Source organism: Intrasporangium mesophilum, assembly GCF_054783095.1.
The window spans coordinates 171,768-227,858 of sequence record NZ_BAAGRF010000015.1 but is presented as its reverse complement, the minus strand read 5'-3'; the positions used below and the strand labels follow the sequence as shown (position 1 = coordinate 227,858).

Below are 56,091 nucleotides of genomic sequence, written 5' to 3'. Positions count from 1 at the left end.
CTTGGCCCCCGTCTGGCTGAGGAAGGCCTTGTAGTCGATGACGCCCGTGCCGAACGGGACGAAGTCGTAGCCGTTGGCCGAGCTCGGCACCGACTTGCCGTCCTTGGCGTGGAACAGCGGGAACCGGATCGGCTGGGCCTGGACCACGCCGAGCGGGTTGAAGATCGCCTCGACGGTCGAGCCGTCGGCCGCCAGGTAGGACTTGTGCTTGAACTGCGCGACGTGCGCCCAGTAGATGTCCATCTCGAGGTAGACGTTGTCCGGGTTCGTGTTGGCGAGGAAGTACTCGAGGCGACGGATGCCGGACGAGCGGGTCGGCCGGCCCAGTGCGTCCAGCGGCCCGCTGTCGAGCAGGAAGCTGTACGCCACGTCATGGTTGTGGGTGTAGAGCTTGAGGCCGTGCTTGACGCGGGCGCGCTCGCCGAGGATGTCCCAGCGCGCGGCGGCCAGGTCCCAGTCCGCCTGGTAGGCCGAGCTGGTCGGGTCGTTGCCCGTGCCGATGTGCTGCATACCGAGGATGTTCGCGATCTCGCAGGCGGCGTCGAACGACGCGAGGGTCGCGTCGGTGATCGACGACGGGATGCTGCCGTGGTTGCCCTCGGCCTCGAGCCCGTTGTCGTCGAGCCAGGTGCGCAGCAGCTGGGCGCCGGCGACGTTGTTGACGTTGCCACCGGGGGCGTTCGCGTGCTGGCCGTAGCCGGCGAACTCCACCTGCTTGTACCCGATCCGGCCGAGCTCCTCGAAGACCGCCTTGAAGCCGGACGCGTAGGGCGAGGTGCCGGGGTCGCGCGAGACGGCGTCGCGGACCGTGTAGAGGATGATCCCGCGCTTGCCGGGCGGGACGAGGACTCCGTTGCCGGTGCCCGGGGCTGCCGCAGCGCTGGTCGCGCTCGCGCCGGCGATGGCCACTGCCGCGGCCATGCCCGTCGAGGCGGCCATGAACTGGCGCCGGTTGAGACCGAGGCCCTTGGCGAGCTTCAGCGGGTTGACGTCGTTGTCGTGCATGGTGTGCGTGCTCCTTCAGCGTGACAGAGACAGGACTTGCGGGGTGGAGCCGAATCTCCTTTCAGGACAAGGCGGGGCCGCAGCCTCCGCAGTTCAGGACAGGGCCGGCGACGAGACGCGGCCAAGCTCGACCGGGGTCCAGGACCCCGAGCGCTCCGCGCTCGACTCGACCGCCGACAGGATCCGCTGCACCTGGAGCCCGTCGGAGAAGGACGGCCGAGGGTCGGCGCCCTCGGCGATGGCGGTGAGGAAGTCCACCGCCTGGTGGGTGAAGCCGTGCTCGTAGCCGAGCACGTGTCCGGGCGGCCACCACGCGGCGACGTAGGGGTGGGACGCCTCGGTGACGAGGACCCGGGTGAACCCGGCGTCTTTCGCGTCGACCTGCGCGTCGAAGACGTGAAGCACGTTCATGTCCTCGAAGTCAAAGGCCAGCGATCCCCGAGTTCCATTGATCTCCAGGCGAATCGCGTTCTTGCGTCCGGTGGCGAACCGGGTCGCCTCAAACGTCGCCAGGGCACCGCCGGCCATCCGCGACACGAAGACGGCAGCGTCGTCCACAGTCACCGGACCCAGCTGGGCGGATCCGTTGGCTGAGGCGGTGCCACTGATGCCGCTGCCGCCGGCGACGCCCGGGTCGGCGATCGGCCGCTCGCGCACGAAGGTCTCGGTCAGGGCCGACACCCCGGTGAGCGCCTCGCCGGTCACGTACTGGGCCAGGTCGACGATGTGTGCGCCGATGTCCCCCAGCGCTCCGGAGCCGGCGCGCTCCTTCTGGAGGCGCCAGGTGAGCGGCGACGAGGGGTCGGTGAGCCAGTCCTGGAGGTACTGGCCGCGCACGTGGTGGATCCGGCCGAGACGTCCCTCCGCCACCAAGGTCCGGGCGAAGGCGATTGCCGGGACGCGCCGGTAGGTGAAGCCGACCATCGACCGAACCGCCTGGGCCCGTGCGGTTTCCGCCGCGCGGACCATGGTCTCGGCCTCCGCGACGGAGTTGGCGAGCGGCTTCTCGCAGAGGACGTGCTTGCCGGCCTCCAGGGCAGCCACCGCGATCTCGGCGTGGGTGTCGCCCGGGGTGCAGATGTCGATGATGTCGATGTCGTCCCGCTCGAGCAGCCGCCTCCAGTCGGTCTCGACGCCTTCCCAGCCGAAGCGGTATGCCGTCTCGCTCGCTGCCGCTTCGTTGCGTCCGGCGACGGCGACGAGCCGTGGGATGACCGGCGTGTCGAAGTAGCTGAGGGCATTGCGCCAGGCCTGTGAATGGGCACGCCCCATGAAGGCGTAGCCGATCATCCCGACCCCGAGGGCAGGCTTGCTGGCAGTGGTCATGACGTCCTCACATCCGACGTAGGTGGTGGTCGGCGGCGACCCCTGCTTCGTCACCGCCACGAGCTGCTTGCGCTTGCAGGCCGTGTGTGGCGCCCGCCCCGCCGGAGTGCCGGGGCGGGCGCCCACTGTCACGACTCGAAGCCGAGCGGCAGGTACTGGTCGACGTTCTCCTTGGTCACGACCGGTGCGTTGAGGACGATTCGACGCGGGACCTCGACCTGGACGAGGTCGCTGATGCCCTTGTCCTGGGCGATCAGACGGGCGAGCTTGATGCCGTCGGCCGCCTGGGTCGGCGGGTAGATGACCGTCGCCTCCATCTTGCCGTCCTTGATCCAGCGCATCGCGTTGGCCGAGCCGGCGCCGCCGATGAAGGCCATCTCGTGCCGGTTGGCCTGGTCGAGCGCGGCCATGACGCCGACGCCCTGGTCGTCGTCGTGGTTCCACAGGATGTCGATCTTCGGCGCGGCCTGGAGCAGGTTGGACGCCTGCTTCTCACCCGACTCGACGGTGAACTCGGCTGCGACGCGGTTGTCGACGGTCTGGCCGCAGGCCTTGAGCGCGTCGGCGAAGCCCTTGCTGCGGTCCTGCGTCAGGGGCAGCGCGTCGATGCCGGCGATCTCGGCGATGACCGGGTTGCTGAGGTTCTTGTCCTTGACGAGCTTGCACGCGTAGGTGCCCGCGGACACGCCCATGCCGTAGTTGTCGCCGAGGATCGTGGCGCGGGCCGCGAACGGGCTCGAGAACTCACGGTCGACGTTGACCACGGGGATACCGGCGTCCATCGCCTTGGTGGCGACCTCGGTGAGGGCGGCGCCGTCCGTCGGCAGGAGCACGATCGCATCGACCTTGTCGTTGATGAAGGTCTCGATCTGGCTGATCTGCAGCGAGGCGTCGTTGGTGCCCTCGGCGACCTTGAGCTCCACGTCCGGGTACTTCTTGGCCTCCGCCTGGGCGGCGCTGTTGATGGCGCCGAGCCAGCCGTGGTCGGCCGCGGGGCCCGAGAAGCCGATGACGACCTTCTTGCCGGGAGCGTCATTGTCGCTCGCGGCGTTGCTACCCGCCTGCTGGGTCGAGGCCGCCGGGGTGGTGGCCGGGTCGTTGCTGGTGCAGCCGGCTGCAACGAGCGCGGCGCTCATGGCGAACGCCGCGACGGCGACGCGCTTGGTGGTGCGAGGAAGTGATGCAGACACGCTGACTCCTATGTGAGCGGGTGTGAAGGTGGTGCGCTGTGAGTTGTGGTGCTGTGCCAGAGCCCTGGCGGTGTCGATCCGGCCTTGTGGACTAGGTCGACCGGGTGCGGGAGACCCGCTGCTGGAGCAGGACGGCGGCGACGATGATGGCTCCCTTTGCCACCGCCTGCGTGGAGGTGTCGAGGTTGTTGAGGGTGAAGACGTTGGTGAGCGTCGTGAAGATGAGCACGCCGAGCACCGTGCCGACGACCGTCGCGCGGCCGCCGGACAGGAGGGTTCCGCCGATGACGACGGCCGCGATCGCGTCGAGCTCGTAGAGCTGGCCGTGGGTCGAGGTGCCGGTCGTCGTGCGGGCCATGAGCATGACTGCGGCGATGCCACAGGCGATGCCCAGCAGCACGTAGAGGGACATCGTGTGCCGCTGCACGCGGATGCCGGCGAGACGCGCGGCCTCGGGGTTGCCGCCGATGGCCAAGGTGCGGCGCCCGAACGTCGTGCGGTTGAGCAGTACCCAGCCGATGGCCGCGACGATGGCGAACATGATCACGAGGACCGGGATGCCGAGGACGCTGCCGCCGAAGAAGTCGATGAAGCCGCGCTCCCGGACGATCTGGGTGCGGCGCTTGGCGATGATCTCCGCCAGCCCGCGTGCCGCGGCGAGCATGGCGAGAGTGGCGATGAAGGGAGCCATTCGCCCGTATGCGATGAGGAGGCCGTTGACGAGTCCACACCCCGCGCCGACTGCTAGAGCGACGAAGACCAAGACGATCCAGTGGCTGTTGGCGGCCATCGTCTGGGTGGCGACCGTGGTGGCCCAGACCGAGGACAGCGCGACGATCGCGCCGACCGACAGGTCGATGCCGCCGCCGCCGATGACGAAGGTCATGCCGACGCTGACGACGCCAATGACCGAGCCGAGACGCAGGATCGTCAGCGCGTTCTCGGGGCTGGCGAACCGGTCACCAGCGGTGATGATGCCGACGATGATGAGCAGCAGCAGGGCGAGCACCAGCCCGGCGTTCCGCCCGGCGGGGCCGCTGAGGAAGCCGGCCAGGCCCCCGGAGCGGCGCTGGGCCGCGCCGCCGACGGCAGGACCACTCTGCTGCGCGCTCGCCGCCGCCCCCGTCGTGTCGGTGGCCGGGTCGCCCGGCGCCTGGTCGGCCTTCGTGACGTCGGCGCTCATGCCGCGTCTCCCTTCAGGATGATGTCGAGGACGGCGTGCTCGTCGAGCTCGTCGGCCGGACCCTCGTGGCGGACGGTGCGGTCGGCGAGGACCAGCACCCGGTTGGACAACCCGAGCACCTCGGGGATCTCGCTGGAGACCACGACGACAGCCACGCCGTCGTCCGTGAGCCGCCGGATCAGGCCGTAGATCTCCGACCGTGCCCCGACATCGACGCCGCGGGTCGGCTCGTCGAGGAGGAGGACCTTGCAGCCGCGGAGCAGCCACCGGGCCAGGACGACCTTCTGCTGGTTGCCACCGGAGAGCGTGCGCGACTCGCGGTGAACCCCGCGCGGGCGCACGTCGAGCGACTCGAGCAGTTCCTCGGCCGACTCGACCTCACCATCGCGGTCGAGCAGCCCGGCGCGTGAGAACCGGGCCAGGCTCGCGAGGCTGATGTTTGCGGCAAGTGACGCGTCGAGGACCAGCGCCTGGCTCTTGCGCTCCTCCGGGCAGAGGCCGATCCCGGCAGCGACCGCGGCCGTCACGGAACCGGGCCGCACGACCGTCCCGTCGACGGTGACCGTGCCGCCGGTGGACCTGCGTGCACCGAAGATCGTCTCGACGATCTCGGAGCGACCGGACCCTACGAGGCCGGCGAGGCCGACGACCTCGCCGGGCCGGACGTGGAAGCTGATGTCGGCGAACTCACCGTCGCGGGTCAGCCCCTCGACCTTGAGCATCGGCTCGGCATCGTCGACCTGCGGCTTGTCCGGGAAGACGTACTCGATCGAGCGGCCGGTCATGAGCCGGATCAGCTCCTGCGTCGGCGTGGTCTTGGCATCGAGCCCCGTGGTGACGGTCTTGCCGTCCTTGAGCACGGTGACGCGGTCGCCGATCTCGCGGATCTCCTCGAGGCGGTGCGAGATGTAGACGACAGACACGCCCTGCGAGGTGATCTCGCGGATGACCTTGAACAGCTGCTCGACCTCGCCGGCGTCGAGCACGGCAGACGGCTCGTCCATGATGATGAGCCGAGCGTCGCGAGACAGCGCTCGGGCCATGCTCACGATCTGGCAGGAGGCCGACGAGAGTGTGCCGACCTCGATGGAGGGAGAGATCTCGGGGTGTCCGAGCCGCTTCAGCAGGCCTGCCGCCTCGCGGCGGGCGGTAGCCCGCTGGGAGAATCCGAGGCGGTTCGGCTCATGCCCGAGGAAGATGTTCTCGGCGACGGTGAGTCCCTCGACGAGGTCGAGCTCCTGGTACATGGTCGCGATGCCGAGGTCCATGGCGGCCTGCGGGTGGTGGAGCGTGACCGGCTCGCCGGACCACTCGATGGTGCCCTCGTCGGCCTCGTGCACACCGGCGAGAACCTTGATCAGTGTGCTCTTGCCGGCGCCGTTCTGGCCGAGCAGGCAGTGCACCTCGCCTGGCAGAACATCGAGGTCGACCCCACCGAGGGCCACGACCCCTGGAAAACGCTTGACCACGTTGGTCATTCGCAGCAGCGGTGCGTCGGCATCGTCTCGCCGTCGAGATTCCATGCGTCACACCGTGGCCCACTTTTGTCGGGACGTCAAGCAAAAGTTTCGACCGTGAGACACAAAGCCGAATGCGTGGCATACGGAAGCCGCATGTGCTTCACTGCAATCGTGCATTCCGCTGAGCCATCGTCGTCAGCCTCAGGCGCCAACGGCGCAGGCGAGCTGCTCCAGCTGCTGCGCGACGAGACTCCCCGCACCCGGGCCGAGCTGGCGAAGCTCACGGGCCTGGCTCGCTCGACCGTCGGCGCCCGCGTGGACGCCCTCCTCGCGACCGGCCTGCTCGCCCCGAGCGGTGAGGCGGCCAGCACCGGAGGACGCCCGCCGATCCGCTTCGCGTTCAACCCCGAGGCCCGGGTCGTCGTCGGCGCAGACCTCGGGGCGACCCACGGGCGCATCGCGCTGACCGACCTGAGCAGCCGCCCGATCTGCGAGATCGCCGAGAAGCTGGACATCACCGACGGGCCCGGCCCGGTCCTCGACTGGGTCATCGCCGCGACGAGACGCCTTCTCGAGCAAGCCAACCGGATGCCGAGCGAGCTCATCGGGATCGGCATCGGGCTGCCCGGCCCGGTCGAGCACTCGAGCGGTCGCCCGATGCGGCCACCGATCATGCCCGGGTGGGACGGCTACAACGTCCCGGCCCACGTGCGACGCGCGTTCGACGTGCCGGTGCTCGTCGACAACGACGTCAACATCATGGCCCTCGGCGAGCACGCCCTGGCCCACCACGACGTCGAGCACCTGCTCTTCGTCAAGGTGGCCACCGGGATCGGCGCCGGCATCATCAGCGGGGGGCGCCTGCACCGTGGGGCAGTGGGCGCCGCCGGCGACCTGGGACACGTCGCCGCCCCGCACGCCCCCGACGTCCTCTGCACCTGTGGCAACAGAGGCTGTCTCGAGGCGGTCGCAAGCGGACGCGCAATCTCCAAGTCGCTCAATGAGATCGGCATCCAGGCCGAGAGCAACGCCGACATCGTCGAGCTCGTCCGCAGCGGCAACATCCCGACCGCCCACGCCGTCCGCCAGGCGGGGCGCACGATCGGCGAGGTCCTCGCAACCTGCGTGAGCCTGCTGAACCCGTCAGTCATCGTCATCGGCGGCTCACTGGTCCAGGCGGGCGAGAGCCTCATCGCCGGCGTGCGCGAGGTGGTCTACGGCCGGTCGCTGCCCCTGGCCACCGGCGGGCTGCAGATCGTCTCGGCCACGACCGGGGTCCAGGCCGGTGTCATCGGCGCGGCCACCATGGTCGTGCAGCACGCCCTGACGGCCGACCGCGTCGACTCGGCGATCGCCGCCCAGTCCGCGTCCTGAGCGCCATCACTTGGCTCGCTCCATCACATTGGCTCGCTCCGCTCGCCAGTTCGGCGCGCCCTGACGTCACGCCTTCCCTCCTCGACTCGCTCGCTGGCGCTCGCATCGCTCGTCAGTCCAGACGTGACGCGCGCCAAACCCTCGGCTCGCTCGCTGCGCTCGTCGGTCCAGGCGCGACGCGCGCCGGACCATCACTTGGCTCGCTCCGCTCGCATGTAGGGCGCGCATTGCCACCACAATGGGGCCATGACCGAACACCGCCCCGTCGAGACCTGGCTCACCGACATGGACGGCGTCCTCGTGCACGAGGAGGTGGCGATTCCCGGCGCCTCCGACTTCGTCGAGGCGCTCAAGGCCTCGGGCAAGCGCTTCCTCGTGCTCACGAACAACTCGATCTTCACGCCGCGCGACCTGCGGGCCAGGTTGCTCGCCAGCGGCATCGACGTGCCCGAAGGTGCGATCTGGACCTCGGCACTGGCCACCGCGCAGTTCCTGGCCGACCAGCGACCCGCCGGGACGGCATACGTCGTCGGCGAAGCCGGGCTCACGACCGCGATGCATGGTGTCGGCTACGTCATGACCGACCGCGACCCCGACTACGTCGTGCTCGGTGAGACGCGCACCTACTCGTTCGAGGCGATCACCCGCGCGATCCGCCTCATCGACGCGGGAGCGCGCTTCATTGCGACGAACCCCGACCCGAGCGGGCCGAGCCCGGCGGGGCTGCTCCCCGCCACCGGCTCGGTGGCGGCGCTGATCAGCACGGCCACGGGCCGCCAGCCCTACTACATCGGCAAGCCCAACCCGCTCATGATGCGCAGCGCCCTCAACCGGCTCGACGCCCACTCCGAGACGACGATCATGGTCGGTGACCGCATGGACACCGACATCATCTCCGGCCTCGAGGCGGGGCTGCGCAGCGTGCTGGTGCTCACCGGCTCGACGACCCGCGAGCAGATCGAGAACTTCCCGTACCGCCCCAGCCGGGTCGTCGACTCCGTAGCCGACCTGGTGCGTTTCGTCGACCACGCACCCCCCGGGGCAACACACCCGGAAACCGTCCGCTCGGAATAGTTGCAACCAGGTCGTGCTGCCGATTTCCGGGTGTGTTGCGGAGTCAGCGGCGCTCGACGGGGAGCCCGAGGAACTCGCCGAGCCGCGCGACGGCCGCGTCCACACGAGCGTGCTGGTCGGCGGTCGTCGAGGGCGCGAGGCGGGTCTCGACGACGACCCGGTCGCGCTCCACCGTGCGCCGCCACATCCCGACGCGGACCTGGTCGACGAGCACGGCCGTGTACCACGGAAAACCTTCCGGCTCGGGCACCTCCGGCGCGACGGGAAAGTTCACGGCCGGATAGGTCAGCGTCACCTCGTCGTAGGTCGTGAGCAGATGCGCCTCGTCGCCCCGGGTCGTGCGAGCCGGGATCGTGGGGTCGAACCAGTGGGGTATGCCGTCCACCTCCACCCGCTCGAGGACGCCCTCGAGCTCGCCGACCGCGCGCTTGACGTCGGCGACCGTGAATGACGACCACCGGGCGAGGTCCTTGACCGAGGCGGGGCCGTGGCCGGCGAAGAACCGGCGCGCCAGCTCGACGAGGGCCTCCTCCCGCGACCGCTCGGGGGTGGGCGCGACCAGCTCGTCGACCAGGCCGTAGGAGTGCTGCACGCCCTTGACCGGGCCACCGCAGATGAGGGCCCGGAGCTCGGCGAGGAGCAACAGGTGCCCGACCCCCTCGCCCTTGCCGAGCAGCCCCGCCGCGGCTAGTCGATCGCCGATCTCCTTGCGGGTCAGGAACGTCCGCCCCGCGAGCGATGACGAGATGACGCCGAAGGCCCGCTCGACCGTTGCCTCGTCGAAGCCGAACTTGCGCAGGTACGGCGCCTCCTGCTGCTCGACCCGAGGGGAGGTGAGCGCGAGGATCCAGCGCAGGTCCTCCGGTGCGACGTAGTGCCAGGTGGGTCGCAGGATGTGGGTGCGCACGAACGCGCCGGCGTCGTGCTCGGCTCGCACGGCGGCATACGTCCCCGCCCGGCTGCGCTGGGACAGCGCGAAGAACGCGTGGTCCCGCTCCTGGGACTGGACGCAGGTGAGCAGGCGGACGGCGTCCGCGGCACTGGGCAGCGGCGCGGACGAGAGCCGCTGTGTCGCAAGGCGACGGCGAAGGACGCGATGACGATCCATGCGACCCAGCATGGCTGGTCGGACCCCGATGGACCCGGCGTTCGTCGGGCCCTACCGTGACGAGGGTGACCTCTCACTTCGTCGTGAGCGACGTGCACGGGCATGCCGACGACCTCGTCGAGGCTGTCCGCGACGCCGGGCTGGTCGACAGGTCGGGCGACTGGGCCGGCCACGACGAGCTGTGGGTGCTCGGCGACTACTTCGACCGTGGACCGGACGGGGTCGCCGTCGTCGAGGCGCTCATGCGCTGGCAGGACCAGGCGAGCGCCACCGGAGGCCGGGTCGAGGCGCTGCTCGGCAACCACGAGGTGCTCGCGCTCGGCATGCGGTGGTTCGGCCAGACGGAGGTCCCCGGCCCGCGGATGTCCGGACGCAGCTTTCTCGGCAGCTGGCTGCTCAATGGTGGCCAGCTGCACGACCAGGCCGCACTGACCGAGCGCCACGAGGGGTGGATCGTCAGGCGTCCGATGCTTGCTCGAGTCGGCAGCTGGCTGCTGATGCACTCCGACACCGTCGACTATCTCGACTGGGGCAGCACCGTCGACGAGGTCAACGCGGCCGCCGAGGTGCTCTTGCGGGAGCGCCGGCTCGAGGACATGTGGGAGTGCTGGCGGCGCCTCACCTCACGGGGCGACTTCCGGGGTCGCAAGAGTGCGGCGAATGTCGAGCGGATGCTGTCGACCCTCGGCGGGACGCGGATCGTCCACGGGCACAGCACGATCCCGTACATGCTCGGAGTGGACGCGGGATCGCTCGACCCGCTTCCGGTCGCCTATGCCGACGGGCGGGTCCTCGCGGTGGACGGGGGCCGATACGAAGGCGGCCCGCTGATCGTGGCCCCACTGGACGCCATCGAGGAGCAGCTCGACGCTCAGTCGTGAGCGAAAAGCCTTCGCCACCAAGGCATTCGCTGGATCGCCGCACGCTCAGCCTCCGCTGCACGGGCTGCCTCCTCGGCTGCGGTGCGCGCCTGCTCCTCGCGCTGGGCTCGGAGGCCGCGCCACTGCTCGACCATCTCGTCGACGTCGATCGTCTTGGCGAGGAGCGGAGGCAGGTTCCCCACAGCCGGACGCAGCCGGTCGGCCAGGACTCGCTTGTTGTAGTCCGTGATGATCTCGCGCACGTGCCTCTCGGTGCGGACCTCGGCGAGTGCGTCCGGGTAGCCCGCCGCCTCCTTGCGCAGCCCGAGGGCGCCCGGCAGCGCGCCGGTGAAGTCGAGGTTCTCGCGCTTGGCCATCCGCTTGACCCACCAGTCCGGGTCGCCGGAGTCACTGAGGTCGAGCGGCTTCCCGGCGCCGGGCAGGTCATCGAAGTCGCCGCGCTCCTGGGCCTCGCGGATCTGCCGCTCGACGGCGCTCTCCCAGTACGGCTGGCTGGACATGCCATCCACGCTAGCCGATGGGGTGTGCCGTTCCATCCCGGCCGAACGTCACGTCCGCGGTGCTCACAGGCGTGCGATGACCTCGTCGAGCATCGCCTCGGTGAGCTTGCCGGTGAAGGTGTTCTGCTGGCTGACGTGGTAGCTGCCGACGAGCCGTACCGTGCGGCCGCCACCGGTCGTGAGCACGGCCTCGGCGCCGTGGCCGAAGCGTGGCTTGCGGGCCGGGAGCGCCCACCCACGTCGCCGGGCGGCCCCGAGCGCGGCGTCCCACCCGATCGACCCGAGGGCGAGCAGGGACCGCAGCCGCGGTTCGGCCAGCTCGAGGTCGCGGTCGAGCCAGGGCGCGCACGTCGCCTTCTCCTGCGTGGTCGGCTTGTTCGCAGGAGGGGCGCACCGGACGGTGGCCACGATGCGCAGGCCGCGCAGCTCCAGGCCGTCCCCGGCGGCGACCGACGTCGGCTGGGTGGCGTACCCGGCTCGGAAGAGTGCGGCATACAGCCAGTCCCCCGAGCGGTCGCCGGTGAACATCCGGCCCGTGCGGTTGGTGCCGTTGGCAGCGGGCGCCAGCCCGATGATGAGGACCTCGGCCTCGGGGTCGCCGAACGAGGGTCCGGGGCGGCCCCAGTACGGCTGGTCGGAGAAGGCGGCGCGCCGCCCGTGCGTCGCGACCGCCTCGCGCCACGTCACGAGGCGCGGGCAGGCCCGGCACACGCTCACCCGCGCGTCGAGCTCGGGTATGCCGTCCGCGCCCTTCGCGAGAAGTCGCACCTCGTCCGCCGTGGTGGCCACCGGGGTCTCCGACGTCGCGGGGTCGCCCGGCCAGCCGCTGCCCGGGGGCACCGGCGACGCAAACAGCGCCCCGGTCACCGGGTGCGGAGCGGGCTCAGCCCAATCAGCTCGGCTCATATGTGTTCAACTTACTGAGTCAGCCGCGGCGAAAGCGACGCGCCCGGGTCGCTGTGCGTGCGTCGCGGTCATGGCCCCGATCAACGCACACGCGACCAAGGCAGAGCCGCAGCGAAGCGAGGCGCCAAAAGCACAACCGCGCCGCCGGCGTTGCCTGGACGCAGCGCAGCGAGCTGGGTCCCACGCTCTGCGTGGGAGGAACGAGCGAGCGGAGCGGAGGAAGGCAACGCCTCAAAGGCGCCGCGGCACGCGCCGGAGGCGCCAAAAGCACAACCGCGGCGCCGGCGTTGCCTGGACGCAGCGCAGCGAGCGAGGTACGAGCGAGCGGAGCGGAGGAAGGCAACGCCTGAGGGCGCCGCGGTGAACCAAGCGGACGGCCACGGCGTCTTCGGAGCCGGAACGAGATCAAAGGAGGTGGCGGCCGGAATGCCGCTCGACGACGAGGCGGTCGCGGAGATCTACCGCGAGCATGGGCCGATGCTGCGTCGGGTCGTCTGGCGTGCCACGAGCGACGCCAACCGGGTCGACGACATCGTCCAGGAGGTCATCCTGCGCGTGTGGCGCCAGGCACCGGAGGCCGACAACCTGCGCGCCTACCTCATCACGACCGCGCGGCACCTCATCGTCGACCAGCACCGAGCCGCGGGGCGACGCCCCCAGGAGGCCCGGATGGTGGACATCGCCGAGGAGGACGCCGCGCTCGACCGGGCCCTGGACCAGGTGCTCGTCGAGGAGGCGCTGGGCCGGCTCCAGGCCAACCACCGAGACATCGTCCGCTGTCTGTACTACCAGCGACTCACCGTCGCCGAGACCTCGAGCCGCCTCGGGGTGCCAGAGGGAACCGTGAAGTCAAGAGCTTTCTACGCCGTGCGCAACCTGCGCGTCATTCTCGACGAGATGGGGGTGACGAGATGACCATCGGACCCACCGGCACGACCGGGCCTGAGGACCTGCATGTCCTGCTCGGCGCCTATGTCCTCGGCGGGCTCTCGGACGAGGACCACCGCGCCTTCAGCGAGCATCTGCGGACGTGCCGGCAGTGCCAGGCGGAGCTGGGCCAGGTGTCCGGCATCCCGCGCCTGCTCCATCTCGCCGGCCCGGCCGGTGGCCCGCATCTGGCGACCACCCAGACCGGGGCACCGGAGCCCGCGCTCGCCGAGCCGGACGACGCCCGTGTCGCTCGCCTGCTCCGTGAGGTCGGGCGTCGTCGACGCCGGCGCCGCACGTGGTTCGCGTCCCTGTCCGCTGCCGCGGCGGTGCTGCTGTTCGTGGCCGGGGGTCTCATCGGCCCGAGCATCGTGGCGTCCAACCCGCCCACGACTCACGTCGCCGCGGCTGCGCTGCCGGGGAGCTCGGTCAAAGTCGATGTCGCGCTCGTGACTCGCGGCTGGGGCACCCAGCTCGACATCGACTGCGAGGACATGCCCAAGAACGGCGAGCTGCTGCTCTGGGTGACCGACCACAACGGCAAGCAGACGCCGGTCGCGTCGTGGCTCGCCACCCCGTCCGGGTACTCCAAGGTCACGGGTGCGACCGCTCTTCGCCCCAACGAGATCACCCGGGTGGAGATCCGGACCGGCACCGGGCGACTGCTCGCTGCGGCACAGACCTGACGGCGCGGACCTGAGGGCACCGGTCGCAGGACGGGGATCTGGCGGTGCAGCCGGCCGGCACGCCGTCCGGCCGACGGCGTGCTTAAGGGCCCGGTTCGCGGGTGCGCAGGTCTGCGATTCCGGGCCCTTGGTGGCGGTTAACGTACCTCGACGGGCCAGCCGCCCAAGCTATTCGGTTGGGGGATCCCCCTGGGGGAGTGGTGCGGGGAGGCCCCCCTTCCCCGCACCGTTCCCCTGCCAGACAGAGACCTCGGGTGCCCGCCTGATACACCGTCAGCCGATCAGGTATGCCGCCAGCTCGCGCGGGTGCGACAGCGCGGCCAGGTGCCCGCCGGGCACCACGTCGATGTCCAGGCCGAGACGCTCACAGGCCACCCGGCGCTGCAGCTCGACGGGGAAGAACCGGTCGTCCGCACCGGCGACGACGCGGGTGGGCACATCGGGCCACGCGTCGATAGTGCAGACCGAGTCGAAGATCACGTCGGCCTCGGGCCGCTGGTACGGCTCCCCCTCGGCGGCGACCTGGGGGTCGACGTCGTGCAGGAAGTAGGTGTCGAGATCGAACTCCTCGGGCCAGCCACCCGCTCGGGCCGCCGCGACTCGAGCCTGGGTCTGGCCGACCGCGTCCCACCAGCTGCCTGGGGTCTCGCCGGGCATCGGGACCATGGCGTTGAGCATCACGATCCCGGCGACCGGCCGACGGCTCGCGACGATGGGTGCGGTAAAACCACCGAGCGACTGGGCCACGAGCACGACATCCTCGCCACGCGCGAGCGCGGGGTCGATCGCGGACTCGACCAGGGCGGCATACTCCGGCAGCCCGGCCGACTCGTCGTCTCCCGGCAGGTCGACGGGAGCGGCGGAGTGCCCCGCGGTGTCGAGCAGCGGTGCGAGCCGGTGCCAGAACCACGCGGTGCCGCCGGCTCCTGGGATGAGCGCGAATGTGGTCACCGTCCACATGCTAGCCGCGTGCGATAGTGGCGACATGGCTGAGGACCCCTCGATCCAGTCCCACATCAAGTCGCTCATCGACGAGGAGCACCGGCTCCGGTCGGCCCTGCAGGACGGGGCGATCACCGTCGACGAGGAGCACGCGCGCCTCGGCCGCATCGAGGTCGAGCTCGACCAGTGCTGGGATCTGCTCCGTCAGCGGCGCGCCAAGCGGGAGTTCGGCGAGAACCCCGACGAGGCGCAGGTGCGCGACGCCCGGATCGTCGAGGGCTACCAGGGCTGAGCGTGAAGGCCGCCGCAGGTCAGGCGGTCAGGCCGTGGCCGAAGGGGAAGAGCGGGTCGTCGTAGCCCGGCACGTCCTCGCCGTGCTGCCGGACCTGCTCCATCGACCGCGGCAGGTCGAACGGTAGGCGTCCGACCGGTGGGATCGCGCCGGTCAGCGCGTCCACGAGGGCCGCGTCGCTCGTGCCGTAGCTCGCGACGACCGTCGTCGCGACCGGCAGCAGCGGAGTCAGGACCGCCGGGCGGTCGAGCACGACGTCGACGATGAGTGGGCACTGCTCTGCGACCCGCGCCAGCCGAGAGACCAGGCCCGGTGGGAAGTCCAGCGAGCCCTGGTGGAACCACGACTCGAGGAACAGGTCGGACCGCGGGTCGAACGGCGCGCGGAGCCGCACGACCGCGACGTCCGCGTCCCCCGGCTCCTCGACGACGGTGCCGAGCCGGGCCGCGGCCTCGGCCGAGATGTTCTCGACATAGACGCTCATCCCCTGCCGCAGCGGCAGCGTCGCATCGGCACACGTGACCGTCGAGCCGGCGCTGCGCACGCCGGCGGGCGCGCCGTTCTGCAGGACCGTGACCGACCTAGCCTGAGCGGCATACCCCTCCTGGCGGAAGTCCTGTCTCCCAACGGTCGCGGCAGCTGCGTCCTCCTCCACGTACGGGTTGTCGAACAGCCCCAGGTGGAACTTCACGGCGAGGATCCGCCGCGCCGAGGTGTCGATCCGCTCCTCGGTGACCCGCCCCTGGGCGACGAGGTCGAGCAGGACCTCGACGCACTCCTCGCCGCCGAACTGGTCGGCGCCTGCCTCGAGGATCAGCTCCATCCGGCCGTGCGGGTCGAGATGCTCGACGCCCCAGGCGCGCGCCGGCAGCACCTGGTCGCCGACCTGGTTGTCGTTGACGAGCTCCCAGTCGGTTACCACGACGCCGTCGTACCCGAGCCTGTCGCGCAGCAAGCCGGTGACGATCTGCTTGTTGTAGCCGAAACCCACTGGCTCGATGGGATCCCCGTCGACGACGAGGTCGATCGGCATTCCGTAGTACGGCATGACAGCCGCCGTGCCGGCCGCGATGATCGGCGGGAACGGCTTGAGGTGATCCGCGAACCGCCCACCCGGGTAGACCTGCTCGCGACCGTAGGGGAAGTGCGCGTCCTCGCCGTCCTTCTGTGGGCCGCCACCAGGGAAGTGCTTGCTCGTGCACGCGACACTGTCCGATCCGAGCGAATCCCCTTGGAACCCTTGGAGATACGCGACCCCAAGCTCGGCCACGAGGTCGGGGTCCTGGCCGAAGGTGCCTGCCTGGCGGGCCCAGCGCGGCTCGGTGGCGAGGTCGAGCGTCGGGTGCAGTGCGGCACGGATGCCGACCGCGACGTACTCCTGGCGGGCAATGTCGGCGAACCGCCGCACCACCTCCGGGTCGCGCAGCGCCGCGAGCCCGAGCGGCTCGGGCCACTGGGAGAACGCGCCGGCGGAGAAGGACACCCCGACGTTCTCGATGAACGCGTGCCGCGGGTCCGTCGAGATCGTCACGGGTATGCCGTGTGGCGAGGTCTCCGCGATCGCCTGGAGCGCGTTGTGCCACCGCGCCGCCATGCGGGCGTCCTCCAGCGCGTGGACGTTGAAGTGTGTGAGGTGCTTCTTCAGCACGACCTCGGACGTCGCCGACTTGCTGATCGCCCCGGGGTGCTCGAGAACGGACCCGTCGGCGCCGGCCTCGATGACGGTCTGGAACATCAGGCCCGCCTTCTCCTCCAGCGACAGCCGCGCGAGCAGGTCCTCGACCCGGGCGTCGACATCGAGGCGGGGGTCCTCGTACGGGTCCATGCGGCCGTTGCCGTTGAGGTCGCGGTAGGAGACGCCGTCCTCGGTCGTCTTCGTCTCGGGTCGCACGGGCCAAGCCTTTCGTAGCTTCACGGGTTCTTGCTGGGAGGGTGCTCGTGGCCGCCCGGTGCGTGCGGTCGGGCGGCCACGAGGTCTGGTTGTCCGATCAGCCCATCATGGCTGCGGATCGGTCACGCGACCGGGTCGGCACTGAACTCCTCGATGCCGATGACCGGGCGGATCTTGGCCTCGACCGCCGGCGTGCTGAATGCGCGACGAATCACGTTGTCGCCCAACACGTTACCGAGCACGCCCATGATCATCGACTGGTCGAGCGAGAGATAGCGGCGCGCCACCGTGCCGGACTTGACCGCGACCGCATCGAAGAAACCGCCGTCGCCGTACGAGTCGAGCTCCTTCTGGATCTTCACGAGGTTGGCGAACGACTCGACCGGCTCGTGCATCATCGCCAGGAAGGCGGCGTGCGGCGTCACGACACCGTCGCCGTAGGTCGGGTTGGGGTTGGTGGCCGCCCGGCACGTCCCGAAGCCGACGTCGTAGTTCGTCTTCTCCTGGTCGGAGAAGTACCCGTCCGGGTTGAGCCCGAGGGCGTCGAGGCCGTACTCGCGGTAGCCGCCGGCGGGGTTGCTCGACGGGCTGAAGCCCCAGAATCCATAACCGGCGTCGAGGAGCCCATGCTCGCGCTGGGCACGGACGTGCAGCGGGTGGTTGCGCCCCCAGCTGTTCGGCGCCCAGTCCGCCTCCGGCACGAAGACGTCGGGCATGAGCTCCTCGAACATCGACCCGCCCCAGCCGGGCACGATGTGCATGCCACGGTAGGTATAGGCGCCCTCGTAGACGCTGACCCCCATGTACGTCCGCGTCTCTCCGACCGGCTGCATCTCGTGCCACGACCAGTCGCACGAGGCCGGGAACGTCCGCCACATGGCGAAGTACTGGTTGCCCGGGATCTGGCCGGTGAGGATGCCGAGGTAGCTTGTGATGCGGGTCTCGGACACCGTGGTGTCGTAGTGGTGGTTCGTGTACCAGACGTCCGGGCCGACGCCGATGTGGTTGCCGGTGTATCCCGAGAAGCCGGGAGGCGGCGGCGCGTCGTAGAAGCCGCCGTGGATGAGCCCGGGCTTGAGTGCGACGTTCGTGTCGTAGAACATGTCCCACCGCATGCGGCTGAAGATCCGCGACGCCCAGACGCCGGCGGCCGTGTCCGAGTTGCGGACCACGAGCAGGGCCGCACCGAGCCAGCCGTTGTCGACGCTCGACAGGAACGGGTAGACGCGGTCGCCGTTGTCGGGCCAGGTCGTGACGACGTCCCCTGTCGCCGGGTCGTACCAGTTGTAGTACATCCCGCTCGGTTCGTGGTGTCGCAGCCGCGCAACCGTCTTGAGGGTGCGGATGAGCCGTGCGGACGCATCACCGCGGCTGATGAGCCCGAGCTCGCGCGCAACGATCGTCGACCACAGGTAGCCCCCGATGTTCGTCGGCGAGGTGTAGCGGGACCGTTCGCCGGCCCCGAGGGTGGCGGGGATGTTGTCCGCGGGCAGGCCCGTGCGCGGGTCGGTCATGGCGTCGAGGCTGCGCCAGGTGTCCCGCGCCCACGTGAGGAGGTGTCCGCTGTCGAGGGACGAGGCGGCATACCGGGACTGCGGGCTGCGGATGAGCGCAGGTGCCTGCCGCGCCCCCGAAGCGCTGGTCGCGGCGGACGCCGAGGGTGCCAGGGCGAAGGCTGCGACGGATGCCGCGCCTCCGACGAGCATCGCTCGGCGCGTGGGCAGGTTGATCTGGTCTGACATGGGCTGTGCTCCGTTTCGGTGTCGGTTCACGCTTGCGTCGGGTGATGGGCTGGGTGGTCCACGGGTGGTGTGACAGGCAGGGCGGTCGTCGGACGGCGGGGTGCACGCCGGGGGCGCGTCCCCTCGTCAGCTGCCTGTCACTGACCCCGCTACTTGAGACCGGTGGTGGCGATCCCTTCGATGAAGCGTCGCTGGAAGATCAGGAACACCACGAGGATCGGGACGACGACCACGGTCGCTCCGGCGAGCAGGAGGCCGTAGTTCGTGCTGTTCTGGCCGGTCGAGTACAGAGCCAGCGCCACCGGCAGCGTGTAGTGCTCCTCCGTCTGCGCGACGACCAGGGGCCAGAGGAAGTTGTTCCAGCTGCCGAGGAAGGTAAGGATCCCGAGCGTGGCCAGGGCCGGACCGCACAGCGGCAGGAAGATCCTCGAGAAGATCCGCAGCTCACCCGCGCCGTCGACCCGGCCCGCGTCGAGCAGGTCCTTGGGCAAGCTGAGGATGAACTGCCGCATGAGGAACACGCCGAACGGGCTGACCAGGAACGGCAGGAACAGGCCTGGCAGCGTGTCGATCAGTCCGGCGTTCGCGACGAGCACGAACAACGGGACGAAGGTCACGACACCAGGGATCATCAAGGTCGCCATGACCGCGACGAACAGCGCGTTCTTGCCGCGGAAGTCGAGCATCGCGAACGCGTAGCCGAGCATCGAGCAGAACAGCAGGTTCCCGAGGGTGACCACCAGCGCGACGATCGTCGAGTTGAGGAAGTACTGCCCGAAGCTGAGGCTGTTGAACAGCTGGGTGTAGTTGTCGAGCGATGCGTGCTGCGGCAACCACGTCGGCGGGATCTGCCGTAGCTCGCCCTCGGTCTTGAGGCTGCCGAGCACCATCCACACGAACGGCGCGATCACGGCGACGAGGCCGATGGTGAGGATGAGATACAGCCACCAGTGGCCGCTCTTGCTGGAGCCGACCATGCCGCTCGACGGGCGTGCCGGACGCTTGCGCCCGCGCGTCGCCTGCGGCGTCTCGGTCCGGGCTTGCGGGACCTGGGTCTCGACAGACATGCGTCACGTCCTCTCTCGCAGCAGCCGGAACTGGACGGCCGTGACGATGGCGATGACGATGAAGATCAGGTAGCTCATCGCCGACGCGAGCCCGTAGTTGCCGAAGCCGAACTGCTTGTACGTGTACATCGACAGCGAGATCGTGCTGTTGAGCGGGCCACCACTCGTCATGACGAAGGGCTCCTCGAAGAACTGCAGGTAGCCGATCGCCGTCGTCACCATGACGAAGAGCAGGGTCGGCCGCAGCAGCGGCAGCGTGACGTGCCGGAACCGGCGCCACGCGTTCGCGCCGTCGATCGCAGCCGCTTCGTGCAGCTCGGGAGGGACCGACTGCAGGCCGGCGAGGAAGATGATCATCGCTGTGCCGAAGTTGCGCCAGGACGCCATGAGGATCAGGCCTGGCATGGCCCAGTTCGGGTCGCCCAGCCAGTTGGGGCCGTTGATGCCGAACCAGCCGAGCACGGTGTTGATCAGACCGCCCGGGTCCTGCAGCAGGAAGCGCCACACGACCGCGACGGCGACGATCGAGGTGATCACCGGCGTGTAGAACCCGAGCCGGAAGAAGCCGCGCATCCGGGTGATGCCCTTGTCGAGCGCCACCGCGGCGGCGAGCGCGAGCACCAGCGTCAGCGGCATACCGACGAGCACGAAGTATGCCGTGTTGAGCGCGGCCTTGCGGAAGATGGGGTCCGACAGGGCCTTGGTGTAGTTGTCCAGCCCGACGACGTCCACGTCGAAAGGCGTGCGCAGGTCGCGGGCCTTCGTGTCGGTGAAGCTCATGAAGAGCGACTGGAGCACCGGCCAGGCGGTGAAGGCGAGGAAGAGCACGCAGAAGGGCAGGGCCAGGATCCAGGCGGCCCGCCCCTCCCGCAGGCCCGACCGGCGGCCCGGCCTGCGGGATGGTCCGGTGCCGGCGCCCCGGCGCGACCCGTCGTCAGGTCGCGCCGGGGTGGCCTCACGTGACGGTGGCAGCCCGGGTCCGGCCGAGGACCCGGTCGTGCCGGTCTGGGCGGTCATGGGTCACATGCCCGTCCCGATGGATTCGGCCTGCTGCTGCACCGTCTTGAGCGACGCAGCAGGGTCGGCACCAGTCTTGGTGACCTTCTCCATCTCCGTGTCGAAGCTCGTCACGACCTGCTCCCACGTCGGGAACGAGGGCGGCGCCTTGGCCGTCTCGAGCTGCTTGCCGAAGACGGCGAGCTTGTTGTCGGCCGCGAGGGTCGGGTCCTGCCAGGCGCTCTTGACCGAGGGGAGGTCGGTGGACAGGGTGAACCACTTGGCCTGGACCTTGGGGTCTGCGAGCCACTGGACGAACTTCCAGGACGTGTCACGGTTCTTCGAGTTCTTGAAGACCACGAAGTTGGAGCCGCCGACGAAGGACGACGAGCCCGCGCTGCCGGCCGGGATCGGCGCGACGTTGTACTTGTCCTTGAAGCCGGCGCCGCCGACCTTCTCGACCGCGGACATCATCCACGGGCCGGAGATGAACATCGGCACCTTGCCGCTGGCGAAGTCCGGCTCGGTCGTCGGGGTCGCGGGGGCAGCCTTGTCCGAGATCCCGTCCGTGAAGTACGACTGGTAGTACTTGACGGCGTTGAGGATCTCGGGGCTGTCGAAGTTGTACGACTTGCCGTCGTCCTTGGTCAGGTCGGCGCCGTCGGACCACGCGAACGGCATGATCGACTGCCACGAGCCCTGGCCGCCGGCCTGGAGCCCGATGCCCCACTTGGCGCCGGCCTTGGTCTGCATGGCCTTGGCCATGGACTTCAGGCCGTCCCAGTCGGCCGGCACGGTGTCGTAGCCGGCCTTCTTGGCCAGGTCGGAGCGGTAGAAGACGACGCGCGTCTCGACGTACCACGGGATGCCGTAGGAGGTGCCGTTGACCTCGGTCGTCTTCTGGGCGCCGTCGAAGAACGCCGACTTGTCGATCGAGCCCGGTGTCGGGTCGAGCGCGTTCATGCCGGCGAACTCACCCATCCACGTCGTGCCGACCATGGCCACGTCGGGGGTCTTGCCCGCGGTGATCGCGGTCGTGAACTTGTCGTGAGCCGCATCCCATGGGATCGCCGTGACCTTGACCTTGACGCCTGGGTTCGCGGACTCGAAGTCCGATGCGAGCTTGGGAAGGTTGTCGCCTTCGGCCCCCATGGCCCAGACGGTGATCTCGCCCGTGGCGGCGCCGGTGTTGACGGCAGCTCCGGTCTGTCCGGCTGTCGACCCCCCTGAGTCGGTGCCACGACCGCAGGCGGTCACGGTGAGTGCCGCGGCCGTCATGCACGCGACGGTGATGGCTGTGGTGCGTCTCATCGGTCTCTCTCTTTCTCGGTGTCGTTCGAGACGTGTAGGTGAGGTGTGACTTCTCTGTTTCCGGTGGGCCAGACGGCCCGATAGGCACGGGCGAGCGGTCGCCCGCTCAGGCGCCGGTGCAGCCGCAGGACGCGCGGATGACCAGCTGGGTCGGGAGCACCTGTGGTGCAGGGTGTGGCGCGCCCCCGACGACACGCTGGTGGAGGCGGTCGGCGGCAAGCACTCCGAGCTCGCGCACCGGCTGCCGGACGGTGGTCAGCCCGGGCCGGACGTAGCGGGCGGTCATGACGTCGTCCCACCCGACGACGGCCAGGTCGCGTGGGATCTCGCGACCGGCATCCTGCAGGGTCGTCATGATCGACAGGGCGAGCTCGTCGTTGGCGCAGACGAGCGCGTCGGCAGTGATCTCGCCGGCGAGGATCCGCCGGGCCACGGCGACGCCCTCACCCTCCCGGAACGGCACGCGGATCGGGTCGGCCGGGTCGAGCCCACGGGCGTGGTGGGCCGCGACGAAGCCGGCATAGCGCTCTTCGGTGTCGGGCGCGCCGCCGGGGTCACCGACGAACAGGAGCCGGCGTCGCCCGTGGTCGAGCACGTGCTCGGTGAGACGTTCGGCGCTCTCGGCGTTCTCGGCCCGCACGCTCTCGATGCCCTCCTGAGGGTCGCCCGCGATGATGACGACCGGCTTCTGGCCGTGCAGCGCCCGCGCGACCGGCGGGGGCATGGCGGCCGACCCGAGCACGGCGATGGCGTCCACCCGGGTGGCCAGCTGCCGCACGGCGCGCGCGATGTCGCCCTTGCCCTCGGTGAGCATGAGGATGACGCTCTGCCCGAGCTCGGCCGCGCGGGACTCGAAGCCCATGAGCAGCTCGGAGTAGTAGGGGCCGGACAGCTCCGGGAGCACCAGACCGTGGGCCTCGTGGTGCCGGACGGCGAGGCTGCGGGCCGCGCCGAGCGGGACGTAGTTGAGCTCGTCGACGGCGTCGAGCACCTTCTGCCGGGTCTTCGTCGACACGACGCCGGCACCCTGCAGGACGCGAGACACCGTGGCGATCGAGACTCCGGCCAGCTCGGCGACCGAGTAGATCGTGGCGCCCGCCGAGGCTGGGGCCGGGTTCACCCGGTGGCCGTCCCGCAGAGCCGGCTCGGTGGGCTGGGTGGCCTCGGTCGGCTCGGTCGGCTCGGAATGCTGGGTGGGCTGGGTGGGCTGGGTGGGCTCGGCGGGGGGCCGCTCGGCGGGCTGACCTGCCGGCGGGTCGCCCTGCACGCGTGCTGCTGCCACGGCCTACCCCTCGCATCTCGTCGTTGAGTGATGTGTCCGCTCCGGGGCCCTTGTCGGGCTCCTGCCGGGGCCTGCCCAGCGGTGTAAGCGCTTACATCTGCGTTCCCCATCCTGCACAGGTGGCCGGGAGTGCGCAAGCCGTAAGCCGCGCCCAACCTGGCATATCGCCCATTCCGTACCCGTTGAGACCGCAGCCGAAACCGTCCCCGGGGCGGGCCGGAGGAGGACCCCCGACGATCCATTCCTCGACGATCGCCGAGCCGCGTCGGCGGGGACCGGCGGAGCGCGGGTTTCCTTGGGGCACAGCCAAGCTCGACGCCAGACAGGGCCTCGGGCGACCCACCCGGTGCCAGCACGGACGGTGGACGACCGCCCTCACCCGGCCTGGGCGGCATACCTCCTCGCCCGAGCCCGCCGAGAAAGTTCGGAAACTCAGTGCCCAGAATGTGTTGCGGGCACCCCGGCCGATGGCCGGGATGCCCGCCTGAGGGGGGTCGACGCGCGCTCAGCTGTCCTGCATCAGACCGATGTGGTTGCCGTCGGTGTCGGCGAGGACGGCGGTCCGGCGGCCGCCGCCGACCTCGGTGGGCTGCTGCACCACGGACGCGCCCGCACCGACCAGAGCCGAGATGCGGCCGTCGAGGTCGTCGACACTCCAGAACGGCACGGCACCGGTCAGACCTTTGCGGTGTCCGTTCGGGTCGAGGGCGAACTCCTGGCCGTCGACGGTGTAGCCGACGTAGTACGGCTGGTCGGTGTGCGGCTCGACGCCGAGCAGGATCGTGAAGACGGCCTTGGCGTTGTCGAGGTCCTTGACGGGGTAGATCAGGGTGTTCATGGCGGCCATGTCAGGCTCCTTCGAGAATCGGGTGGTGAGAGTCCGAGCCGGTGTCACATCTGGTGCTCGTGGCTCGTCAACGCTATGACGGATGCCGAGCAGAGGATGTGACGAGATGACCGAGACGAGCTCAACCGGCCAGGTCGGACCGGACGACAGCACGAGGGGAAGCGCGGGAAGCGCCGCCGACGCTGCGGCCCAGGCTGACTGGCTGGCTCACGACTTCCAGGCGCACCGGCCCCATCTGCACGCCGTCGCGTTTCGCATGCTCGGCTCCCCCGCCGACGCCGACGATGCCGTGCAGGAGGCGTGGCTGCGCCTGAGCAGGTCCGACACGAGCGACGTCGCCAACCTCGGTGGCTGGCTGACCACCGTCGTCGCCCGGGTCAGCCTCGACATGCTGCGCTCGCGCACGTCTCGTCGCGAGGACGCCTGGGACACCGAGCTGGCCGAGCTGGTGGCCGAGTCACGCGACCCCCGTCTCGCGCCGGCTGCTGGAACCGGCTCCGGCACAGGCGATCCCGCTGACGAGGCCGAGCTCGCAGACTCCGTGGGCCTGGCGCTGCTCGTGGTCCTCGAGACGCTGTCACCGGCCGAACGGCTCGCGTTCGTGCTGCACGACCTCTTCGGCCTTCCGTTCGAGGAGATCGCCGACATCGTCGACCGCTCCCCTGCCGCGACCCGGCAGCTCGCGAGCCGTGCCCGGCGCCGGGTGCAGTCCGCCGACGTCGACCTGGGCGACGAGGTCGTGACGCCGCCGGCCGAGCCGGAGCCGCCGTCACCGGACCGCCTCCGCCAGCGCGAGGTGGTCGGCGCATTCCTGGCCGCCTCGCGTGGCGGGGACTTCACCCGGCTGCTCGAGCTGCTCGACCCGGACGTCGTCATGCGTGCGGACGCCGCCGCCGTGGCGATGGGCTCGCCCGGCGAGCTGCGTGGCTCGGCCGCCGTCGCGGAGATGTTCCGCGGGCGGGCGCAGGGGGCGCGCCTGGCCACCTTCGACGACCACGTCGGAGCGGTCTGGACGCTCCAGGGCGTGCCCAAGGCTGCGTTCGCGTTCCAGGTGGCCGACGGCCGGGTCGTCGGCATCGACCTGCTCGCCGACGAGGCCTGGCTGGGCAAGATCCGGATCGACTACCTGCGCGGCTGAGCTCGCACGGATGCTCTGCTGCGAGGTCTGCGCGAGATGGGGGTGATCACCACCAGTCAGGGCAGACCATCCGGCAGACCATCCGGCAGACCATCCGGCGCGGCTTGGAAGGGCGAGTCAGCAGGCGGCGGACCGACGGTCGTATCGTCGATCTCGTGGCAGATCGGTTGCGCGCAGCGTTGGTCCTCGGGTCGGGTGGGGCGCGGGGCTACGCCCACGTCGGCGCACTCCAGGTGCTCGACGAGCGTGGCATCGACGTCGTGGCGATCGCGGGAACGTCGATGGGCGCCCTCGTCGGCGGCGTCGCGGCGGCCGGCAAGCTCGAGACCTACGCCGACTGGGCGCTCAGCCTGACCCAGCGCGAGGTCTGGCGTCTGCTCGACATCAGCCTCACCGCTCCCGGGGGCGCGATCCGTGCTGAGCGCGTCATCGCCAAGGTCGGGGAGATCCTCGACGGCGCGACGATCGAGCAGCTGCCGATCCCGTTCACGGCGGTGGCTACCGACATCAACGCCCGGCGCGAGGTGTGGTTCCAGCGCGGGCCGGTCGAGCACGCCATCCGCGCCTCGATCGCGATCCCGGGCGTCATCACGCCGGCCGTCATCAACGGTCGGGTGCTCGTCGACGGCGGCCTGATCAACCCGATCCCGATCGAGCCGACGGCCGCGGCCTCGGCGGACCTGACCATCGCGGTGTCGCTCTCGGGCATGCGCTCATCGAACGGCACCGCCACCCCGGTCAAGGAGTCGTCCGAGCCCCGCCCGCGCGAGGAGTGGACCAGCCGCCTCCGACGCAGCGCGGCCGAGGTGCTGGACTCGGAGCGGGTCCGCGCCATCACAGGACGGTTCGCCCACCCCAAGGAGCCTGGCGCCGCCACGATCGACCCTGACCTCGGCCTGGCCGCGGCGGTCGCGACCCAGGTCGCACAGACGCCGAGCGGGGCGCTCGTGCTGGGCCAGGCCGACATCGGACTCGTCGATCTGCTCAACATGTCCTTCGAGACCATGAGCGCCCTGATCTCGCGCTACCGGATGGCGAGCAACCCTCCGGACGTGCTCGTCACAGTGCCCTCCAATGCCGTGCGCACCCTCGACTTCCACCGTGCCGCCGAGATGATCGAGCTGGGCCGGCAGCTCACCACCGAGGCCCTCGACCACGCCGGCTACTGAGAGCCGGCCGACCCTGCCGACCCGCGGACCCAGTCGACGACGAGCTCCGGCACGAGGTGCGTGTCGTGCCCGTCGGACTGCTCCGGGAAGTCGAACACCGCGACCATGAGCTGCATCGGGTATGCCGGTGGGCGGGCGCACGATCGCACGCATGCGCCGTCGACGAGGAAGTCGGCACGCTCGGGACCCCAGTGCACGGCATACGTGTGCCACTCGGCGACGTCGAGCGGGAGACGGGGCGCCTCGAAGTCCTCGGTGACCCGGGGGTCGCGGAAGGCGTGCAGGCCCAAGCCGATCGCGGCGGAGCGGCCCGGCTCGACGGCGTCGCCGAAGACCTCGACGACGCAGATCTCTGCTGACTCCTCGGGCACCTGCTCCCGGCCGACCATCCACAGCGCCGCCATCGAGCGGGGCGAGAGCGCCATCCGCGCGCGCAGCTCCACCACGCCGCCGGAGGGCGTCCAGCCCCAGTGCTCCGGCTGCTCCTCGAGCACAGTCTGTCCTTCGCGGAACCGCTGCTGGCCCGCCGTGCTGCCGACAGGCCCGGACCAGCTGCCCGACTGGATCCCGGACACCCGGATGGGAGGGAGATGGTCGCCCTCGCACCAGACGGGGTGACTGACCGGAACGACGAGCCGGAGGCAGGAGTCCTCGAGCTCGTACGCGGCTCGCGTCTGCGCTCGTGAGCTCCACGCTGGCAGGTAGTGCGGTGTCCACACCGCGTCGTCCAGGTCCTCGCTGTCGAAGTCGTCGACGAAGCCGTCCGTGTCGGCGTCCACGGTGTCCATGTCTCATCGTGCCTGTTCACCGGACGAGCCCGCGCAACACACCGCGGAATCGCAAACTTCTGCGGCTATTACCGTCACCGTTTGCGACTGCTCGGTGTGTTGCGGCTGGGGAGGCGCGTCGTGGTTGACATGAACTCGGCTCGAGGTTTCACCATGGTTCGGTGACTTCACCGACCACCATCGACACGCTCACGCCAGCTCAGGTGACGGCATACCTGGGCCGACTCGGCGCGATCGCGCCCGCGGCGCCGACCCTCGCTGCGCTCTCGTCGCTCCAGCGTGCGCACCTGCTCGCAGTGCCCTTCGAGAACCTCGACATCGCGCTCGGCCGGCCGATCAGCGTGGAGCCGGCCGACGCCTACGACAAGGTCGTGGTCGGGCACCGCGGCGGCTACTGCTACGAGCTGAACGGGCTGTTCGCGGCACTCCTCCGCTCGCTCGGGTATGCCGTCGACCACGTGTCGGCGCAGGTGGCGGTCCCGGGAGGCGGGCTCACCGCGGAGTTCGACCATCTGGCGCTGCTCGTCACCTCACCCGCGATGGACGAGACGGCCCTGGTCGACGTGGGCTTCGGGGACGCGTTCGTGGAGCCGATCCCGCTGCGCGACGGCGCCGGGCACCACGAGCTCGGCAAGGACGTGGGTCTGGAGCGGGACGTCGACGGCACGTGGCTCTACCGCGAGCGCCGCGACGGCGAGGAGTGGCACACCCAGTACGCCTTCTTGTCCGCGCCCCACCCGCTCGCCGACATCGCCGAGCGCAACCTCTGGCAGCAGACCTCACCAGAGAGCCACTTCACGCAGAAGTCGGTGGTGTCACGGCTCACGGAGACCGGGCGGATCACCCTCAGCGACCGCCGGCTGATCACCACCACGCACGGCCGCCGGGACGAGCGCGAGCTGGACGAGGCGCAGGCGACGGCCGCCCTGGCCGAGCACTTCGGGGTCGTGATCGGCTGAAGGGACGCCCGGCGCCGGTTCGTCCGCCGTGCTCGCCGCACGAACACGCTGGGTCCCTAGCGCTCAGAAGGACCCACGCAGCTGCTCGACTTGCTGGCCGGTGACGTCAGCGATGAGGTCGAAGTCCTTGTCGACGTGCACAACGGTGAGACCGGCGAGCTCTGCGGCGGCGGCAATCAGGAGATCCGGGATCTTCGCCGCCCGATGGTGTCCGCGCTCGGCAAGTAGTCCCTGCACCTCCACAGCGCGCGCCTCCATACGGGGCGTGAGGTTCTCGACCGGAAGGTTGCCCACAGGTGGATCGTGCAGCCCGCGCAGCCAGCCGTCAGCGGACTGGGCGGAGAACCCCAGCTCCAGAAGGGTCACCGTGCAGACCCGCACCAGGCCGCGGTTCATGCGATCGAGCCACAGGTCGACGTCGGGTGATCCGGGTAGCCGTACGAAGGCCGACTTGTCGATCACCCAGGTCGGCGTCACGACCATGCCTGGTCCATGACGCTGTCGTTGTCGAGATCGGCGAACGCCTCCATCGACCTTTCGAGGTCAGCACGCGTCGCGGGCCGACCAGCCCCCTGACCCAGACGCGAGACCTCGCGGCGGAGGTACTCGTTGCGCGAAAGGCCCTGCCGCCGAGCGTCCGCATCGATCCTCCGCAGCGCGTCGTCATCGACATTGCGAATGAGTAGATCAGTCATGTGACCACCTCCGATATCGCATGATACCAAGCCATCATGCAACCCCGATCAGGGACCCACAGGTGCGCCCCTGCCGAGCAAGCGGCCGATGGCTCTGCCGACCTCGGCTGCGGACGGCTGGGTGAGGACGGCGGCCACGTGGGCGTCGGGCCGCACGACCCAGACCTCGTCGGCACGGCCCTCGACCAGCCCGAGCAGCTCGGGCGACAGGTCCTCGAACCTGTGGACCTGCACCGGTGCGGACACGTCGGTCGTTCCCTTGCGGACCTCGCCGAGAGGCACGTCCGGACCGACGAGCAGGGTGACCCCCTCGCGCAGCACGGTGCGCAGCCGCCCGGACCGCACGGGCAGGTCCGGCACGATGACACCCGGGCCGGGAGCGGGCAGCGCGCCCCTGGGCGGGCGGCCCGGGAAGGGCCGGGACGGGTCAGGCGTGGTGAGCGGGGACTCGACGTACCAGAACGGCTCGGCCAGACGGCCGGAGTCGACCTGGGCCCGCGCGGCATCGTCTCGACTCGCGCGCTCCAGGATCCGGGTGCGGTGACGCCGCTCCTCGTCGGTCTGGGGGACGAGGAACCGCATCGTCGCCGAGGTGACCTCGAGGTTCTCGACGGCGGCCGCATGGCGCTCGACGTGGTAGGACTCGAGCAGCTCCTCGGGCGCCCACCCGGACAGCACGAAGGCGAGCTTCCAGGCGGCGTTCTCCGCGTCCTGCACGCCCGAGTTGAGCCCGCGCGCGCCGAACGGCGCCATGAGGTGGGCGATGTCGCCGGCGAGCAGGAACCGCCCGACCCGCATCCGGTCCACGACGCGTGACTGGAAGCGGTAGACCGAGCGCCACACGAGGTCGTAGTCGCGGTCCCCGATGACCTGCCGGATCCGCGCGTCCAGAGCGCCCGAGCGCTCCTGCTCCTCGAGGTCGAATCCAGCGGGCACCTGCCAGTCGATCCGGAAGGTGGATTCGGGGCACGGGTGGATGAGGACCTGGCGCCCCGGGTTCCACACCGGGTCGAAGTAGAAGCGGCGCTCGTGCTCCCACCCGGGCAGGTCCGTCCGGATGTCGCAGATGAGGAACTCGTCGTCGAACACCCGGCCCTCGAACCTCACCCCGAGCCCGCCCCGGATGCCGTCACTGTGCCCACCCGAGCAGACAACGGCATACGGCGCCGTCACGTCGACGACGTCGCCTGCGGTCTCGCAGGTCAGCGCCACGCCGTCGCGCGTCTCGCCCACGGCGACCACCCGGTGGTCCCAGCGGACGTCGATGAGCGGCTGGGCCGCGACCCGCTCGTCGAGGACCTGCTCGGTGCGGCACTGCGAGATGTTGACGAAGGGTGGGAAGGGCGACGACCCGACCTCCTGGAAGCGGAGGCTGAAGAGCTCGTCGCCCCGGTAGAAGGTGCGTGCCGTCGTCCAGGTGAGGCCTTCCTCCGCGATCTGCGCACCGGCGCCGACGCTCTCCCAGATGTCGAGCACGTCGCGCTGCTGGCAGATCGACTTCGAGCCGACGAGCTCACGGCCCGGTCGCGCGTCGAGCAGCAGGACACGAATGCCCCATCGAGCCAACAGCAGGGCCGTCGTCTGCCCGACCGGCCCGTTGCCGACCACGACCACCGGCGAGCTGTGCCCGTTCACGTCAGCCCTGGAGCTGGTCCCACACCTGGCGGTCCCGCTCCGTCGTCCACACGGCCGGCCAGTCGATGCCCGACAGCTCGTCCCAGACCCGCGAGACGTCGAACGGCAGGCAGTGCTCGAAGATCGGCCACCGGCCGTAGGCCGGCTCGAGCGCCCGGTGCGCGGCCTCGAAGGCCTCCCTGAGCCGTCCGCCGCGGGCGTGGACGGCTCCCACCTCGTCGAGCAGCGTGGTGAGGAAGCCGCGGGTCTGCTCGACAGCGGCGGCCACCGCGTCGGCGCCGCGGGCGACGGCGCCTCGACCGCCCACGAGCTGCCCAGCCCCGAGCGCGCCGATGCGGTCCAGCGTCGTCGTCGCCCAGTCCCGGTGGAACGCGTCTCCGGTGTACAGCGCCGCCTGCGCCTCGACCAGGTCGCCGGCGAAGAGCACCTTCTGGCTGGGCAGCCAGGCGACGAGATCACCTGCCGTGTGCCCGCGCCCGCAGTGCTGGAGCACGAGGTCGCCACGGCTGCCACCGAGGTCGATGGTCATCCGGTCGGTGAACGTCACGGTCGGCCGAGTGAGCCCGGGGATCGAGCCGGGATCCTTGAAAAGCCTTGGCATCCGGGCGAACTCGGACTCCCAGTCCTCCCTGCCTCGCTCCTCGATGAGCCGGCGCGTCGTCTCGTGGGTGACGATCACCTCAGCATCGAACGCGCTCGCACCGAGCACGCGGACGGCGTGATAGTGCGAGAGCACGAGGTAGCGCACCGGCTTGTCCGTGTGCTCACGCAGCCGCTCGAGCCACTCCCTCGCGGCGGTCGGCGTCGCCAGGGCCTCGAAGCAGACCAGGAAGTCCTCGCCCTCTATCGCGCCGACGTTGGGGTCGCCTTCGGCCGTCAGGGCATAGACGCCGTCGGCCAGCACGTCGAGCGTCTGCTGCTTCTCCGCGGTGTCGGCCGACGAGGCGAACGGCTTGGTGCCCACCCCGTGATGATCTCCTAGCGGGTCGGCTTGGGCCAGACCACCGTGGTCGAGGTGACGGGACGAACCGTCGAGCTGGCTTCCGTGCCGGCGATCGTCACCGAGTGCGTCCCCGGCGGAAGGTCGCTGAACGACGCAACGCCGTGTCCCTTGCGCAGAGTGGGCTCGGCCTTGGCCAGGACCTTTCCCTTGGCACTGCGCACCGTGACCGTCACAGACTTGCGCGCCGGGGTGGCGTCCGCGTCGTCGTGCTCGAGGTCGAAGGAGACCTTGAGCGCCTGCCCGGTCGTGAGCAGGTCGGGCACGACGGCCCGGACGTTCGTGTCCGCGAGATCCCGACGCCGGATGGGCTGAGCGGTGAGGATCTCTTGCACCTGGTCGAGGACGAACTGGTTGCACTGGAGGTTCGTGTGCTGCTCGGGCACGCGGACTGCGAGGTTGGTGTCGAGCGTCTCGCCGAGCCCCACGGCGCCGGTCAGCGTCACGGTCCCGTCGCCGTAGTCGTTCACGTTGCCGAAGGTCTGAGACGTCAAGGCCTTGCCGTCCTGCAGGGTCACGGTCGTCTGCGTCGGCTGCCGGATGCCGAGCACCATGTGCGTCATGTCGCGGCTGGCGGCGCGCGCCGCCTCGGCGGCCTGCAGGTCTGTGTGGAAGGCCATCGCGTCGGCGACCATCGTGGTGCTGACGTTGGGCACTGAGATCTCGGTCGTCTTGGCGTAGCCGCCGGCGTTGCTGATGCACGCGTACTCCGGCAGGAGCTGGAAGAGCGACGGCATGCTCCGGGAGAAGGCGGTGAGGTCGATGCTGAGCGGACCGATGCCCTTCTTCACACCGTTGACGAGCTGCTCGAGGGCATCGGTGGCACCTCGCCAGGGTGTCCCCAGCGTGATCAGCTTGCGGGTCACCTCGGCTCCCCCGCACTTCTCGATGTACCACCGAGCGACCAGTCCGCCCATGGAGTGGCAGATGAAAACCGCTCTGGCGTCAGAGAACTCGCCCCCCTGCGCCCGCAGGCGCTCGAGCGCCGGCTCGACGACGGTCTTGAGACGCTCGCCGTTGTAGCGGTTCGACAGGCGCCAGTCGTAGGCGTAGGCGATGAGGTTCGGCGGCTTGGCGCCGTTGTCGCGCTTGTAGCCGAGCTTCTCCAGCGTGTTGACGAGCACGTCGTAGCCGCGGATCGGGGTCCAGATCCCGGGGAGCACGTGGACGTCGGGCATGAGCGCGACCGGCTCGACGCCGTCGCCCGGGTTCTCGTCGCCGATGCCGTCGGGCAGCGCGTGCTTGAGGATCGAGTTGCCGCCCGTCAGCAGCTTCCAGACCGCGCCGGCGCTCGGTGCCCAGATGAGGTTCGCGCTGGCGGGCGACCCGTCAACGCCCCTGACCCCGAGAGTGCTCCCGGTGATCCCTGGCAGCACCACCACCAGGTCGTTGCTCGTCATCGACCACACACCGCCTTCCGCACGAACCCGGCGAACCCGTCAGATCAACGGTGGCACGTGGCTCCCCGCGTGATACCAGAATCAGTGAACTCCCAGGCGCGCTCAGCCCGAGCGAGGCGAGGCGCCAAAAGCATGCCGCGGCGCCGGCGTTGTCTGGACGCAGCGCAGCGAGCGAGGAACGAGCGAGCGCAGCGGAGGAAGGCAATGCCTCAAAGGCGGCGCGGCACGCGCCGCAGCGAAGCGAGGCGCGAAAAGCATGCCGCGGCGCCGGCGTTGCCTGGACGCAGCGCAGCGAGCTGGGTCCCACGCTCTGCGTGGGAGGAACGAGCGAGCGCAGCGGAGGAAGGCAATGCCTCAAAGGCGCCGTGGCACGCGCCGCAGCGAAGCGAGGCGCCAAGGGCTCAGTCCGTCGCGAGGCCACGGCATACGCGCTCGTATGCCGTCAGGCCGGCAGCGGCGACCAGCCCCGGGGGCGCGATGTCGCGCGGGTGGTAGGGCCGCCCGTCGGTCGTGCCGAGGTGGCCGCCCGCCTCGGCGAGCAGGAGTGAGCCGGGCACGTGGTCCCAGGGCGCCGCCTTCGCGTAGACGATGTAGTCGGCCTCGCCCTCGACGAGCTTCGGGTAGTCGATGCCGCACGACACCCAGGTCAGCGTCATCGGCCTCATCCCGTCGAGCGTCCGGCCGATCCAGGCCCGCCGCGACGTGCGACCCCGCAGATCCGTGCCGGCCTCGGGCTCGTCGATGGTGAGCCGGACGGCACCGGCGGCGTTGTGACGCCAGGTGCCGGCACCCCGCTCGGCGGCATACCCCACCTCGTGCTGCGGCTGCCAGATCCACCCGCGCACGGCGACGCCGTCGCGCGTCTCGCTCACCATGACCGCGTGGTCGGGAGAGCCGTGGACGAAGTTCTTCGTGCCGTCGACAGGGTCCACGGTGAAGGCATGGGAAGCGCTCACGTAGCGCTCCATGAGCCCGCGGTCGGCGGCATACGCCTCCTCACCGAGCACGACCGCATCCGGGTATGCCGCCTGGAGGGCCGAGGTGATCAGCACCTCGGCCTCGCGGTCGGCGTCGGTCACGAGGTCGCCGGGCCGCTTCTCGTGGATCTCCCCCGCGGCCAGCGTCCGGAAGCGAGGGTTGATGACCTCCTCGGCGACGTCGCGCAGCAGGGTCAGCATCGCGTCGGTGTCCACGCCTCCAAACTACTGACCGCCTCCGACGGGTCAGCGGACGGGGCGCAGGTGCGACGGAATGTCCAGCCACCAGCTCAGCACGCCGCGTGCCACCTCGGTCGTCGAGGTGGGGTCGATGCCCTGCGGCGGCAGCGACTCGATGAGCGTCCCGATGAGGTCGTAGCGGCCTCGCATGCCCAGGACATAGGTGAGGCCGCGCAGCTCGTCGGCGGCGGCCTCGCCTCGGGTGGTCACGATCACCTCGGCGATCCGGCGCGCGAACGACGCCTCCCGCTCGTCCCGCCGTCGGGTGGCCGCCTCGACGGTGTTGCCGACGACGTAGCCGGCCTCCATGACGACGTCCGGCGGCGCGACCGGGGACAGGGCTACCCGTTCGAAGAGGTCGAGGTCGCCGGGCTGGCCCATCCAGGTCAGCACCGTGAGGCTCTCGTGCACCGCGACATGGTCGCCGCGGGCGTACGCGTGGGCGAAGGCCTGAGCATGGACGCGGCCGATCACGCGGCTCTGCGGCGAGATCATGATGATGCCCAGCGCGTTGGAGCGGTCCTCCTCGTTCGTGTCTCCGAGCGCTGTCTCGATGAGGTCGTTGAGCACGGGCTCCGAGGCCGCCGCGCCCCGGCCGTCGCCGACGTCGAGCGCGGCGCGGATGCGGCGGTGGGCCTCGCGGATCGCCTGGGAGCTGATCGCTCGACCGTCGCGGATGATGAGAGCCGCGGCCCGCCGGTCCTCGGCGGTGAGGGCGCTCGCGAGCCGCTGGCTGCCGGTCGGCCCCAGCTCCCGCACCAGGTTGGCCGCGCCTCGGTGGACACGGTAGGGCTGGCCGGAGTCGCGCAGGTGCCGCACCGCGAGCATCGCCGCCTCGGACTTGGTCTCCCGGTCGAGCCGTCCGGCGCGGCCGAGGGTCGTCAGCACGAGGAGGCAGGCGCGCAGGGCGCTGGTGTTCGTCGGGTCCCGGAGCTGGCCCAGGAGCACGGCGATGGCCTCCGGGTGCGTCGTGAACGACAGCAGCGTCAGGGTGTCGTTGTAGAACTGCGCCTCCGGCTGGCCGAGCACCTCCTCGGCCATGCCCGCCACGATCGCGCCGCTTCGAGGGTGCCCGGCGAGTCGGGCCAGCGCATCCGAGCGCTGGGCGTAGTCGAGGTGGAGGCTCAGGCTCAGCTCCTCCAGACCGCGGCGCAGCAGCGCCTCCCAGTCACGCGCCCGGATCATGGCGTGCGGCATACGCCCGAGGTTGTCGGACAGGCGGTCCCAGTCGAGCCCGGTCATGCGGTCCTCGGCCAGGGCACGCTCGAGCAGCGCGAGCGTCTCGTCGACGTCGGGCTCCTCGCGCGGTGACAGGGTCGCCGTGGCGCGGACCGGGTTGCGGGCCCGCGAGAAGAAGTCGATTGCCGCAAGCAGCTGGCCTTCGGGGAGGCCGAGCACCGTCTCGTAGCGGCGAACCAGCCCTCGGGTCACCTCGACCCGGCCGTTCTCCCAGCGTCCGACCTGGGAACGGTGCACCGGCTCGGCGATCCCGGCGCCCTGCGCGAAGCCGGCGGCACTGCGCAGGGCATGGTCCCTGGCGTACATCCGGGCGTTGCGCAGCACCCACTGCATCTCGTCGATCAGCACGTGACCCACCGCCACGGCGCTCGTCGCGTTGCGTCCGACGTTGCGCCGCGCAACATAATGCGCAACGACGCAGCGTCGTAGTACGTCTGGTCCGTAACGTGGCGCCCGCACCCGGTGTGTCGGAGCGGGAGTCGCGGTTTGGGGGAGACTCCCGCTCCGCCATCGGCGTGCGTCACTCCTTCGCGGCGCAGCCCGCGCACGCGCGTGTCCTCCGCGTCCCCTGCATCCCCCGTGTCCCCTGTCACCAACCTGCCGACAACCCCTTTCGGACGGTTTGAACCCCACGAACTCCCCTCGAAGGCATCATCCTTGCGTTGCGCGGGTGAGGCAATGTCGCAACGCGCGTTTCTCGTGGGGGTTCATTCGGTACCGTAGAGCCCGGTACGCAGCCTGTGGAGGGGAAGCGGGCCTACAGACCGGGAGTCAGCATCGCTGGCTCCCGGTCTGTGTTTGCCGTGGACCCTCTCCTTGGGGTGGTCGGGTCGAGGTGTTTCGTCGCCCGAGGGCACGACGTTGCACCTCAACCGGATACCGCATGGCATCCGATGTATGCCGGCTGGCAGGCTGGCCCGCATGAGCGTGCCGATCGTGACCGTGCCGACCCTGACTGACGGGTTCGTCACCTTGCGGGCCCACCGGCTCGAGGATGCCGATGCGATCGTCGAGCAGAGCGCCGACCCCGAGAGCCTGCGCTGGACGACGGTCCCCCGGCCGTACACCGACGACCATGCGGTCGAGTTCATCGAGGCCAACCTTCGGGACTGGGAGTCGCCGACCGCCAAGCGGTCCTGGGCGATCGAGTGGGTGGACGACGACGGGCGACCCCGCTTCGGCGGCACCATCGACCTGCGGCCAACGGCCGTCGCGTCCGCGGGCGAGCTCGGTTTCGGGCTGCACCCGGAGGCCAGGGGGCGCGGCCTGATGACGCGAGCGGTCCGGCTCGTGACGGCATACGGCTTCGGGACCAGCGTCTGGGGACGGACGCTGGTGCGGGTGCACTGGCGCGCCATCGGGGGCAACTGGGCGTCGCGGCGGGCGGTCTGGGCGGCGGGCTTCACCTTCCACGGGACGATCCCGGACAGTCACCCCGACCCGTTCGGTGGGCCCGACGCGCTCGACACGTGGACGGGCAGCATCGGTGCCGGCGACACGGCCGCTCCACAGGCCCCGTGGTTCGTGCCTCCGACGATCGAGGGGGACGGACTCCGGCTACGGCGCTGGCGACCCGAGGACATCGATGCCATCGAGCCGCGCAGCGACGACCCGCAGCACTGGATGCCGGCCCGCGGGGTGCTGCGACGAGAGACGTTCCCGGAGTGGCTGCACCTTCGGCGCGAGCGTGAGGCGGCCGGGACGGCGATCGACTGGTGCGTCGCCGACGCGTCCACGGACCGGGCCCTCGGCGGTGTCGGCCTGTTCGACCGCGGCGGGCCGATGACTGGCGACGCCGCCGAGCTCGGCTACCAGCTCTTCCCCAGCGCTCGCGGCCGCGGGGTCGCCAAGTCCGCGGCGCGTCTTGCGATCGCGCACGCGTTCCGGCCGAGTGCGGAAGGTGGGCTCGGGATGCGCCGCCTCGTCGCCCAGACCGCGGCCGACAACGAGGCGAGCAACGCGGTCCTGCGGTCCAACGACTTCGTCACCTTCGGCCGGGAGCACGCGGTTGACCTCCTGGCGGACGGGAGCTTCGGCGATGGTCTCTTCTGGGAGCTCCTCCGCGCCTGAGCGCCCGTCAGACGAGGCCCTCGACGCGGTCGCGTATGCCGCGCAGCATCTTGTGTGTCATGACCGCGCTTCCGAACGCAAGCGGTTCCACGACGAGCGGGGACCACGGCTGCGTGTAGTCGTACCGCTCGCGGACGATGAGGCGGGTGGCGAGGTGGGGATGCTTGCGCAGGACGAACGACCACGTGAACCCGTACGGCGGACCGGGCGCTCCCTCCGGCGGGCGTCCGTCGACGACGAGTGCGCGCTCGGGGTCGACCTGGACGACCGTCAGCGCGACCTTGGGGTGCAGCCGGAACTCGTCCCCTGGCGCGACGTCCTGCCACTCCGGCACGACCTGGTCGGCGCTCGTGATCTGGCAGCCCGCCAGGTTCTCCAGCCAGTCGTAGCTGTAGAAGCCGCCACGTCCCTGGCCGAGCTGCGCGACCCACGGCCAGACCTGCGCCGGTGGCGCCTCGATCGTGATCGCCCGGGTCGCGACGAGCCCCGGCGACGGGATGAGCTCGTCGCCGGGCAGCTGCTCCACGGTCTCGTGGTCGATCGCTCCCCAGCGCAGGTAGGACCATCGGAGGGTCACGACGGACATGCTGACCGCCGCCCCGACCGTCGCAGCCACCAGAGCGCGCCGGGTCGTACCGGCCTCCGGCATCGCCATCCACCTCCCCGTGCCTGGGCGTCAGGACCAACGCCTCCGACGGTACGCCCGTGGACCGGCCTGATGCGGGCCGGGTTGCGGCAGAGGGCGGCCGGGTCGCCCGGCGACGGGCCGATCCGGGTCTCTCGCGACCCGGCTCAGGGTCACTGAGGGTCGGATCCGGGACGACCCCGGTTGCGGGCGCCTACGCACCAGTACGACGCTGGGACCAGGGAGTCCGGCGCGGCGCCGGACCAGCGACGTGAGGAGACACCGTGTCGTTCGGTGACCAGCTCAAGCACAAGGCAGACGAGGTCCACCTGCAGGAGAAGGCCAAGGACTTCGGAGACGCGATCGCCGAGATGATCAAGGCGATCGTCTCGTTCGTTGCCGGCTACGCGGAGCAGAACCGCGAGAAGGTCGACGGCGCCCTCGACAAGGCCGAGGCCAAGATCGGGGAGAAGACCGGCGGCAAGCACACGGAGACCGTGAGCAAGGTCCGCGCCGGTGTGGACAAGAGCCTCGACAAGCTCGTCGAGCAGCAGCAGCCCAAGCCGACGGTCGTCCCCGACGACAAGCACTCGGCGTTCGACGACGACACCCCCTCGGGCTCGCCGTCCTGACCCTTCCAGTCGAGTGAGCGCGCCGTCACTCCGGTCACCCCAGTCACGTGGCCGGTGAAACGGGGCGCCCACTCGACGTGGATCTGCCGACCCCGTCCCTCCGATCATTCCTTCCCGAATCCGAGACGTCGGGCACCTCAGCGCCAGAGTTGGCGCGCTGCTGCGTCTTGAAAGGAGATGGAGCTCGCACCGAGGAATGAGGGACAGTCATGACGACGACCATCGCCATGCGCCGAGTTGTGGCCGTGTACGTGGCCTTGGGCGGTCTTGCCGTGACCGCCGCTCTGGTCATCGGCCTGGCAGCCCGGGCGTCGGCGACGCCCGGCGACGCGCACAAGGCCTGGGTCTGCACCTACGTCCAGAAGCCCGGTGGTGGTGACGAGCTCGTCAAGACCGGCAAGAACCCGAACGACGTCGACTGGGCGGCCCTGACCGGGAAGCAGGACCAGCCGCAGGTCGGTGACGTGTTCTCGGACAGCCACACGAGGGTGGTCGTGGTCCAGGTCGGCGGCGATGACCCCGGCGTCGGTGCCTGCCCGGCCGGCGCCACGCCGACCACGAGCGACTCGACCGGTTCGCCGCAGCCCACCACAGAGTCACCCACAGAGTCACCCACAGAGTCGCCCACAGAGTCACCCACGGGGTCACCCACGCAGGCCCCGACAGACTCACCCACGGCGCCGCGGACCTCGGCCACGGCTCCCACGACAGCGCCGACAGGCGCGAGCGACCCGGCTACACCGGTGCCCGCCACGACGGGGGAGCCGACGACACGACCGCAGACCACGACGATCCCGACGCGAAGGACTGGGCCCTCGGCCGGGCCGCCGGCGAGCCGGGAGCCGGGCCTGCCCGCCCACCGGCACGACCGGACCCCGGTCGACCGAGCGGACGCCACGCCCCCTCGCGCGGTCAGGTCCACCTCGCCGGCCATCCCGACCACCACGGCTACGACCGCGATGCCAACCACGACACCGACCACGACACCCAGCACGACGACCGCGGCGGCCGCCAGCGGGCCGGCGACCTCGCCGACCACCACGATCGCCGCTGCGGTGACGACACGCGGCTCCGGCGCTCCGATGCCGCCCACCGGCGACCTGCAGAACGTCAGTGCGGGAAGCAGGATCCCGGCCCGCGGGCTTGTCGTGTCCGGGCTGCTCCTGGCAGCGGCAGGCGGCCTCGCCGCGCTGACGCCGCGCCACACGCAGGAGCCCCGACGCCCGCGTCCCGGGTCGAGCCGGCGCGCGGACCTGCTGTCTGGGCAGCGAAGCCGTCGCCATCGCCGACGGGAGCTCGAGATCGGCTTCCGTCGTGCGCTCGGGCTGACTGCTCTGGGCACCGTCGTCCCCGGGGCCGGACTGCTCCAGTCCCGCAGCCGCGGGGTGCGCTGGACGATGGCCGGGCTGGTGGGGCTCGGCCTCGCCACGGGCGCGTACTCGCTGCTCAACGGCGGCGTGGCGAGCGCCGCGTCGGATGCTGCGGGCCGGTCGGCGGTGCTCCTTGCGCTCGCGGTCGTCTTCGTCGTCGGGGCGCTCGTCTGGTGCGGCTCGATCGTCCTGACGGCCGTCAAGTCGCGGCCGGCCGACCTGGATCGCACCCGGACCCGTCTGCTGGCCGCGTTCACGACGGGCATGATCTGCCTCGTGGCCATGTCGTCCTTCAAGGTCGCCGAGTATGCCGCCCTCGCCAACGAGCCGGCCACCACCGCTTACACACCGGCGCCCACACAGCTGGGCCAGGATGTCCAGGCGGTCGAGGGCCGCGGCCGTTAGGTCGAGCCCAGACGCCCCGCGGCGGGACCCGATTCGCCGACAGGCACAGTCGCCGGGCCGATAGCCTCGGAACGTGCCCGTATGCCGCCCAACGGGGTGGACGGCATACGGGCACCTGTGCGGGTGGTCGCCCATGGAGGGTCTCCGGCGGTGTCCTGCTCGTCGCCGGACCGGTGTGGCTCAGCGGTAGCTGACGTTGACGTCGCCCGAGCCGGTCCTGATCTCGATCTTGTTCGTGCTCGTCGAGCTGAGGGACACGCCGACCTCACGGTCACCGGAGCCCGAGTCCCCGGTCACGGCGTAGATGCCCTGTGGCACCAGCACGGACACGTCGCCGGAGCCTGCGTCCAAGGTCACGTCGGTCGGCGTCTGCGCGAAGTCGAGGTCCATGCTGCCGCTGCCGGTGTGGCCGAGGACCTGGCTGGACCCGAGGTCACTTGCGGCGATGTCGCCCGAACCGGCTCTGAGGCTGACCGGACCGGTGCCGCTGCCCTCGACCGAGATGTCGCCCGAGCCGGTCTCTGCGGTGATGCTGCCGAGGTCCCCTGCGAGCACGACGTCGCCCGACCCGCTGTTGAGGTTGACGGTGGTCCCGGCCGGCACGTGGACGATGTAGTCGATGGAGCACCACGACATGAAGGCCGAGCAGTTCGAGGCGATCTTGAGCGTCGACCCGGTCACCGACTCATCGGGCTTCGGCTGGGTCGAGCCCGGGCCCCAGCTGAGGTGGCGGCTGACCTCGACCTTGCCGGACGCGGAGTCGGCACGGATCACGACGTCGCCGGAGGAGCCCTCGAACGTGATGTTGCTGATGCTCTGCGTGTAGGACTGGCTCTGGTCGGCCGAGCGCCACAGTCCGCCGGTCAGCGCGTTCCAGGAGCTGAAGCTCGCAGCGGCGGCGAGCAGCAGCGTCGCCCCGAGCCCCGCGATGAGCCAGGACTTCGTCGGTGGGCTGCTCATGGGCGCGCTGGGCGTCGGTCGCGCCGGTGCGGGCTCCGTGGTGCGCTGGGCGGGGTCGGCGGTGGCCGTCAGGGTCGGCCGCAGCCAGGACGCACCGAAGGGCTCGTTGCCGGGGAGGTCGTCGCCGTGGATGCGGTCGTCGGGGACCGGCGGCGCCGGCGGCAGGACCGGGCGACCCGGGTTGGCGCCCGCAGGAGTGCCAGGGGAGCCCGGCGTGCTCGACGGCCCGGTCGTGGGATCAAACTGGTTGGCGTTCATGGTCGTTCGCTCACGCTTCCTACTCGGCGAGGTACTGGAGGACGGCGAGGACTCGCCGGTGGTCGCTCGAGGTCATCGGCATCTCGAGCTTGGTGAAGATCGCGTTGACGTGCTTGGCCACGGCGCTCTCGGTGACGTGCAGGGCGCGGGCGATGCCAGTGTTGGAGCGGCCCTCCGCCATCAGCTCGAGCGTCTCGCGCTCGCGCTCGGTCAGCCGGTGCAGCGGGCTCTTGTCGCGGCGGACGAGGAGCTGGGCCACCACCTCGGGGTCGAGCGCGGTCCCCCCGTCGGCGACCCGGCGAAGCATCTCGACGAACTCGTCCACGTCAGCGACCCGGTCCTTGAGCAGGTACCCGACGGAAGAGGTCGTCCCTGCGAGCAGGTCTGCGGCATAACGCTCTTCGACGTACTGGCTGAGGATCAGCAGCGCGACCTCGGGCCACTGCGCGCGGATGACAAGGGCGGCGCGCAGGCCCTCGTCCGTGTGGGTGGGCGGCATACGGACGTCGAGGAGCGCGAGGTCAGGCTGGTGCCGGGAGACCGCGTCGAGGGCGGACTCTGCGTCGCCGACAGCGTCGACGACCTGGATCCCGTGGGCACCCAGCATGCGAATCAGCCCGTCCCTCAGCAGGATCGAGTCTTCGGCGATCACGACGCGCATGGCATCTCCGCCCGGAGCACGGTGGGACCTCCAGCGGGGCTGTTGACCTCCAGGGTGCCGTCGACGGCCGCGACGCGGTGAGCGAGGCCGGTCAGACCGGAGCCGGCGCCCTGGCTCGCACCACCGTGCCCGTTGTCGGTCACCTCGACGACGAGGCGCCGCCCGTCGGACGTCACGCGCACGGCCGCGGCAGTGGCGCCGGAGTGCTTGGCGATGTTCGTCAGGGCCTCGGACACCACGAAGTAGGCGACGGCCTCGAGGGTGCGTGGTGGGCGCTCCGCGAGCACGACGTGCAGGCTCGTCGGGATCGGCGAGCGGGCGACGATGCCTGAGAGTGCAGCGTCGAGGCCGCGCTCGTCGAGGACGGCGGGGTGCAGGCCGCGGACGAACGACCGCAGCTCGGCCAGCGCCTGCTTGGCCTCGTCGTGCGCCTCCTCGATGGCCCGGCGCGCCTCGGGCGACGCGTCGGGGCGCAGGGCGGACCGCGCCATCCCGAGGTTGAGTGCGAGGGACGTCAGGCGCTGCTGGGCACCGTCGTGCAGGTCACGCTCGATGCGGCGACGCTCGGCGTCCGCCGCGTCGATGACGCCGGCGCGGGTCTGCTCCAGGGCGGTGACCCGAGGCGTCAGCTGCTCTCCGCGTGTCTCGCCGAGCATCGGCCTGGCGATGGCCAGATCCAGCGCCGCGAGACCGCGGGCGAACCAGGGAGCCAGCCAGAGCAGCAGCACGCCGATCACGGTCCCGCCCCAGATGTGGCCGACCCCTTGCAGGACGCCCCCCGGCACGGTGGCTGCGTCGGGGCCCACGGTCCGCCACAGGGGCGACGTCGCCAGGGCGAAGCCGCCTCCCCAGCTGAACGCGATGACGGCGGCCGAGGCGGCCAGCAGCGTCGGCGCGATGATGGCGTTGTAGGTGAGCTGGCGCCAGAACGCGGCCTGGCCGAGCCGGGACAGCTGGCCCCGCCACCCCTCGACTGCCGAGGGCGCCGGCGCGTCGATGACGACCCCGAGCAGGTTTGCGGCGCGGGCCCGGTGCCAGCGAGTGAGACCTTCGGACAGCAGCATGGCCAGCCCGATGAAGACGAAGCCGACGACGAGGATGAGCATCCCGATGCCCATGCCGATGAACGTCCAGATGAAGGGTGCCGCGAGCGACGCGACGAGCCCGCCGAGGACGACGTATGCCGTGTGGCGCGGTGCCAGCCTTCGCTCGGCGAAGCTCGCCGCCCGGTTCGCGCGCATCCCGCCGGTGGCGGGAGCGCTCGTTACGGCCGCAGTGGCGCCCGAGGCGCTCGGTGTCGATGGGGTGGGACTCGCGGTGGTCACGCATTCACGGTAGGCGGGCGCCGGTCACCGGGGCCATCACCTTTGTGCCCGAAGGAGGGTGGAGAAAACTACAGGTGCGCTTCGGCCTGAGTTCCGAGCGACCAGTCGACGGTCGAGTGATCAGCTCGTGCCCCATACGCGCCGCGCCCGACGAGCCTCGACGAGTCCCGTCCGGTGAGGGACGTTTGCCTCGTAGTATCGAAGAACCATCAGCGCGGTGCCTCTCAGCCGCCAGGAGGCTCACATGTCGTACCAGCCCGGCTCCGACCCGATCCGCCGCCCGGACCAGTACGCACGCACCTCGCCACGCATGGTGATCGACGTCCCGCGCCTGTGGTCCGGAGGCGCCGCGACCGCGGTCGTGGCGGCGCTCGTGGCCTGGATCGGCGTCCTCATCGGGCAGAACATCCTCAACCGGAACCTCAGCGGCGCGGCCGTGATCCTGTCACCCTTCCAGTCGCTGACTGCCAACTACGCCCTCACGGCGGCACTCCTGGCCCTGGCCGCAACGGGGCTGGCCCACCTGCTCTCGCTGTCGACGCCCCGGCCGACCGTGTTCTTCGGGTGGATCGTCGGCCTCTTCACGGTGGCCGGGTTCGTCATCCCGTTCACCCGTTCGGGTTCGATGTCCGACAAGGCCACGGTCGCGATCATCAACCTCGTGCTCGGGATCTGCGTGGGCTCGCTGCTGTCGGCCGTCATCGCCCGCACCGTGGTCGACCAGGGGACCCTCGACCGCTGAGCCTGCCTGACGAGGCGGCGCTGCGCTCCCGCCGCGAGTCCCCAATCCCCCTGGGTGTCAAGAGAATCAGGCACCACGCCGGCGGTCGAGCACGTCGTCCGTTTTGCCCCTGAAGGCCCTGCTTCATTCTAGGTAGTTCGACTCAACTGCGGCCCCCGTGAGTATCTCCGGGACCGCGGGCGCTTCTGACGTGCCATAGACCCACGTCAAGGAGAAACCGAACATGTCGCAGCTCGTCATCGACCGCCCCGCTCGCATCACCCGGTCCGGCTCGGTCACCTCGGCCCGCTCGCTCGTCGACGGCGCCGTCCGCAGGCTTCACGTCTTCCTCAACACCTACAGCATCCACGCACTGCGGATCAGCCTCGGCCTGGTCTTCCTCGGCTTCGGCGTCCTGAAGTTCTTCCCTGGCTACAGCCCCGCCGAGCAGATCGCGTCGGCCACCCTGGACCGGCTGACCTTCGGAATGGTCTCCGGCCACAACGCCGTGCTGCTCACCGCGGTGACCGAGACGGTGATCGGCCTGATCCTGCTGACCGGCAAGTTCCTGCGCTTCGGCATCGTCATGCTCGGCGCCGCGCTCATCGGCATCATGTCGCCGCTCGCCCTCTTCACGGCCGACCTCTTCCCGCACGGTCCGACGATCATGGGCCAGTACGTGCTCAAGGACATCGTCATCGCGGCCTCGGCCCTGGTCGTCGGCGCCTACGCCCTCGGCTCGGACCTCAAGTCCCGCGACGACGCCTGACGCGGGCCGTGACGTCAGAGAGAAGGAGCTCCATGTCCGTCCAGACCCACCCCGTCACCTGGCAGACCGCTGACTTCGCCTCCCAGCCGCTCGCCGAGGAGAGCCCGTGGGACCACAACATGAGGCCGCGTCCCCTCTCTCGCAAGGCGACTCACCGCTTCCCCGCCGCGACGTACCTGCACCGGACCGCCGCCCGTGAGGAGCGCGCGTACGCCAAGGGCGCGCTCGACGCGACCGGACGGTCCACGGGCCGCCAGGTCGGCGGACTCTTCGTCGTCGTCATCGGTGCCTTCGCCGGACTGCTCGTCCTGGTCGCGACCGGACGCACGACGACCCCGATCCAGGTCATGACGATGTGGGCCCTCGGCGCGGCCATGACTGTGGCCGTGGTCCGCCTCGTGGTCCTCCTTCGCCGGCACGAGCACGAGCACGAGCGCCTCGCTGACCGCGTCCGCGCCTACGAATCCAGACTGCTCGAGCTCCGCGCCCAGCGGCGCCTGGCCTGACCCCGAGCCCTCGGCCCGGCGGCATACGAAACATGACGTATGCCGCCGGGCCGAGTCGTGTCTCTGCCCCGCCACCGGGCCGGTCTGGGGTTGTATGGCGTCATGAGCGAAGACATCACGGTCCGGACCGACGCCGGCGACATGCCGGCCCACCTCTGGCTGCCGCCGAGCGGCACCGGGCCCGGCATCGTCCTGGTGCAGGAGATCTTCGGGGTGAGCGCCTACGTCCAGCGACGTGCCGCGCAGCTCGCCGAGATCGGCTACGTCGTCGTCGCCCCAGAGCTCTTCTGGCGCCTGGGTGTCACCGGACCGGTCGAGGGCGAGGATGCGCTCCAGCAGGGCATGGGCCTCGTCCAGCGCCTCGACTGGCAGGCGGCTGTCCTCGACACCACAGCGACGGTCACCTCGCTGCGTGACCGCGCGGAGGTCGTCGGCGGCGTCGGCCTCGTCGGCTTCTGCTTCGGCGGCGGGGTGGGCTACAACGTGGCGGCACACCTCGAGGCCGAGGAGGCCGGTCCGATCGACGCTCTCGTGTCGTACTACGGCTCGGCGCTGCCCGGCCTGCACGACCTGATGACCGTCACGGCCCCGAGCCTGCACCACTTCGGGCTCGACGACTCCTTCATCGACACCGCGACCGTCCGCAAGATCGAAGCCTCCCTGGAGACCCAGCCCGAGACAACCGTCGTGACCTACCCCGGTGCGGACCACGCCTTCGACAACGACGACATGCCGTGGCACCACCCGGAGGCCTCGAGACTCGCCTGGGACCGGACGGTCGACTTCCTCCGCGAGCACCTCCCGCTCTAGGCCCCACTTGGCTTGGGCAGCGGCATGTGACGGCAAGGCCACTCGACGGGTGGGTGTGGGTCTGTCCAGTCGAGTGGCCGCTGCGCCCCCCGCTGCCTAGAGCAGGGCGGCCAGCTCGGCTTTCGCCTTGGCGTGCACGGACTCGTAGGCCTCCCGCGCCGTCCGCGCGGCTCGGGCCGCGGCAGCCAGCCCCTGACAGTCGAGCTGGGTGTGCAGCGAGAGCGCGAGCCGCACGACTGGCACCTTGGTCGGCGCCATGGAGAGGCTGGAGGCGCCGAGCCCGACGAGCACGAGAGCCAGCAGCGGGTCACCGGCAGACTCGCCACAGACCCCGATCGGTCGGCCGACCCTGCGGGCGCCCTCGCACGCGGCCGCCACGACGTCGAGCACCGCGGGCTGCCACGGGTCGAGCAGGTCGGACAGCTCGCCCTGCATCCGGTCGGCGGCCATGGTGTACTGCGCGAGGTCGTTCGTGCCGAGGCTGCCGAAGTCGACCTCGCCCAGCACGTCCGCCGCGCGCAGGGCAGCGCCCGGCACCTCGATCATGACGCCCGCCTTGGGCAGGCCGTTCTCGCGGACCCGCCGGGCGAACCAGGCCGCCTCCTCGACCGTCGCGACCATCGGCGCCATGACGCGCACGTCGGCGCCGGTCTCGCGCGCGGCGACGGCGAGCGCCTCGAGCTGGGCGTCGAGCAGGTCCGGGCGCTCGGCCGAGAGACGGAGGCCACGACGGCCGAGTGCCGGGTTCTCCTCCGGGCCGAGGTCGGCGAACGCCAGCGGCTTGTCCGCGCCGGCGTCGAGCGTGCGGACGACGACGCGGCGCTCGCCGAACGGCGCGAGCACCTTGCGGTAGATGTCAGCCTGCTCTTCGACCGTGGGCGCCTTGTCCGCGGACAAGAACACGAACTCGGTGCGGAACAGGCCGACGCCCTCGAGGTCCAGCGCTCCCGCCGCGACCGCGTCGTCGACGCCGCCGATGTTCGCCAGGAGGGCGACCCGGAGGCCGTCCTTCGTCGCGCCCGGCCCCGACAGCTGCGCCAGTGCGGCCGCGCGGCGCTCGCGCCGCACCCGCTGCTCCTCGACCAGGCTCGGGTCGGGGTTGATCGCGACCTCACCGGTGTCGCCGTCCAGAGCGACCGGTGTCCCAGCCGGTATGCCGGTCGCCCCGGACAGCTGGACGACGGCCGGGATGCCCATCTGGGCGGCGAGGATCGCGGTGTGGCTCGTCCGCCCACCGGCCTGGGTGATGATGCCGACGACGAGCGCACGGTCGAGCGTGGCGGTCTCGGCGGGCGCGAGGTCCTCGGCCACGATGACGCTCGGTTCGCTGAAGTCGGGCACCCCCGGCGCAGGGACGCCGAGGACGGCGGCCACCGCACGCGACCCCACGTCGCGCAGGTCGGTGACCCGCTCGGCGAAGTATCCTCCGAGCGCTTCGAACTGGACGGCATACTCCTCGACGGCGTTGGCGATCGACGTGGCCGGGCCGTGGCCCCGGCTCAGCTGCTTGTCGGCCGCCTTGGCCAGCCCCTTGTCGCGCGCGATGAGCGCGGTCGCCTTGAGGATCTGCTGCGCCGTCTCGTCGGCCGCGGCAGCGCGTGCCTCGAGGGACACCGCGACCGACTCGAGGGCCGCCTTGACGTCGGCGAGCGCGGCATCGTGGTCTGCTGCCGCCGGCTCGTCGGCCGGGGGCCGGACCGGTGGCGCGACCTGCACCACCGGCCCGTATGCCGTGCCCGGGCTGACACCGATACCGTGCAGCGTCGGCCGCGTCTGCACCGTCTGCCCGTCCGCCTGGCCGGAGGTCCCGGCCGTGGCCTGCGCCCCTACGTCGGCGCCAGTGCCGCCTGCGGTGCCCGCCATGGTCGGCCTCCTACTCGGCGTCGAGGTCTCGGGAGAGGAGCTCGACGAGCGAGTCGAGCGCGGCGTCGGCGCCGTCGCCGTCCGCGGAGAGGACCACCTCTTCGCCGTGCTTGGCGCCGAGGGCCATGACCCCCAGGATGCTCGTCGCGTCGACCGGGTCCTCACCCGGACGGCTGATCTCGACGTCGAGGCCGGAGTTGGTGGCGGCTTCCACGAAGAGCGCCGCAGGGCGCGCGTGCAGCCCGACGGAGGAGGCGATGGTGACGGTGCGAGTCGACATGTTTGGGTCTCCTTCGAGGTGTGGTGGTCAGGTCTCAGACGGTAGCCGCCGCTTCGACCTCGGCGAGGTTGTGCTCGCGAGACTTCAGCGCGACGACGATCGCCGCCATGACGACGACGCCGATGACGAGAGCGAGCAGGAAGAGCAGGAAGTTGCCGATGAGCGGCAGCACCCAGATGCCGCCGTGGGGAGCCCGCAGGGTCGCGCCGAACACCATGGCCAGCGAGCCGGCCACGGCGGAGCCGACCACTGACGATGCGATGACGCGCACCGGGTCGACCGCTGCGAACGGGATCGCGCCTTCGGAGATGAACGACGCGCCGAGCAGCCATGCTGCCTTGCCGTTCTCCCGCTCGGGCTCGGAGAAGAGATGCGGACGGACGACCGTGGACAGCGCCATCGCGAGCGGCGCCACCATGCCGGCGCACATCACGGCAGCCATGATCTTCAGCTGCGGCGCGTCGGTCGCGGCGCCGGCAGCGGCGAGACCGGTCGTGGCGAACGCGTACGCGACCTTGTTGACCGGGCCACCGAGGTCGAAGCCCATCATCGCGCCGAGGATCGCGCCGAGCACGAGGGCGCTGGTCCCGGACATGCCGTTGAGCCAGTTGTTGAGCGCGGTGGTGAGGTTGGCGATCGGCCGGCCCAGCACGACGATGAACAGGCCGAGCGTGATGAAGGCCGACAGCAGCGGGATGACGACCACCGGCATGACGCCGCGCACGCCCTTGGCGACGTTCCAGCTTGCGATCCACCGGGCGACGAAGCCGCCGAGGAGGCCGGTCACGATGCCGCCGAGGAAGCCGGCGCCCATCGTGAACGCCACGGAGCCGCCGACGATGCCGGGGACGAGACCCGGGCGGTCGGCGATGGCGAAGGCGATGAAGCCCGACAGGATCGGCACGAGGAAGCCGAACGAGGCCGCACCGATCACGTAGAGCAACCCTGCCCAGGCCGTCAGACTGCCGATGCTGAAGTTCTGGGCGATGTTGTACTGGTCGTGGCTCGTGAGGTTGTACTTGACGATCTCGATCGGGCCCTCCTCGCCGAGGGAGACCTGCGAGAGCATGAACGACAGCGCGATGAGGATGCCGCCCGCCGCGACGAACGGGATCATGTAGGACACACCGGTCATGAGCCACTGGCGGATGCGGGTGCCGAGTCCCGCGGTCTCGTCGACCTTCGTGACGAGCCCGCCTGAGCCAGGCGCTCCGGCCGCCGCCGCCCGGGCGGCCTCGGCCTTGGCCGGGTCGGCGTCCCACTCCGCGACGAGCTCCTCGGCCTGGGCGACGAGCTGAGCCCCGTCCGAGATGCCACGCTTCACACCCACGTCGATGGTGGGCTTGCCGGCGAAGCGCCCGGCGTCCTTGACGGGCAGGTCGTGGGCGAAGATGACCGCGTCCGCCGCCGCGATCTCGGCGGCGCTGAGCGGCTTCGACCCGGCCGAGCCCTGGGTCTCGACCTTCATGGTGTGACCGGCCGCCTTGGCTGCGTTCTCCAGGCCCTCGGCCGCCATGTAGGTGTGCGCGATGCCGGTGGGGCACGACGTGACCCCGACCAGGGTGAGCGAACGCTTCGGTGCGGTCGCGGTCGCCGTGGCGCCGCCGGCCGCTCCGGTCCGGTCAGCGACCGCACCGGCCGCGGCCGCTGCAGTGACCCCGCCCGTCGTGGCAGGCGCCGCAGCTGCGGCCGCCGGCTGGTCGAGCTCGACCTCCGCGCTGACGATCCGCACCACCTCGGCCTCGGTCGTAGCCGATGCGAGCGCCTCCTTGAAGTCCTTCTTCATCAGGGCACGCGCGAGCTTCGGCAGCATCTGCATGTGCGCGTCGCCGCCGCCCTCGGGGGCCGCGATGAGGAAGATGAGCCTGGCGGGGCCGTCCTTGGCGCCCCAGTCGATGCCGTCGGTGGAGCGTCCGAAGACGAGCGACGGCTCGGTGATGGCGGCGCTGCGGGCGTGCGGGATGCCGATGCCGCCGGGCAGACCGGTGGCCATGGTCTCCTCGCGCTTGCGGACGTCATCGAGGAAGGCGGACAGGTCGGTGCAGCGCCCGGACGCGACGAGCCGCTCACCGAGCGCTCGGGTCGCCTCGTGGCGGTCGGCACCGGTGAGGTCGAGGACGACCTGCTGTTCGGTGATGAGGGACATGAGTTTCCTTTCCGGCTCAGTGAGACAGAACCCGGCTGAAGTCGGGGCTGCGGTAGAGGTCCACGGGTATGCCGATGAGATCCCCAGGTGAGGGGACCCGGCTTCCCGGGAGGGTGACGGCTGCCGCGCCCCAGGCGACACCGCTCATGAGGGCGTCGGCGGCACTCAGGCCGCTCGACAGGCCGTGGAGCAGACCGGCGAGCATGCAGTCGCCGGCCCCCACGGTGGACAGGGGGTTGCTGATCGTCGCCGTGGCGTGGACGACCTCTTCCGGCGTGACGAGCAGCGCGCCGTCGCGACCGAGGCTCACCGCGACGGTGTCGATGCCGTCGCGGACCAGGTCGCGCGCGGCGTCACGGACGTCGCCGAGTGTCGGGAGCGTGTGGCCCACGGCCTCGGCGAGCTCCTCGTGGTTGGGCTTGATGAGCGACGGCTTGGCCGCGAGGGCGGTCGCCATCGGCGCACCGGACGAGTCGATCGCCACATGTCCGCCACGCTCGCGCACGAGGCCGACGAGGACGGCATACAGGTCGGTGGGGGCGCCGGGAGGGAGGCTTCCGCAGCCGACGACCCAGTCGGCACCCTGGGCGAGCTCGAGCGTCGCTCCGAGCAGGGCGTCGACCTCGTCTGCGGTCAGGGTGGGACCCGGCTCGTTGAGCTTGGTGGTGGTGCCGTCGGGCTCGAGCACGGTGATGTTCATCCGGACCGTCCCGGAGACGGGAACGCTGCGACGGGCCACGCCCGCCGCGTCGAGGAGCTCCTCGAGCAGATGCCCTTCCGGGCCGCCGACCGGGAGGACCGCGACCGTCTCCCCGGACTGCGCGGCGATCGCACGGGAGACGTTGACTCCCTTGCCGCCCGGGTCGATCCGGCTGTCGGTGGCGCGGTGGACCTCGCCACGGCGGAGGGCGTCGATGACGACGGCGCGGTCGACGCTCGGGTTGGGGGTCAGCGTGACGATCATGCCGTCACCACCCGCAGGCCCGAGGCCCGGAAGCCGGTGACGAGCTCGTCGTCGAGGTCGCTGTCGGTGATGAGGACGTCGACGTCGTCGAGGCCGGCGAACCGGTGCAGGTGGTCGTCACCGGCCTTGCTCGAGTCGGTGAGGACGACGCACGAGCGACCGGCCTTGACCATGGCCCGCTTGACGACCGCCTCGGCCTGGTCGGGGGTGGTCAGTCCGCGCTGGACGGAGATCCCGTTGGTCCCCACGAAGGCGACGTCGACGGCGACATCGGCCAGGGCGCTGGTGGTCCAGTCGCCGACGGCTGCTCCCGTCGTGCTGCGGACTCGTCCGCCGAGCAGGTAGAGGCTGACACCTCGGTGCGACGAGAGGGTGGTCGCGACGGCGATGCTGTTGGTCAGGACGGTCAGCTCGGCCTCTGCCGGCAGGAGCTCGGCCACGACCTGGGTGGTGGACCCGGAGTCGAGCAGGATGCTGCCGCCCGCGGGGATCTCGTCGAGGGCCCGCGCGGCGATCCGCCGCTTCACGTCGGCCAGGCGCCCGAACCGGGTCGCGAGACTCGGCTCGACCTCGAGCCGCTCGACCGGGATGGCACCCCCGTGGACCCTGCGCAGCGACCCCCGCCGCTCCAGGGCCGACAGGTCGCGACGGACCGTCTCGGCAGCGACGCCGAGGGAGTCGGCGAGTGCGCTCACCTCGACTCGGCCGGCGCGGCGCGCCTCGACCATGATCCGCTGCTGCCGCTCCGCTGCGTACACGGGGACCCCTTCGTCCGGTGTTGGTGGTGCTTGCCCACCATGAAACCACTCAATCAGGCAGATGTAAATAGATACGGGCGCCCGTTTCTGTGGTTTCGCAGTGACGGCCTGGTGCCGAAGCCGCCCTTCCAGCGTGAAGCCACCCGCGCACGGGTGGCTTCATGCGATAAGGGTGGTTCGGTCCCCCTTCGTCGCGGGCTGCCGGTGGCTACACGGTCACGTGGGGGGCGAGGTATGCCGCCGGGCCCACAGGTGCCCTGGCTCGCGAAGTGCCACGACCCACGGCGGCACCGTCGTGCCGTCGAGCTCGTCGACGACGGGGTCGTAGCGGGTGGGCTCGTCCGGGACCTCGTGCTGAATGTGCAGCAGCCCGATCGGGAACCACGGAGAGCCCCCCACCGAGATGCTCAGCTCGTACTCCCTCGGAGGCTCACCCTCAGTCATCGGGGCAACCATGAGCGCCACGCTGCAGCCGGCCGCCGCGCGGGTCGGCAGCATCGTGGTGAGTGGTCCCGTCGACGGTCGCCGGGTCGGCCGGGGAACGTGCCGCGAGACCCGCCCGGCCCCGGTCGTCGTGAACCACAGGTCGGCAGGCCCGCCGGAGCAGCCCGCCTCCGGGATGCGCACGGCCACCCCGCCGATGTCCCACCAGCCCGCCGGCGTGGACAGGGCCCGCGAGAACCGGACGGTGCAGCGGTGGACGCCGCGGTCCTCGACGAGCGGGATCGCCAGGTCCGGCATCGGAGCATCGATGCGCACCGCCCCGAGGTAGGTCCGTCCCCAGGCATGCAGCGTCTTGCGCTGCCCGCCCGTGGCGGCACCGAGGGTCGTGGCCAGCACTCCCCCGCCCATCCGCGTGCCGAGGTCCATGGTCACCTCACAAGTCTCCCGCGACAGTCAAGAGATACCCGGTCGGCCATGGTCGTCGTCACACCTGCGAAAGGTGTGAGACTCGACTCATGAAAAGATCACCGGTCCTCATCGTGGTGGGACTGCTGCTCGTGGCCATGGGGCTCGTCTGGATGCTGCAAGGACTCGGGGTCATCGGTGGCAGCGCCATGTCAGGGCAGACCCTGTGGGCGGTTGTCGGCCCGATCGTCGCGCTTGCCGGGCTCGCGCTGGTGCTTCGCGGCAGTCGCAGCAGGGCCTGAGCCGACGCCTCGCCCCGGGGCGGCGTTGCCGGGGCGGCGTTGCCGGGTCAGCGTCGCCGGGTCAGCGTCGCCGGGTCAGCGTCGCCGGGTCAGCGTCGCCGGGTCAGCGTCGCCGGGTCAGCGTCGCCGGGTCGGTGTTGGCGCCGCAGATGACGACCGCGACACGCTCGTCGTGACGCGGCTTCCGGCCCGAGGACAGCGCAGCGTATGCCGCCGCTGCACCGAACTCGGACGCGATGCGGTACTCGCTCCACAGCCGTTCTCGCGCGTCGATGATGTCGTCGTCGGTGACGAGGACCGAGATCGGCGGCTCGGCCTCCAGCGCTGCGAACGCCAGGGCGCCGACCCGCCGGGCACCGAGCGAGTCTGCTGCGACGCCCGAAACCTCAACATCGACGGCTTGCCCGGCGGCCATAGCGCGGTTCAGCGTGGGGCAGCGCTCCGGCTCGACCGCGACGACCCGCGCCCGGCCGAAGGCCGTCGCCGCGACTCCGGCGTAGAGACCGCCGCCGCCGACCGCGATAATCACCGTGTCGATGGACAGCTCGTCCTCGAAGATCTCCTCGCACAGGGTTGCCGGCCCCTGCCGCGACTTCGAGCTGATCGTAGGCGTGGGCGAATGCCGCGCCGCTCTCCTTTCCGAACTCGACAGCGGCTTGGTAGGCCTCGGCATATTCGGTGCCCGCCCGTCTCACATCAGCGCCATAGCTGCGGATGAGCTCGACCTTGACTTCTGGCGCTATCTCCGGCACGAAGACGGTGGCCCGGACGCCCAGCTCGCGCGCGACAAATGCGTGCGCCAGCCCGGCGTTCCCGCCTGACGCGACGACGATGCCGACGTCGCCGATCTCGCCGGTTTCGAGCGCTGCGAGCTGGCGGTTGAAGGCGCCCCGAGTCTTGAACACGCCACAGTGCTGGAGAAATTCGCACTTGAGCCAGACTGAGTCCCGGCCAGCAGGCGGCATCAAGGGCGTACGTCTCACGCGTCCCGCGATCCGGCCAGCGGCCGCCCGTACATCGTCCCTCGTGACCCTCACGCGCCCAAGTATCGCGGTCCAGCATGATGCGACCCTTCTCGGAGCCCACTGCGAGCTCCTGACACCTGGCCTCCGCATCTGGCAGGTGCCTGCTCACAGAAGCTGGGATCGCGATTGGAGGTCACAGGCAGCTGCGGTCATCCACAACGGTGGTCGGATCTTGTCTGAGTTTGCCTAGTTGAGATGCGGTTTGCGTTCGGTTGTCAGTGGTGGCTTCTATCCTGGAGACATGCACACCGGCACCGATACCGAGCGCGACACGCCACCCCTGGCCGCGCCCGGCAGCGGTGCCCCAGCGCCACGGCTCGATCACGCCGACCCCTTCAAGCCCGTCAACCGCGTCGAGAACCGTGAGACCGCCGAGGCCGCCGAGACGGCCGAGACTGGTGAGACAGATGGTCTGGCCGGGACACTGGACTCGCTGCTGGCCACGATGCAGCAGACGCTGGACTACCCGACCTGGTCGCTGCCCGAGGCCCACGTCGGCCAGGCCCTGGGCAAGGCCCAACGGCTCCGGGCCCTGGCTGACACCCTGACCGTGCGGCTGGCCGCCGAGGCCGACTCCCGCGGTCTGGCCACCACGCACGGGCTCTCCCCGGCCGACTGGCTGCGCACCATGGCCCCCGACCTGGAACCGGCCGCCGCGCCCGCGCTGGCCCGGGTCGCCGCCGCGGTCGCCACCACCAACGCCCTCACCGCCTGCAACGTCACCGCCAACGTCCCCGAAACCACCGGCATGGCCGACGGAGTCGACGGAGTCGACGGAATCGACGGGGTCACCGATGGCGACGGGGTCGGCGCTGGGATCGGGGCAGGGGGTGGGCCGTTGTGGACCCGGCTCGCCGCCGGGGTCACCGCCGGACAGGTCACCACCAGCCAGGCCGCGCCGATCCTGCGGTTCCACGACGACCTGGCCCGGGTCGCGGACCCCGAGCACCTTCGCGACATCACCACCGCCATGGCCGACTCCTGCGACGTGCTGTCCGTGCGCGAGCTGGGCCGGCTCGCCGCGCACGCCCGCGCCTCGCTCAAACCCCCCGCCGAGCTCGACGCCACCGACACCGCGATGCGGCTCGGCCGGGCCCTGACCCGGATCCGGACCACCACCGCCTACACCGAGTACCGGCTCCGCCTGGACCCCGAAGGCGCCGCCATCCTCGACGCCGCCATCGACCCCCTGGCCCGACCCCGACCCGACCACCACTGCACCCCCCACCAACACCCCCAGCACGACCGAACGGGGCGAGGCCGGCCCTGGCTCTGGGCACGCACCGGCCGGCCACGGGCCTGGTCAGCGGGACCCGCGCACCGCCTCGACCCGCCGAGCCGACGCCCTGCTCGAACTCATCGGACGCGCCGTGGCCGCCCCCCACGGCGTCACCCGCACCCCCCGCACCCAGCTGGTCATCACCATCACCCTGCAAGCCCTGCTCGGCCAGCTCCGCGGCGCCGGCATCTGCGCCAACGACGCCACCCTGTCCCCCGGCACCGTCCGCCGCCTGGCCTGCGAAGCCGGCATCATCCCCACCATCCTCGGCGGACCCTCGGAA

The 56,091-nt window shown here is 70.8% G+C and carries 51 protein-coding genes and 3 pseudogenes (2 of these 54 running past the window's edge); 19 read left to right on the top strand and 35 right to left on the bottom strand.

Annotation, left to right across the window (positions count from 1 at the left end; all coding sequences use genetic code 11):
• The 5 genes from ACYVLP_RS14765 to ACYVLP_RS14745 form a co-directional block, all read right to left on the bottom strand.
• Positions 1-1,005, bottom strand: partial view of a sugar phosphate isomerase/epimerase family protein gene (locus ACYVLP_RS14765; RefSeq protein ID WP_460628093.1) — the 5' portion only. It extends 117 nt beyond the left edge of the window; only the first 1,005 of its 1,122 coding nucleotides appear in the window; the start codon lies at positions 1,003-1,005; the stop codon falls past the left edge of the window.
• 93 nt (positions 1,006-1,098) lie between these two features.
• Positions 1,099-2,331: a Gfo/Idh/MocA family protein gene (locus ACYVLP_RS14760; protein ID WP_460628154.1), complete on the bottom strand. Its 1,233-nt coding sequence runs from the start codon at positions 2,329-2,331 to the stop codon at positions 1,099-1,101.
• Positions 2,332-2,459: 128 nt separating this feature from the next.
• A complete protein-coding gene (locus ACYVLP_RS14755; protein WP_460628092.1) occupies positions 2,460-3,521 on the bottom strand; it encodes a substrate-binding domain-containing protein in 1,062 nt (353 codons plus the stop codon).
• 91 nt (positions 3,522-3,612) lie between these two features.
• Positions 3,613-4,704, bottom strand: coding sequence for an ABC transporter permease (locus ACYVLP_RS14750; protein WP_460628091.1), 1,092 nt, complete (start codon positions 4,702-4,704; stop codon positions 3,613-3,615).
• Positions 4,701-6,182 carry a sugar ABC transporter ATP-binding protein gene (locus tag ACYVLP_RS14745; RefSeq protein WP_460628153.1) on the bottom strand — a complete coding sequence of 494 codons (1,482 nt, stop codon included), beginning with the start codon at positions 6,180-6,182 and terminating at the stop codon, positions 4,701-4,703. The genes ACYVLP_RS14750 and ACYVLP_RS14745 overlap by 4 nt, the downstream gene beginning before the upstream one ends.
• 153 nt (positions 6,183-6,335) lie before the next feature.
• Here ACYVLP_RS14745 and ACYVLP_RS14740 point away from each other — a divergent pair, with 153 nt between their 5' ends.
• Both ACYVLP_RS14740 and ACYVLP_RS14735 read left to right on the top strand, forming a co-directional pair.
• Positions 6,336-7,538 (top strand): ROK family protein, encoded by a 1,203-nt coding sequence (locus ACYVLP_RS14740; RefSeq protein ID WP_460628090.1) that lies wholly within the window; start codon positions 6,336-6,338, stop codon positions 7,536-7,538.
• A 246-nt stretch (positions 7,539-7,784) separates the two neighbouring features.
• Positions 7,785-8,612 (top strand): HAD-IIA family hydrolase, encoded by an 828-nt coding sequence (locus tag ACYVLP_RS14735; protein ID WP_460628089.1) that lies wholly within the window; start codon positions 7,785-7,787, stop codon positions 8,610-8,612.
• 43 nt (positions 8,613-8,655) lie between these two features.
• Here ACYVLP_RS14735 and ACYVLP_RS14730 read toward each other — a convergent pair whose 3' ends face one another.
• Positions 8,656-9,720: a winged helix DNA-binding domain-containing protein gene (locus ACYVLP_RS14730; RefSeq protein ID WP_460628088.1), complete on the bottom strand. Its 1,065-nt coding sequence runs from the start codon at positions 9,718-9,720 to the stop codon at positions 8,656-8,658.
• Between the two features lie 65 nt (positions 9,721-9,785).
• On the opposite strand from ACYVLP_RS14730, the gene ACYVLP_RS14725 reads away from it, so the two are divergent.
• Complete coding sequence (locus ACYVLP_RS14725; RefSeq protein ID WP_460628087.1) at positions 9,786-10,601, top strand: metallophosphoesterase; 816 nt, start codon at positions 9,786-9,788, stop codon at positions 10,599-10,601.
• Here ACYVLP_RS14725 and ACYVLP_RS14720 read toward each other — a convergent pair.
• Positions 10,592-11,101 carry a DnaJ family domain-containing protein gene (locus ACYVLP_RS14720; RefSeq protein WP_460628086.1) on the bottom strand — a complete coding sequence of 170 codons (510 nt, stop codon included), beginning with the start codon at positions 11,099-11,101 and terminating at the stop codon, positions 10,592-10,594. The genes ACYVLP_RS14725 and ACYVLP_RS14720 overlap by 10 nt on opposite strands.
• 63 nt (positions 11,102-11,164) lie before the next feature.
• On the bottom strand, positions 11,165-12,007 hold the full coding sequence (locus ACYVLP_RS14715; protein WP_460628085.1) for a uracil-DNA glycosylase: 843 nt from the start codon (positions 12,005-12,007) through the stop codon (positions 11,165-11,167).
• 426 nt (positions 12,008-12,433) lie between these two features.
• On the opposite strand from ACYVLP_RS14715, the gene ACYVLP_RS14710 reads away from it, so the two are divergent.
• The gene (locus ACYVLP_RS14710; protein ID WP_452271014.1) at positions 12,434-12,922 is read left to right on the top strand and encodes a sigma-70 family RNA polymerase sigma factor; all 489 of its coding nucleotides are present in this window, start codon (positions 12,434-12,436) and stop codon (positions 12,920-12,922) included.
• Positions 12,919-13,620, top strand: a complete 702-nt coding sequence (locus tag ACYVLP_RS14705) for an anti-sigma factor family protein (RefSeq protein ID WP_460628084.1) — start codon at positions 12,919-12,921, stop codon at positions 13,618-13,620. The genes ACYVLP_RS14710 and ACYVLP_RS14705 overlap by 4 nt, the downstream gene beginning before the upstream one ends.
• Before the next feature lie 273 nt (positions 13,621-13,893).
• On the opposite strand, the gene ACYVLP_RS14700 is transcribed toward ACYVLP_RS14705, so the two are convergent.
• The gene (locus ACYVLP_RS14700) at positions 13,894-14,571 is read right to left on the bottom strand and encodes an alpha/beta fold hydrolase (RefSeq protein ID WP_460628083.1); all 678 of its coding nucleotides are present in this window, start codon (positions 14,569-14,571) and stop codon (positions 13,894-13,896) included.
• Between the two features lie 34 nt (positions 14,572-14,605).
• Here ACYVLP_RS14700 and ACYVLP_RS14695 point away from each other — a divergent pair, with 34 nt between their 5' ends.
• Positions 14,606-14,854 (top strand): DUF2630 family protein, encoded by a 249-nt coding sequence (locus ACYVLP_RS14695; RefSeq protein ID WP_460628082.1) that lies wholly within the window; start codon positions 14,606-14,608, stop codon positions 14,852-14,854.
• 19 nt (positions 14,855-14,873) lie between these two features.
• Here ACYVLP_RS14695 and ACYVLP_RS14690 read toward each other — a convergent pair whose 3' ends face one another.
• From ACYVLP_RS14690 to ACYVLP_RS14660, 7 genes are all read right to left on the bottom strand, one after another.
• Positions 14,874-16,745: a glycoside hydrolase family 3 protein gene (locus ACYVLP_RS14690; protein ID WP_460628081.1), complete on the bottom strand. Its 1,872-nt coding sequence runs from the start codon at positions 16,743-16,745 to the stop codon at positions 14,874-14,876.
• A 122-nt stretch (positions 16,746-16,867) separates the two neighbouring features.
• Positions 16,868-18,487 carry a glucoamylase family protein gene (locus tag ACYVLP_RS14685; protein ID WP_460628080.1) on the bottom strand — a complete coding sequence of 540 codons (1,620 nt, stop codon included), beginning with the start codon at positions 18,485-18,487 and terminating at the stop codon, positions 16,868-16,870.
• Positions 18,488-18,636: 149 nt separating this feature from the next.
• A complete protein-coding gene (locus tag ACYVLP_RS14680) occupies positions 18,637-19,554 on the bottom strand; it encodes a carbohydrate ABC transporter permease (protein WP_460628079.1) in 918 nt (305 codons plus the stop codon).
• Between the two features lie 3 nt (positions 19,555-19,557).
• Positions 19,558-20,571 (bottom strand): carbohydrate ABC transporter permease, encoded by a 1,014-nt coding sequence (locus ACYVLP_RS14675; RefSeq protein ID WP_460628078.1) that lies wholly within the window; start codon positions 20,569-20,571, stop codon positions 19,558-19,560.
• 3 nt (positions 20,572-20,574) lie between these two features.
• Positions 20,575-21,861, bottom strand: a complete 1,287-nt coding sequence (locus tag ACYVLP_RS14670; protein ID WP_460628077.1) for a sugar ABC transporter substrate-binding protein — start codon at positions 21,859-21,861, stop codon at positions 20,575-20,577.
• A 106-nt stretch (positions 21,862-21,967) separates the two neighbouring features.
• Positions 21,968-23,143, bottom strand: a complete 1,176-nt coding sequence (locus ACYVLP_RS14665; RefSeq protein ID WP_460628076.1) for a LacI family DNA-binding transcriptional regulator — start codon at positions 23,141-23,143, stop codon at positions 21,968-21,970.
• A gap of 505 nt (positions 23,144-23,648) precedes the next feature.
• Positions 23,649-23,990, bottom strand: coding sequence for a VOC family protein (locus tag ACYVLP_RS14660; protein ID WP_460628075.1), 342 nt, complete (start codon positions 23,988-23,990; stop codon positions 23,649-23,651).
• 106 nt (positions 23,991-24,096) lie between these two features.
• On the opposite strand from ACYVLP_RS14660, the gene ACYVLP_RS14655 reads away from it, so the two are divergent.
• Both ACYVLP_RS14655 and ACYVLP_RS14650 read left to right on the top strand, forming a co-directional pair.
• Positions 24,097-25,128 carry a sigma-70 family RNA polymerase sigma factor gene (locus tag ACYVLP_RS14655; RefSeq protein WP_460628074.1) on the top strand — a complete coding sequence of 344 codons (1,032 nt, stop codon included), beginning with the start codon at positions 24,097-24,099 and terminating at the stop codon, positions 25,126-25,128.
• A gap of 155 nt (positions 25,129-25,283) precedes the next feature.
• The gene (locus ACYVLP_RS14650) at positions 25,284-26,297 is read left to right on the top strand and encodes a patatin-like phospholipase family protein (RefSeq protein ID WP_460628073.1); all 1,014 of its coding nucleotides are present in this window, start codon (positions 25,284-25,286) and stop codon (positions 26,295-26,297) included.
• Here the strand turns inward: ACYVLP_RS14650 and ACYVLP_RS14645 are convergent.
• Positions 26,291-27,085: a glycoside hydrolase family 16 protein gene (locus ACYVLP_RS14645; RefSeq protein ID WP_460628072.1), complete on the bottom strand. Its 795-nt coding sequence runs from the start codon at positions 27,083-27,085 to the stop codon at positions 26,291-26,293. The genes ACYVLP_RS14650 and ACYVLP_RS14645 overlap by 7 nt on opposite strands.
• A 161-nt stretch (positions 27,086-27,246) precedes the next feature.
• Between ACYVLP_RS14645 and ACYVLP_RS14640 the strand changes: the two genes are divergently transcribed.
• Positions 27,247-28,044 (top strand): arylamine N-acetyltransferase family protein, encoded by a 798-nt coding sequence (locus ACYVLP_RS14640; protein WP_460628071.1) that lies wholly within the window; start codon positions 27,247-27,249, stop codon positions 28,042-28,044.
• Between the two features lie 63 nt (positions 28,045-28,107).
• Here ACYVLP_RS14640 and ACYVLP_RS14635 read toward each other — a convergent pair whose 3' ends face one another.
• The 7 genes from ACYVLP_RS14635 to ACYVLP_RS14605 form a co-directional block, all read right to left on the bottom strand.
• On the bottom strand, positions 28,108-28,527 hold the full coding sequence (locus tag ACYVLP_RS14635) for a PIN domain-containing protein (protein WP_460628070.1): 420 nt from the start codon (positions 28,525-28,527) through the stop codon (positions 28,108-28,110).
• Positions 28,518-28,739 (bottom strand): type II toxin-antitoxin system VapB family antitoxin, encoded by a 222-nt coding sequence (gene vapB / locus ACYVLP_RS14630; protein ID WP_460628069.1) that lies wholly within the window; start codon positions 28,737-28,739, stop codon positions 28,518-28,520. Before vapB ends, ACYVLP_RS14635 begins: the two co-directional genes overlap by 10 nt.
• Before the next feature lie 48 nt (positions 28,740-28,787).
• The gene (locus tag ACYVLP_RS14625; RefSeq protein ID WP_460628068.1) at positions 28,788-30,374 is read right to left on the bottom strand and encodes an FAD-dependent monooxygenase; all 1,587 of its coding nucleotides are present in this window, start codon (positions 30,372-30,374) and stop codon (positions 28,788-28,790) included.
• Position 30,375: 1 nt separating this feature from the next.
• Positions 30,376-31,338 (bottom strand): MBL fold metallo-hydrolase, encoded by a 963-nt coding sequence (locus tag ACYVLP_RS14620; protein ID WP_460628067.1) that lies wholly within the window; start codon positions 31,336-31,338, stop codon positions 30,376-30,378.
• A 14-nt stretch (positions 31,339-31,352) separates the two neighbouring features.
• Entirely contained in the window at positions 31,353-32,774 is a 1,422-nt protein-coding gene (locus tag ACYVLP_RS14615; RefSeq protein WP_460628066.1) for an esterase/lipase family protein, read from the bottom strand.
• A gap of 401 nt (positions 32,775-33,175) precedes the next feature.
• Positions 33,176-33,967 (bottom strand): inositol monophosphatase family protein, encoded by a 792-nt coding sequence (locus ACYVLP_RS14610; RefSeq protein ID WP_460628065.1) that lies wholly within the window; start codon positions 33,965-33,967, stop codon positions 33,176-33,178.
• 30 nt (positions 33,968-33,997) lie between these two features.
• A complete protein-coding gene (locus ACYVLP_RS14605; RefSeq protein WP_460628064.1) occupies positions 33,998-35,578 on the bottom strand; it encodes a hypothetical protein in 1,581 nt (526 codons plus the stop codon).
• 573 nt (positions 35,579-36,151) lie between these two features.
• Here ACYVLP_RS14605 and ACYVLP_RS14600 point away from each other — a divergent pair.
• On the top strand, positions 36,152-37,300 hold the full coding sequence (locus ACYVLP_RS14600; RefSeq protein WP_460628063.1) for a GNAT family N-acetyltransferase: 1,149 nt from the start codon (positions 36,152-36,154) through the stop codon (positions 37,298-37,300).
• 7 nt (positions 37,301-37,307) lie between these two features.
• Here ACYVLP_RS14600 and ACYVLP_RS14595 read toward each other — a convergent pair whose 3' ends face one another.
• On the bottom strand, positions 37,308-37,949 hold the full coding sequence (locus ACYVLP_RS14595) for an SRPBCC family protein (protein WP_460628062.1): 642 nt from the start codon (positions 37,947-37,949) through the stop codon (positions 37,308-37,310).
• A 260-nt stretch (positions 37,950-38,209) separates the two neighbouring features.
• On the opposite strand from ACYVLP_RS14595, the gene ACYVLP_RS14590 reads away from it, so the two are divergent.
• Positions 38,210-38,557 carry an antitoxin gene (locus ACYVLP_RS14590; RefSeq protein ID WP_460628061.1) on the top strand — a complete coding sequence of 116 codons (348 nt, stop codon included), beginning with the start codon at positions 38,210-38,212 and terminating at the stop codon, positions 38,555-38,557.
• Positions 38,558-38,766: 209 nt separating this feature from the next.
• Positions 38,767-40,332: a hypothetical protein gene (locus ACYVLP_RS14585; RefSeq protein WP_460628060.1), complete on the top strand. Its 1,566-nt coding sequence runs from the start codon at positions 38,767-38,769 to the stop codon at positions 40,330-40,332.
• A gap of 180 nt (positions 40,333-40,512) precedes the next feature.
• Here the strand turns inward: ACYVLP_RS14585 and ACYVLP_RS14580 are convergent, their stop codons facing one another.
• From ACYVLP_RS14580 to ACYVLP_RS14570, 3 genes are read right to left on the bottom strand one after another with little or no spacing between them, the layout of a single operon-like run.
• Positions 40,513-41,550, bottom strand: coding sequence for a DUF4097 family beta strand repeat-containing protein (locus ACYVLP_RS14580; RefSeq protein WP_460628059.1), 1,038 nt, complete (start codon positions 41,548-41,550; stop codon positions 40,513-40,515).
• Between the two features lie 19 nt (positions 41,551-41,569).
• Positions 41,570-42,211 (bottom strand): response regulator transcription factor, encoded by a 642-nt coding sequence (locus ACYVLP_RS14575; protein WP_460628058.1) that lies wholly within the window; start codon positions 42,209-42,211, stop codon positions 41,570-41,572.
• Positions 42,199-43,536 (bottom strand): sensor histidine kinase, encoded by a 1,338-nt coding sequence (locus ACYVLP_RS14570; protein ID WP_460628057.1) that lies wholly within the window; start codon positions 43,534-43,536, stop codon positions 42,199-42,201. The genes ACYVLP_RS14575 and ACYVLP_RS14570 overlap by 13 nt, the downstream gene beginning before the upstream one ends.
• Before the next feature lie 244 nt (positions 43,537-43,780).
• Here ACYVLP_RS14570 and ACYVLP_RS14565 point away from each other — a divergent pair, with 244 nt between their 5' ends.
• From ACYVLP_RS14565 to ACYVLP_RS14550, 4 genes are all read left to right on the top strand, one after another.
• Positions 43,781-44,278 carry a DUF6069 family protein gene (locus ACYVLP_RS14565; RefSeq protein ID WP_460628056.1) on the top strand — a complete coding sequence of 166 codons (498 nt, stop codon included), beginning with the start codon at positions 43,781-43,783 and terminating at the stop codon, positions 44,276-44,278.
• A 223-nt stretch (positions 44,279-44,501) separates the two neighbouring features.
• Positions 44,502-45,026, top strand: coding sequence for a DoxX family membrane protein (locus ACYVLP_RS14560; RefSeq protein WP_460628055.1), 525 nt, complete (start codon positions 44,502-44,504; stop codon positions 45,024-45,026).
• A 32-nt stretch (positions 45,027-45,058) separates the two neighbouring features.
• Positions 45,059-45,532: a hypothetical protein gene (locus ACYVLP_RS14555; RefSeq protein WP_460628054.1), complete on the top strand. Its 474-nt coding sequence runs from the start codon at positions 45,059-45,061 to the stop codon at positions 45,530-45,532.
• A gap of 102 nt (positions 45,533-45,634) precedes the next feature.
• Positions 45,635-46,342, top strand: coding sequence for a dienelactone hydrolase family protein (locus ACYVLP_RS14550; protein ID WP_460628053.1), 708 nt, complete (start codon positions 45,635-45,637; stop codon positions 46,340-46,342).
• A 96-nt stretch (positions 46,343-46,438) separates the two neighbouring features.
• Here the strand turns inward: ACYVLP_RS14550 and ptsP are convergent, their stop codons facing one another.
• The 6 genes from ptsP to ACYVLP_RS14520 form a co-directional block, all read right to left on the bottom strand.
• Positions 46,439-48,205, bottom strand: a complete 1,767-nt coding sequence (ptsP, locus tag ACYVLP_RS14545) for a phosphoenolpyruvate--protein phosphotransferase (protein WP_460628052.1) — start codon at positions 48,203-48,205, stop codon at positions 46,439-46,441.
• 10 nt (positions 48,206-48,215) lie between these two features.
• Positions 48,216-48,485 (bottom strand): HPr family phosphocarrier protein, encoded by a 270-nt coding sequence (locus tag ACYVLP_RS14540; protein WP_460628051.1) that lies wholly within the window; start codon positions 48,483-48,485, stop codon positions 48,216-48,218.
• A 34-nt stretch (positions 48,486-48,519) separates the two neighbouring features.
• Complete coding sequence (locus ACYVLP_RS14535) at positions 48,520-50,631, bottom strand: PTS fructose transporter subunit IIABC (RefSeq protein ID WP_460628050.1); 2,112 nt, start codon at positions 50,629-50,631, stop codon at positions 48,520-48,522.
• 16 nt (positions 50,632-50,647) lie between these two features.
• The gene (gene pfkB, locus ACYVLP_RS14530) at positions 50,648-51,595 is read right to left on the bottom strand and encodes a 1-phosphofructokinase (RefSeq protein ID WP_460628049.1); all 948 of its coding nucleotides are present in this window, start codon (positions 51,593-51,595) and stop codon (positions 50,648-50,650) included.
• Positions 51,592-52,353 carry a DeoR/GlpR family DNA-binding transcription regulator gene (locus tag ACYVLP_RS14525; protein WP_460628048.1) on the bottom strand — a complete coding sequence of 254 codons (762 nt, stop codon included), beginning with the start codon at positions 52,351-52,353 and terminating at the stop codon, positions 51,592-51,594. Before ACYVLP_RS14525 ends, pfkB begins: the two co-directional genes overlap by 4 nt.
• A gap of 216 nt (positions 52,354-52,569) precedes the next feature.
• Complete coding sequence (locus ACYVLP_RS14520; protein WP_460628047.1) at positions 52,570-53,229, bottom strand: phosphodiesterase; 660 nt, start codon at positions 53,227-53,229, stop codon at positions 52,570-52,572.
• An 83-nt stretch (positions 53,230-53,312) separates the two neighbouring features.
• Here ACYVLP_RS14520 and ACYVLP_RS14515 point away from each other — a divergent pair, with 83 nt between their 5' ends.
• Entirely contained in the window at positions 53,313-53,504 is a 192-nt protein-coding gene (locus ACYVLP_RS14515; protein WP_460628046.1) for a hypothetical protein, read from the top strand.
• A 103-nt stretch (positions 53,505-53,607) separates the two neighbouring features.
• Here ACYVLP_RS14515 and ACYVLP_RS14510 read toward each other — a convergent pair.
• Positions 53,608-54,469 (bottom strand): annotated as a pseudogene (locus ACYVLP_RS14510) (threonine/serine dehydratase).
• Between the two features lie 301 nt (positions 54,470-54,770).
• Between ACYVLP_RS14510 and ACYVLP_RS14505 the strand changes: the two are divergent.
• Both ACYVLP_RS14505 and ACYVLP_RS14500 read left to right on the top strand, forming a co-directional pair.
• Positions 54,771-55,706 (top strand): annotated as a pseudogene (locus ACYVLP_RS14505) (hypothetical protein); the annotation flags it as partial.
• A gap of 142 nt (positions 55,707-55,848) precedes the next feature.
• A pseudogene (locus tag ACYVLP_RS14500) lies at positions 55,849-56,091 on the top strand (DUF222 domain-containing protein) (its annotated part continues 57 nt past the right edge of the window); the annotation flags it as partial.

What these genes read in the sequence shown, in the direction of transcription:
- ACYVLP_RS14760 (WP_460628154.1), bottom strand. Translation starts at nt 2,331, where the DNA reads ATGACCACTGCCAGCAAGCCTGCCCTCGGGGTCGGGATGATCGGCTAC.
- ACYVLP_RS14750 (WP_460628091.1), bottom strand. Translation starts at nt 4,704, where the DNA reads ATGAGCGCCGACGTCACGAAGGCCGACCAGGCGCCGGGCGACCCGGCC.
- ACYVLP_RS14745 (WP_460628153.1), bottom strand. Translation starts at nt 6,182, where the DNA reads ATGACCAACGTGGTCAAGCGTTTTCCAGGGGTCGTGGCCCTCGGTGGG.
- ACYVLP_RS14735 (WP_460628089.1), top strand. Translation starts at nt 7,785, where the DNA reads ATGACCGAACACCGCCCCGTCGAGACCTGGCTCACCGACATGGACGGC.
- ACYVLP_RS14730 (WP_460628088.1), bottom strand. Translation starts at nt 9,720, where the DNA reads ATGGATCGTCATCGCGTCCTTCGCCGTCGCCTTGCGACACAGCGGCTC.
- ACYVLP_RS14720 (WP_460628086.1), bottom strand. Translation starts at nt 11,101, where the DNA reads ATGTCCAGCCAGCCGTACTGGGAGAGCGCCGTCGAGCGGCAGATCCGC.
- ACYVLP_RS14715 (WP_460628085.1), bottom strand. Translation starts at nt 12,007, where the DNA reads ATGAGCCGAGCTGATTGGGCTGAGCCCGCTCCGCACCCGGTGACCGGG.
- ACYVLP_RS14710 (WP_452271014.1), top strand. Translation starts at nt 12,434, where the DNA reads ATGCCGCTCGACGACGAGGCGGTCGCGGAGATCTACCGCGAGCATGGG.
- ACYVLP_RS14705 (WP_460628084.1), top strand. Translation starts at nt 12,919, where the DNA reads ATGACCATCGGACCCACCGGCACGACCGGGCCTGAGGACCTGCATGTC.
- ACYVLP_RS14695 (WP_460628082.1), top strand. Translation starts at nt 14,606, where the DNA reads ATGGCTGAGGACCCCTCGATCCAGTCCCACATCAAGTCGCTCATCGAC.
- ACYVLP_RS14685 (WP_460628080.1), bottom strand. Translation starts at nt 18,487, where the DNA reads ATGTCAGACCAGATCAACCTGCCCACGCGCCGAGCGATGCTCGTCGGA.
- ACYVLP_RS14680 (WP_460628079.1), bottom strand. Translation starts at nt 19,554, where the DNA reads ATGTCTGTCGAGACCCAGGTCCCGCAAGCCCGGACCGAGACGCCGCAG.
- ACYVLP_RS14675 (WP_460628078.1), bottom strand. Translation starts at nt 20,571, where the DNA reads ATGACCGCCCAGACCGGCACGACCGGGTCCTCGGCCGGACCCGGGCTG.
- ACYVLP_RS14670 (WP_460628077.1), bottom strand. Translation starts at nt 21,861, where the DNA reads ATGAGACGCACCACAGCCATCACCGTCGCGTGCATGACGGCCGCGGCA.
- ACYVLP_RS14660 (WP_460628075.1), bottom strand. Translation starts at nt 23,990, where the DNA reads ATGGCCGCCATGAACACCCTGATCTACCCCGTCAAGGACCTCGACAAC.
- ACYVLP_RS14655 (WP_460628074.1), top strand. Translation starts at nt 24,097, where the DNA reads ATGACCGAGACGAGCTCAACCGGCCAGGTCGGACCGGACGACAGCACG.
- ACYVLP_RS14645 (WP_460628072.1), bottom strand. Translation starts at nt 27,085, where the DNA reads ATGGACACCGTGGACGCCGACACGGACGGCTTCGTCGACGACTTCGAC.
- ACYVLP_RS14635 (WP_460628070.1), bottom strand. Translation starts at nt 28,527, where the DNA reads ATGGTCGTGACGCCGACCTGGGTGATCGACAAGTCGGCCTTCGTACGG.
- vapB (WP_460628069.1), bottom strand. Translation starts at nt 28,739, where the DNA reads ATGACTGATCTACTCATTCGCAATGTCGATGACGACGCGCTGCGGAGG.
- ACYVLP_RS14615 (WP_460628066.1), bottom strand. Translation starts at nt 32,774, where the DNA reads ATGACGAGCAACGACCTGGTGGTGGTGCTGCCAGGGATCACCGGGAGC.
- ACYVLP_RS14600 (WP_460628063.1), top strand. Translation starts at nt 36,152, where the DNA reads ATGAGCGTGCCGATCGTGACCGTGCCGACCCTGACTGACGGGTTCGTC.
- ACYVLP_RS14595 (WP_460628062.1), bottom strand. Translation starts at nt 37,949, where the DNA reads ATGCCGGAGGCCGGTACGACCCGGCGCGCTCTGGTGGCTGCGACGGTC.
- ACYVLP_RS14585 (WP_460628060.1), top strand. Translation starts at nt 38,767, where the DNA reads ATGACGACGACCATCGCCATGCGCCGAGTTGTGGCCGTGTACGTGGCC.
- ACYVLP_RS14580 (WP_460628059.1), bottom strand. Translation starts at nt 41,550, where the DNA reads ATGAACGCCAACCAGTTTGATCCCACGACCGGGCCGTCGAGCACGCCG.
- ACYVLP_RS14575 (WP_460628058.1), bottom strand. Translation starts at nt 42,211, where the DNA reads ATGCGCGTCGTGATCGCCGAAGACTCGATCCTGCTGAGGGACGGGCTG.
- ACYVLP_RS14565 (WP_460628056.1), top strand. Translation starts at nt 43,781, where the DNA reads ATGTCGTACCAGCCCGGCTCCGACCCGATCCGCCGCCCGGACCAGTAC.
- ACYVLP_RS14560 (WP_460628055.1), top strand. Translation starts at nt 44,502, where the DNA reads ATGTCGCAGCTCGTCATCGACCGCCCCGCTCGCATCACCCGGTCCGGC.
- ACYVLP_RS14555 (WP_460628054.1), top strand. Translation starts at nt 45,059, where the DNA reads ATGTCCGTCCAGACCCACCCCGTCACCTGGCAGACCGCTGACTTCGCC.
- ACYVLP_RS14550 (WP_460628053.1), top strand. Translation starts at nt 45,635, where the DNA reads ATGAGCGAAGACATCACGGTCCGGACCGACGCCGGCGACATGCCGGCC.
- ptsP (WP_460628052.1), bottom strand. Translation starts at nt 48,205, where the DNA reads ATGGCGGGCACCGCAGGCGGCACTGGCGCCGACGTAGGGGCGCAGGCC.
- ACYVLP_RS14540 (WP_460628051.1), bottom strand. Translation starts at nt 48,485, where the DNA reads ATGTCGACTCGCACCGTCACCATCGCCTCCTCCGTCGGGCTGCACGCG.
- ACYVLP_RS14535 (WP_460628050.1), bottom strand. Translation starts at nt 50,631, where the DNA reads ATGTCCCTCATCACCGAACAGCAGGTCGTCCTCGACCTCACCGGTGCC.
- pfkB (WP_460628049.1), bottom strand. Translation starts at nt 51,595, where the DNA reads ATGATCGTCACGCTGACCCCCAACCCGAGCGTCGACCGCGCCGTCGTC.
- ACYVLP_RS14515 (WP_460628046.1), top strand. Translation starts at nt 53,313, where the DNA reads ATGAAAAGATCACCGGTCCTCATCGTGGTGGGACTGCTGCTCGTGGCC.